Source organism: Aerococcus sanguinicola (genome assembly GCF_001543145.1).
Lineage (GTDB): Bacteria > Bacillota > Bacilli > Lactobacillales > Aerococcaceae > Aerococcus > Aerococcus sanguinicola.
This window is the reverse complement of record NZ_CP014160.1, coordinates 1,787,816-1,845,486: the sequence shown is the minus strand read 5'-3', so window position 1 is coordinate 1,845,486 and position 57,671 is coordinate 1,787,816. Positions and strand designations below refer to the sequence as shown.

The following is a 57,671-nucleotide window of genomic DNA, read 5'->3' as shown; positions in this document are numbered from 1 at the left end:
GGATACAGCATGGTCGCCCATCCGTTCTAAGTCTGAGGTTGCTTTTAAGATCGAAGCAATCATCCGTAAATCATTGGCAACGGGTTGTTGCAGGGCAATTAAGCGATAGCAGTCCCGCTCAATTTTAAACTCGTATTCGTTGATCTCATCATCATTTTCAATAACTTGCTGGGAAATGACAACCTTGTGATCGAGTAAGGCATCACTTGAATGTTCGATCGCTTGAAGGGTTAGGTCTCCCATGCTTTTAAAGAGTTCGCTCAGTTCATGTAATTGGTTATCAAATGTTTTTCTAATGGACATTGTATAATCCCTCCAGGTTGTAATATTAAGCATTATTTTCTAATTTAATTATAACCTAGCCCAGGCTAAATTGTAAGTAAAATCTCTTAATTGGGTAGTTGGAAAAAGGGATTATGATTTTTTTCTTCAGCAATTGTTGTCTCCCCCATATGACCTGGGAATACCCGTGTATTTTCGGGGAGGGCGAAGAGTTTTTGGATGATGCTTTTAAGAATAGTTGCTGTATCCCCACCGATTAAGTCTGTCCGACCAATAGAATGACGAAAGAGGGTATCTCCAGAGAAAAGGACGCCCTCTTCTTCAAAATAAAGGGAGACCCCGCCCGGCGTATGGCCTGGGGTATGGAAGACTTCAAAGCTAAAGTCCGCTAAATGGTAGGTCTTGCCTTCTTGATAAGTCTCTTCAGCTGGCCGGCAGGTCAGGACTTGGGAAGCAAAACCGAGACCTGATAAGTTCTTCTCAGGAGAAAGCAAGTAGTCCTGGTCAGCAGGATGGATATAGACAGACGCCTGGCTATAGTCTCTAATGGCCTCCAAAGCCCCAATATGGTCACAGTGGCCATGGGTGAGTAAGATGGCTTCTACTTCTAAGCCTTGATCTTCTAAATAAGCGATAATCCGATCAGGCTCAGCTCCCGGGTCTAATAAAAGGGCCTTGGTCGAGTCTTCCTGGTTGATGATATAACAATTTGCCTGGAGTGCCCCAACTGTTAACGTTTTGATTTGCATATGACAACCTCTTTTCTATCTTTTAGCTTATTCTAACACAGGAGAAATTTGACATAAAATTAACAAAGAGAGTGTGACAAAAGTCGATCAGGCCTGAACCAGCTAACGCATACTATATCTGTAACTCGCTGCGCTTCGAACAGCTATAGCAACTGTCCACGAACTATGGGAAATCGTTGGTAAACGATTGGACATAGTTCGTGAAGTGGATGTCAGGCCTGACTTTTGGAACACGTTTTTGAAAAATGTTCGCTTTTTAAAAAGAGGCCGGAACTTTTGTCCCAGCCTCCAAGTCGACAAGACTTAGGCATCGTCATCCATATTGAGAATGGCAAGGAAGGCTTCTTGTGGCACTTCCACTGAACCAATGGCCTTCATGCGCTTCTTCCCTTCCTTTTGTTTTTCCAGCAGTTTGCGTTTCCGAGAAACATCCCCACCATAGCATTTCGAGAGCACGTTCTTGCGGAGGGCCTTGATATTGGTCCGCGAAATGATCTTGTTGCCAATGGCGGCTTGGATGGGAATTTCAAATTGTTGACGCGGAATAACTTCTTTCAACTTGCTGACGAGCTGGCGACCACGCTCATAGGCAAAGTCTTTGTGGACAATAATCGAAAGCGCATCGACCACTTCGCCGTTTAAGAGGACGTCTAATTTAACCAATTGACTTGGCCGGTAGCCTGTAATTTCATAGTCAAGGGAAGCATAGCCCTTGGTATTCGATTTTAATTTATCGAAGAAGTCATAGATGACTTCGGCTAGGGGCATGTCATAGATCACCGTAACCCGGATATCATCAAGATAGTTCATGGTCACAAATTCACCCCGCTTGCGCTGGCAGAGTTCCATGACTGCGCCAACGAAGGATTGAGGAACCATAATTTCAGCCCGGACATAGGGTTCTTCAACATGGTCCACTTCCGTATTATCTGGCATTTCCGATGGATTGGACACTTGAACGACCTCGCCATCCGTCTTATAGGCCTGGTAGATAACGGAGGGTGCCGTCATAATCAAGTCCAGGCCAAAGTCGCGTTCTAAACGCTCCTGGGTAACATCCATATGCAGGAGGCCGAGGAAGCCACACCGGTAACCAAAACCGAGCGCGGTCGAACTTTCTGCTTCAAACTCCAGGGAGGCGTCGTTTAAGTGAAGTTTCTCTAGTGCTTCCCGCAAGTCAACATATTCCGAAGAATCGACAGGATAGAGTCCACAATACACCATGGGTTGCATCTCCCGGTAGCCTGGTAAGGGTTCAGAAGCTGGATTAGAAGCCAAAGTAACTGTGTCCCCCACCTGGGTATCTTGGATGGTCTTGATGCTGGCGGCTAGGTAACCCACATCGCCGGCCATTAAATAATCTCTTGGAATCGGTTGAGGGGACATAATCCCTAGTTCCGTCACATCGAATTCTTTACCATTGCTCATCAGTTGGATGGTATCGCCCTTTTGGATAATCCCATTTTGGACGCGGATACTTAAAATAACGCCTTTATAGGCATCATAAACTGAGTCAAAGATTAAAGCTTGAACAGGTCCCTCCAAGTCGCCTTGCGGGGCTGGGATATCATGGACGATCTGTTCAAGAATTTCTGGAATCCCAATTCCTGCCTTGGCACTGGCCAAGACTGCTTCACTAGCATCCAGCCCGATCACATCTTCGATTTCTGTGCGGACCCGCTCTGGATCGGCAGCTGGTAGGTCAATTTTATTAATCACAGGCAATAATTCCAAGTCATTCTCTAAGGCCAGATAGACATTGGCCAAGGTCTGCGCCTCAATCCCTTGGGCTGCATCAACCACCAGGATAGCCCCTTCACAAGCTGCTAGACTCCGTGAAACCTCATAGGAGAAATCGACGTGTCCTGGCGTATCAATCAGGTGGAAGATATATGTCTCCCCATCATTGGCCTGGTATTCTAACTCCACCGCATTTAATTTAATGGTAATGCCCCGCTCCTGTTCTAGGTCCATGGAGTCGAGGAGCTGGTCGTGCATTTCACGGTCGGAAACAGTCCCCGTCTGCTGGAGAATACGGTCAGCCAAGGTCGACTTGCCGTGGTCAATATGGGCCACGATTGAGAAGTTTCGAATCCGCTCTTGCCTTTCTTTTAACTTTTGGATATCTAATTGATTTGACACCTAAATATTCACATCCTTATAAGCATTGTTCGTTAATGATCTATTCTCTATTTTAATGTAAAGAGATAGGATTAGGCAAGCTTTGTCTTTACTTCTTCGATGTTTTGTATAAAATAAGAAAGCTTCGGCCCGCTTAGAAATGGCTTAGCAAGTTTTTAACTCGTCCAAGCTTTTTGAGGGTCCGAAGCTAAAATATTTTTACTCTAGGCTTAACGCAGCTTAATTATGACCAACAAAGTCTTGAATGTCAAAGCCAACTGGTGCATAGAGTTGATTGTACAAGTCATCGGGATTTAAGGATTGGTCGACAATACCGAGTTCTTGGTAGTCCGCGACGATTTCTTTGACTGTATCAGACATTTGGTCTTGGGTCGGATGGTAATCTAGCGAATCGATAAAGTCATATGAAATTTCTTCATCACCTGTTAAGAGGTCTTCTTCAAAGAGATAGTTGATATAGGCATCTGAATCCTCTTCGGCCCAAGCATTAGCCTTGTATAAGGCACGGGCTAGACGCTTAGCAGTGATTGGATTTTCTCTAGCGAAGTCCTTATTAATATAATAGGCACAGCACACTTCATCTTTGAATTCGGGCGTGTCCGTCGTGGAATCGAGCTCTTTGAGTGTTCCGTTCTTAACAAAAGGATCCGCCACGTTCTCATCGAAGATGGCGCCATCTAATTCCCCATTGGCAATAGCTTGAGGGGAGGCACTGGAATCTGTACTGACCCAGTCGATAGAATCAGTATCTACACCAGAATTTAAGAAGAAACGCAAACCAACATTGTGGTCGGATTCGCCCAAACCACCGTGGATCCCTATCTTAGAATCCGCCAGGTCGGCAGAAGATTCCGCTTTAGAATCAGCAGCTACATAGAGGCCTTTACAGCCGGTATGCATGGGCCCTAAATATTGGGCATTCACGCCATTGATAATCGGAATTAAAGTTGGAGTAATTAAGCCGGCCCCAAGTGCCACCTGACCCGTGCCCACAGCATCGATCGTTGTTTGCTGGCTCTTCACCACTTCAACATCTAAGCCTTCTTCATCGAAATAGCCTTTCAATTCAGCCACATTAACGGGAGCCGTGCAACCTGTTGAGTTAATCACTTTGATGGTTTTCCCATAAGCTGGCTCTTGTTTCCAAGCCTCTTCATCATCGACATTAACCGGTTCGAGGGCGACAGCTTCCGTGCCGCCTCCAGCTTCAGCTCCTCCTGTTTGGACTTGTGAGTCAGCCGCCTGACTCTCCCCATTCGCCTCTTGACTGGCAGATTGGCTCTGGTTGACGGAGGTGTTACAGCCAGCTAAGGCCAGCCCACATAGGCCCAGTGTTAACCATTGTTTCATTGAACGTTTCATTGAAAACTCTTCCTTTCCATCTACTTAAAAATCTAAAGCTTGTAAGATATCATTGCGGTAATTAATAAAGGCTTGGCTAGTTCGGCGACGAGGGTAGTCGAGGTCAATATCCACAATCTGGCTGAAGCGTCCAGGATGAGGCTGCATAATAACCACACGTGTCGCCATATAAACTGCTTCTTCCACATCATGGGTCACCATGATCATTAAATTGTCACTGGACTGCCATAAGCTGATCAATTCATCCTGGAGACTAGCTCTAGTAAAGGCATCCAAAGCCCCCAGAGGCTCATCTAAGAGAAAGACTTCCGGCTGGTTGATCATGGTGCGCGCTAGACTAACTCTTTGGGCCATGCCCCCTGACAACTGGTGGGGATAATAGTGCTTGTAAGCCTCCAATCCGATCAAGTGAATGATACGGTCGATTTCCGTTTGGTCCACTTGTTTTTTCATGTCTTGAGAATATCTAATGTTTTCTTCGACGGTTCGCCAAGGAAATAAAGTGGGATTTTGAAAGACCATGCCCCGGTTAGGATCTGTATCTTCAACTACTTGGTCATTCAAGCTGATCCGTCCCTTAGTTGTAGGCGTTAAGCCCGCGATCATATTCAGTAAGGTTGACTTACCACAGCCTGAGGGGCCGACGATACAAACAAATTCCTGGTCGCTAGCTTCGAAATTAATATCTTCTAAGACGACTTGGATGCCTCCTTCCGTTTTAGGAAAGGCCTTGTAAACATGCTCTAAATTTAACTGTGTCATCTAATCCTCCTTCCATTTTAACGTGCGATCAGAAAGCCAATTGAGGATAAAATGAACCGCTAGGAATAAAAGACAGATGACAATAATACCCGCGTACATCTTATCGTATTCGGCCCAATTCTTCTGCCAGGTAATGTAGAAGCCCAAGCCAGACTCAACCCCCATCATCTCCGCGACAATCAGGGAGGTACAGGCCGTGGACATCCCTTGGACTAAACCAGAAAAAACGGTTGGCAACATAGCTGGGAGTGTAACTGAGCTAATCAGCTGCCTTTGACTCGCACCTAGCGTTTTAGCCACTGCATAGTAGGCCTTATCGATCTGATTTACCCCAGAGAAAGTGGCATTATGCAAGGCAAAGAAAACACCCAAAGCGATAATAAACATGGCCCCTTTTTGTAAGGAAGCGGCTAGGACCATGACAATAGGAATCCAGGTAGTCGTGGGAATCGATCCAATCACCGTCACAAAGGGAGAAATCCAATAATTAATTTTTTTGTTATAACCAGAGAAGATACCCGTCAGCACGCCTAAGACGGCCCCAATAATAAAACCTTGAAAGAGTAGGCTAATGGAGGCTAGGGCAGATTCAACTAAGAATGACGCATCCCCAATCATGGCATTAAAAATCTTATCAGCCCAGGGAAAATAAGGTAAGAGTAAAGTCGCGGTCTTCAAAGTTAAGATGTCGTAGACCATCAAAAGGATAAAAATTAAACTTTGGAAAGGCGCCCCCTTCCGCCATCTTCTGAATTGCTGGTCACTGATTTGTGCCCAAATGGCTCGCAATAAAAAATAGACCAGAAAAACCCCTAAAAAGCCGGCATAGAGATAGGTATTGGTGTTGCCGGGATGGTTAGGCAGGTACAGGTACTCCAGTAAATGAAGCAAAGAAGCTAGGGCCGGAAAGAAACAGACTAGGCGGTTCCAATTTTTCTCTGCTTGACTCTTAGGCCTAGCCTCTAAATCTTTTAGGTCGTCCTCAGTCAATTGACTGAGGGATTCTTCGTTAATTTCTTCTGCCATCACTCGACCTCCTTTAAAATTTAATCATATGTAATTGACTCTATCATAATACAACCTTATTATCTTTTAAACTATTAATTTTCGTTAAGGCTTGATCGAAAAAGCTGAACCTATAGTTTGGAAATGAAAGCACAAAGAAAAACTACCCACCAGACTTAGCGATGGAGCTAAATCTAGCGAGTAGTTTCTTCCCTGCTTTAAAGTCTTAATCTTTAAAACGGTTTTTCAATTTTTCAAAGAAATTTTGTTCTTCTTCCGTCACATTATCACCTGAAGCCTCAGCAAATTGACGGAGTGCTTCTTTTTGTTTGTCGTTAAGATTTTTCGGTGTGACAACCTTGACTGTGACATGTTGGTCACCGGTTGAATTGGAATTAATCTTAGCGACCCCCTTGCCCCGCAAGCGGAAGTTATCCCCGGACTGAGTTCCTGCTGGGATCTTCATCTTCACCTTGCCGTGGACAGTTGGAATTTCTACCTCATCGCCGAGAGCAGCTTGAGCGAAATTAATGGGGTATTCAAAGTAAATATCAGCGCCCCGGCGGTCAAAGATATCACTCTCTTGAACCCTAAAGACAACATAAAGGTCGCCTTTAGGTCCTCGGTTATAACCAGCGTTCCCTTGGTCAGCTAGGCGCATGCTTTGGCCATCATCCACACCGGCAGGAATATTAACCTTAACGGTGTGGGTAACGGTTTCACGGCCAGAGCCATGGCAGTGATCACATTTGTGTTCAATAACTTCCCCTTCTCCATCACAGTTAGGGCAAGTCGTTTGGGTCTGCATCCTGCCGAATGGCGTGTCACGAGTTTGGTTGACAACCCCGCTCCCGTTACATTGCTGACAGCGTTTGGCTGCCGTACCAGGCTTAGCCCCCTTACCATTACAAACATGACACTCTTCCTCGCGCTTATACTTAATGGTCTTTTCAACCCCAAAGACGGCTTCCTTAAAGCTTAAGTCGATGGTGTACTGCAAGTCATCCCCTTGGCGAGGCGCATTCGGATTGCGAGCATGGCCAGATGAGAAACCACCGAAGCCGCCGAAGCTCGATCCTCCACCAAAGAATTGGGAGAAGATATCTTCAAAGTCGGAGCCCGTATAAGATTGATAGCTACCTTGGCCACCACCGAAGCCGCCAAAGCCACCTTGAGCCCCGGCATGGCCAAACTGATCATACTGAGACCGCTTCTGTTCATCACTCAAGACTTCATAAGCTTCCGTAATTTCTTTAAATTTTTCCTCAGCATCGGAGGCGTCGCTAATATCAGGGTGGTATTTTTTAGATAGCTTGCGGTAAGCTTTTTTTATTTCTGCTTGGCTAGCGTCCTTAGAAACGCCTAGAATATCATAATAATCACGTTGTGTTGCCACGCGCTTCCCTCCTATCTCATCTTCTTATCCGTTAACTTTCAAAAGAAAACCCCCTGCCCTTGGCGCAGAACAGGGGATAAACTCGAACTTAATTAGTCATTATCGACTTCTTCAAAGTCAGCGTCAACGGAGCCATCATCATTTTTGCCATCTTCTTCACCATTTTGAGCGTCAGCTTCTGCTTGAGCTTGTTGGTAAAGTTGGACCGTTAGATTTTGAAGGACTTCGTTCAATTCATCTTTCTTGGTACGCATGTCATCCAAGTTATTGGCTTCTTGGGCAGCCTTCAATTCATCTTTCAGGCTATTGGCCTTATCGATTTCAGCTTGGTCAACCTTACCTTCCACGTCTTTAGTGGTTTTTTCGGTTTGGAAGATCAATTGTTCCACTTCATTCTTCAAGTCAGCTTCTTCTTTACGTTTTTCGTCTTCAGCTGCGTTAGCTTCGGCGTCCTTCATCATCCGGTCGATTTCTTCTTCAGTTAAGCCGGAATTGGATTGGATAGTGATGGCTTGTTCTTTACCGGTACCTTTATCCTTAGCGCTAACATTAACGATCCCGTTCTTATCGATATCGAAAGTAACTTCGATTTGTGGAACACCACGAGGGGCTGGGTTGATATCAGTTAATTGGAAGCGTCCTAAAGTCTTGTTGTCTTCTGCCATTGGGCGTTCACCTTGGAGAACGTGAATGTCTACGGCTGGTTGGTTGTCAGCTGCAGTTGAGAAGACTTGAGATTTAGAAGTTGGAATGGTTGTATTCCGGTCGATTAACTTGGTGAAGACACCACCCATGGTTTCGATACCTAGTGATAATGGGGTAACGTCTAAGAGTACAACGTCCTTCACATCACCTGTAATTACCCCACCTTGGATAGCGGCACCCATGGCAACCACTTCGTCAGGGTTAACAGAACGGTTAGGATCTTTACCTGTTTGTGATTTTACAGCATCTACAACAGCCGGAATACGAGTAGAACCCCCAACTAAGATCACTTCATCGATATCTGAAGCTTTAAGGCCAGCATCAGCTAAGGCTTGTTGGACAGGTTTCTTGGTCCGTTCAACCAAGTCAGCCGTTAATTCATTGAACTTAGCCCGGCTTAAAGTAGTTTCTAAGTGTAGAGGACCGGATTCACCAGCTGAAATGAAAGGTAAGCTGATTTGGGTTGAAGTAACCCCTGACAAGTCTTTCTTAGCTTTTTCAGCAGCATCTTTTAGACGTTGCATGGCCATCTTGTCAGACGAGAGGTCAATCCCGTTTTCCTTCTTAAAGTCTTCAACTAAGAAGTCAACGATCTTGTTATCGAAGTCGTCCCCACCGAGTTCATTGTCACCAGCAGTGGATAGAACTTCAAAGACACCGTCGCCTAATTCAAGGATGGAGACGTCGAAGGTCCCACCACCCAAGTCAAAGACGAGGACTTGTTCTTCAGAATCGGTCTTGTCTAAGCCATAAGCTAGGGCAGCTGCCGTTGGTTCGTTAACAATCCGGTCAACCTTCAAACCAGCGATTTGACCAGCGTCTTTAGTTGCTTGACGTTGGGCATCGTTAAAGTAAGCAGGAACGGTAATCACGGCATTGCTTACCGTTTCGCCTAGATAGTCTTCCGCATATTTCTTCAGGTATTGAAGAATCATGGCAGAGATTTCTTCAGGGGTATAATCTTTATCATTTAAGTGAACCTTGTAACCTGATTCACCCATGTGACGTTTGATGGATGCAACCGAATTAGGGTTGGTAACCATTTGACGTTTGGCTACTTCACCGACTGATGATTCCCCATCTTTAAAGGATACAACAGATGGTGTCGTCCGGTTACCTTCTGGGTTTGGAATAATCTTAGGTTCGCCACCTTCAAGTACTGCGACAGCTGAGTTTGTAGTCCCTAAGTCAATACCAATAATTTTTGCCATAATTTAAAATCTCCTTTTCTTCGATTATTCGCTCTGTAGCGTGAACATTAGTCTTTTTTTATTGTGCAATGATAACCATTGCGGGTCTTAAGACGCGGTCCTTTAAGACATAACCTTTTTGGTAAACTTCAACAATTTCTTCTGCTTCCTGGCCTTCTTCAGCAGGCACAGAAGAAACGGATTGGTGGAAGTTCGGGTCAAAGGCTTCACCGACTGGATCGATTACCTCAACCCCTTCTGCCTTCAAGGCTTCAAGCAAGCTTTGGTGGACCATCTCAACCCCCTTCTTCAGATTATTGGACGCTTCGTCATCAGCTTCAATGGCTAAGGCGCGTTCCAAATTATCTAGGGAAGGAAGAATAGCTTGGGCCAAACTTTGTGACCGGTACTTGGCCGCATCTTGTCTTTCATTAGCATTTCGGCGCTGGATATTTTTAATTTCAGCAGATAAACGTAAGATTTGATCATCTTTTTGCGCGATCTTATCTTCCAATTCAGCCACCGGATCTGCTTGACTTTCTTCTTTTTCTATATTTTCTTCATTTGTTTCAGTTTGTTCGTCGACTTCTTCATTAGAAACTTTCTCTTTTTCTTCTTTTGTTTCGAAATCTTTTTCCTGATCTGACACTTGAGTAAAGCCTCCTTTTTAATTTTGTCTTAATTCATTGCTCTCGTCCAAATACCTGCGAATGGCAGATCGCATCCCATTAAAAAGCTGAGCAACCTGCAAATAAGACATGGTTTCTGGACCGAGAATCGCAAATGTAATCTGATTAGCAGGATCTTCTTCACCAATTGTTGAAGTCATTAAACTCATATGCTTGAGTCGCTTATCTTCTAATTCCTTGCCGATGCGAATCTGAATACCGGTTTGAGGTTCCTCGATTAACTGGGTAACCACATCTTGGTCGCTCAATAAGGCATTAAGATTTAAGATTTGATCAATCTCTTCTTTTTCCGATAATGTTTGATAAAACTTATCCGTGCCTTGTATATTGAGCCTCTCTTCATTTAATTTCATCAGCAGGCTTTGAATGAGTAGCTCTTTCTCAAGTAAATGTTGGACTGAACGATCCAAATAGTGGATATAGTCTTGGCGCAAACGCAGGACGACTTCATAGAGCGGCAGTCCCACTAGCTCTTCATTCACCAAATGAACAAGTTGGTCAAGCGCCCCTTCGTCCAATCCTTCAGGAATCGTGAAGACTTGATTTTCAACAGCTTCTTGGTCAGTAATGAGAATCGCCATTGCCTTGTGTGGTGTCATGCCAACAATCCGAAAGGCAGCTAAGCGATGGTGGGTCACTTGGGGGCCCAAAGCAATCGCAACGTAACTTGTCAGTTCAGCCATTGCCTCCGTTGACCGAGCAATGATGTCGGCCAACTGGGTATAGGGCGAAGCAAAAATCTCTTCAACCCGCTCAGCCTGGTCTCGACTTAGACCGCGATCAATTAGTCCCCCATAACGGGGCAAAATATAATTGATATAATAGCGGTAGCCTGACTCAGTCGGCACCCGCCCTGAAGACGAATGCATCTTCGTTAACAAGCCAAGTTTCTCCAAATAACTCATCTCATTACGGATAGTCGCTGAACTTGCATTAATGTGGGGATCACCGGCTAAGGCCTTGGACCCCACTGGCTCAGCAAGGGACGCGTGAGCATCGATCACTGCCTGCAAGATCAGCATTTGTCTTTCTGTTAACATGTTCTCACCTCTTTAGCACTTGGCGACTTCAACTGCTAACACATATAATATATCATGTTCAGAAATGAATGTCAACAATAGTCAAACATTTTTTTGATCTTTTAACTAGAGAAATTATATGCGCACTGGGTCAAAGATCTAAAGTATTTGCTTAGGCTAAAGAGTCCTAGTTTCAAAGGTTAAGGGATGCCCATTTTAAATAAAAAAGCCATGAACAAATTGAACATGACTTTTGGTTAGTGCCTCTTACTTCTCGTATTGACTGGCTGCTTGAATTTCTTCCTGGTCTAATTTAACCGGCTGTTTAGTCCCTTTAAATTTTTCCTTAACAAAATTTTGAACATCCTCTGAATGGTAGAGGTCGAGAAGTTTTTTAAGGGCTTCTTTATTGGGATGGTCCTTGGCAACCGCAAGGATATTGACGCTGCCCAGAGTATCGTCATTGACACTTTCCTTATAGATCGTATCCTCTTCTAGGTCCAAGCCTGCTTCCATAGCAATCGTGTTCCCGATGCAGGCCGCATCTAGGTCAGTCAAGCTGCGTGGTAGGGTATTCTCATTCATCACGTCAAAATTTAATTGTTTGGGGTTGGCTTGGATATCATCCACACTGTAGAGGCTCTTCTCTTCATCTGTTAACTCAATTAAGCCCGCTGCTTGAAGCAAGAGCAAGGCCCGGGACTGGTCAGAAGGATAGTCAGCTAAGCCGATATGAGCCCCTTGGTCCAGGTCTTCCAACTTGTCCAATTTAGCGGAATACAAGCCCATGGGTTCAAAATATGTCGATCCCAGGGCTTCAAGGGAGTCGCCTTGTTCTTGGTTGAAGCTATTCATGTAGGCAAAATTCTGGAAGGCATTGACATCAACCTCTCCTTCAGCCGTCGCTGTATTGAGAACTGGACCTTCGACAAAATCTTTAACCTCAATCTCAAAACCAGCCTCCTTAGCTGCATCCGACTTAGCAATATAGCGCCAGATTTCAGCATCCGAAGCCTTAGAACCAATTAATACCTTCTGTTGCCCCTTCTGTCCCTGGCAGGCTCCTAATAAGAAGACCAAGGAGACCAGGAGGACCAATCGCCATCCTTTTCTTATCATCTAATCATTCCTTTCTAATAAAAACACTTTATTCTTATTATAATGACAAAATCAAAAATTGTAAGAGGCAATCTTAAGCCTCTAGTCGCTTTTGGGAGAATCTGTTAAACTTAGCAGTAGTTAAAGAAAAACGACCAATGTGTATATAACTGCTCAACCCAACTATTTTTTCATGAAGAGAGGCTCGTTAAATGCTTGAACTTTTTATGCTGTTGATGGAGCGGGCCGGCTTGATGGTTCTTCTCGCCTACGCCCTCCTCTATATTCCCCGCTTCAAGGAGGCCCTGGTCAACCGTCAATCAAAAAAAGACTACCTGGTCTTATTGGTTGTCTTTGCTGCCTTCACGGTCTTTGCCAATATTTCTGGGATTGAAATCCTCGCTTCAAGGGAGATTGTTCCCGTTCATACCTGGTCCATCCAGGCGGGCTCTGCTATTGCTAACTTCCGGGTGGTTATTATCGGTATCGCCGGTCTAGTTGGTGGCTTTGCCCTGAGCTTGCCCATTGCTGGTCTATCGGCTTTAATCCGCTGGCTCCAGGGTGGGGACACGGCATATATCTATGTGACGTCCTCCCTCTGTATCGGCTTAGCAGCAGCCTATCTCGGTCAGTTTTTCCCCAGTTCGCTCAAGGCTATCCAAGTCCGCCAGGCCGCTCTCTCGCTTATGGGCTTAGAGCTAATCCAATTGGCCCTGATTGCCCTCCTCTCTCCTTCTAGCCAGGAAGCCCATTCCCTCCTTCAAGTCATTGCCCTACCTATGCTAGTAACGGATGGTCTAGGAATCTGGCTTTTTTTGAGCGTTATCCAACAAAGTTTGCGCGACTTAGAGTGGGCGAAGATTTCCCAGACCAAGAATATTTTCCTGGTGACCCAAAAGATTCTGCCCTACTTCTCCAGTCGAATGACCCAAGAGAGTGCAGAGATCATTTCACTTAAACTCTATGAGAGCTTCGACCTCCGAGCCATCGCCGTCTATAGCCCCAAGAGCCAGCTCTACGCCTATCCCAAGTCACTCGCCCTCAGTCATGACCAAATCAACTATTTTTGGCAAGCCTACCATGGTCAAGTCAAGCCAGGACAGCTCATCCAAGTTGGCGATTTCCTCTCCCTGCCCATCTTCGTCAAGGAAGACTTGCACAGCCTTTTTATCCTAGAATTCAATAGCCATGCGGAACCCAATCCCTTGATCGAAGAAATCCTCCTTGGGCTTTCCCAGATTCTCTCCATGCAATACGAATTAAAAATTGCTGACCAGAACACCCGGCTTTTGAAGGATGCTGAAATTAAGTCGCTCCAAGCCCAGGTCAACCCCCACTTCTTCTTCAATGCCATGAACACCATCAGTTCCTTAGTGCGTTTAGATCCCAACCGCGCCCGGCAACTCCTGATTGAATTGAGCCACTATTTCCGGGCCAATCTGAATGGGGCCCGCAATGAAAAAATTAGCATCAGCCAGGAATTGGAACATATCCAAGCCTATCTTTCCATTATCCAAGCGCGTTTCCCTGACCGCTATCATATTTCAAAGGAGATTGATCCCGCTAGCCTGGACCTCTTAATTCCTCCTTTTGTCCTCCAAATGTTAGTTGAGAATGCCATCCAGCATGCCTTTGAAAATAAGGCAAACAAGAGCGACCAGGCTCTGACCATCAGGGTACAGGTCCAAGACCAAGAACTGGCCTTAAGCGTCAGCGACAATGGCTCTGGCATAGGGGAGGATAAATTAGCGGCGATCTTTAATAATGAAAGTGTTCCAAGCAAGGGGAACGGAACGGCCCTCAACAATATCCGCCAGCGTCTAAAAACCCTCTACAATGACCAGGCTCAGTTCGACATCGAGACCTCCCAGGCAGGCACCCGAGTGAGCTGCCTCATCCCAATTGAAAGGAAGAATGACTAATGCATCTTTTACTTGTTGATGATGAACCCCTAGCCCGTGACGAACTCCAATACCTCATCCATAACCAACGCAAAGATTGGCAAATCGAAGAGGCTGCTAGTGTTGAAGAGGCCCTAACAGTGCTCTTGAGTCAGAAGATTGACCTAGTCTTTTTAGATGTGCAGTTAGTAGGCGAGACAGGCCTTAAAATTGCCGATGTCATCCGGCAGATGCCCACCCCCCCTCTAGTGGTCTTTGCGACGGCCTACCAGGAATATGCCCTGGATGCCTTCAACTTGGATGCCGTGGACTATATCATGAAACCCTTCGAAGAAGACCGTATCGAGCAGTGTATCCAAAAGATTGATCAACTAGCCAAGCGGCCACAAGCTGGTTCAAAAGCCAGTCCCAAACGTTTTCCCGTCCAGGAAGGAGAGGCCATTGTCCTGCTCGACCAAGCGGACATCCAAGCCATTGTAGCAGAAGCAGGCAATACCCTTCTTTATACAAGTAGTCAGTCTTATAATAGTTCAGAGACCCTCAAGAGCTTTGCAGAAAAGCTAGCTGATCAAGATTTTCTCCAAGTCCACCGCTCTTATATCGTCCGCCTATCTGCCATCAAACGAATCGAACCCTATTTCAACCAAACTTATATGCTCAGCCTAGACCAGCTCAAGGTTCCAGTCAGTCGGTCCTATACGAAAATTTTCCGCGATAAGCTGGGCTTTTAAGTCCTAAAAAAGCGATCACAGGCGCCCGCATTTCACTGGCGCATTTAGTTAATTCAAGCGTCCCCCTAGTCATTTCGCGGCAAAAAGATTAAAAAAACTTTAAAATATGCTATCCTAACAACATATAAAGCGATTACATAAGAAAGGAGCACTTTATATGTTTACATTTTTAGGCGGCATTGCCCTATTGATCCTTGGCTATTTTGTTTACGGGCGCTTTGTCGAGCGGAACTTCCAGATTGAACCCAACCGGACAACACCGGCTGAGGCCCTCCGCGATAACTTAGACTTTGTTCCCATGTCTAAACAGAAGAATGCCATTATTGAATTGCTCAATATTGCCGGAACGGGTCCAATTTTTGGCCCAATTATGGGTGCCCTCTACGGTCCTGTAGCCTATCTTTGGATTATCATTGGCTGCATCTTTGCGGGAGCTGTCCATGACTATATGATCGGGATGATTTCCCTGCGTAATAATGGGGCTCACCTCCCCGAATTGACAGGACGTTATCTCGGAAATATTGTCAAGCATGTGGTTAATATTTTTGCCATGCTCTTACTTCTCCTGGTCGGGACGGTCTTTGTCATGTCCCCTGCCAGCCTTATTAAATTAATCTTACCTGCTGGCGTCCCACTGATCGGTATTGTGATTGCCATCTTTATCTACTACCTTATTTCAACGATCCTGCCGATTGATAAGGCCTTGGGTAAGGTCTATCCCTGGTTTGGTGCTATCCTAATCATTTCGACAGCAGCAATCGGCCTGCGCTTAATCATGGTCGACCATGCCTCTATGCCTGAATTAAGCCTGGCTACTTTGCAGAACTTCCACCCAGATAAATTAGCTATCTTCCCGGGTATGTTCTTCACCATCTCCTGTGGGGCCCTATCCGGCTTCCACGCCACCCAGGCACCCATGGTTTCTCGGACGATGACCAATGAACGCGAAGGCCGGTATACCTTCTATGGGATGATGATCGCTGAAGGGGTCATCGCCATGATTTGGCTAGCGGCTTCCCTCACCTTATTCGACGGTAAGACCCTAAGTGAAATGATTGCATCAGGTACACCATCTGTTGTCGTCAATGAGGTTTCTTACCTCCTGCTCGGTAGTATCTTCGGGACCCTAGCCATCATGGGAGTCATCGTCCTCCCGCTTTCGTCAGGACTTTCGGCCTTCCGCAGTCTGCGTGCTATCCTAGCTGACTACCTGAACATTAAACAAGATACGATGAAAAAGATCCTTGCGATCACCTTACCCCTCTATGCCATTTCCTTTGTCCTCACCTTCGTGGACTTTCAAGTGCTTTGGCGCTACTTTAACTGGGCCAACCAAGTGACCGCTGTGATTTCACTTCTTGTGTCTACCCGCTACCTCTATCTCAAGAGTCGCAATTACTTAATCACCCTGATTCCAAGCCTCTTCATGTTACTAGCAGTAGTGGTTTATATCTTGAGCGAACCAATCGGCTTTAGAATGTCCCTATCAACAACAACTTATATTGTAGGTTTCATTATCACAGCCCTTATCTTCGCCCTCTACTGGATCTCTGGCAAGCGCCAAAAAGCCGCACTCAGCCCCGATGATCCCCTCTTAAACGACCAACGTCCGATTAATGTCCAAGCTAGTAAACAAGAAATTTAATCAATAGCAAAAGCATCCCAGACCTCTGTCAAAGAGAATCTGGGATGCTTTTTCATTTTGATTGGCCCTAGTCGGTCTCGTCGGAGAGAAGAAAGGCTTGGAAGACCTCGTTACCGAGGAAAAGGCCATGGTGGCTTAAGGCAATATGGTCCTCATCGAAGACTATCAAGCCCTGGTCTAGGAGCTGGTCGATGGCATCCTGGTATAAGTCGTAGAGGTCGATGCCAAAGTCCGCCTTAAAGCGGGCCCGAGAAACTCCACCAGCTTCTCTTAAGCCCAGGAACATCTCTTCTTCTATGCGCTGTTCTAAGGATAATTCTTGCTTTCTAAGGATGGCATGGCCTTGGTCAGCCACAGCTTCGAGATAGTGCTGGATAGGGCCATGATTTTGATAACGCCAACCCTTCAAATAGCCATGAGCCCCTGCCCCAAAACCAAAATACTCGGCATTGTCCCAATAGGCCAAGTTATGCCGGGATTCATAGCCGGGCAGCCCATAATTAGAAACTTCATAATGGCGGCGGCCTGCTCCCTCCATAGCGTCAATAGCTACTTGGAACATCTCAGCTTCCAAATCCTGGCTAGGCAAGGGAAGTTTGCCCTGGCGCATCAAGTTATAGAAGACCGTCTTCTTCTCTAAGATCAAAGAATAAATGGAATAATGGGGCAGGTCTAGCTCTAAAGCCTGGTGTAAAGAATCTTCAAAATCAGCCAATGTTTGCTTCGGCAAGGCAAAAATTAAATCCATGGAAAGGTTGTCAAAGCCCATATCTTGGGCCAAACGGATACCGGCAACAGCTTCTTCAGCCGAGTGTTTACGGCCAATTTTTCGTAAGAGTTCATTATTAAAGGTCTGAACCCCGATACTCAGGCGGTTAACCCCTTGTGCTTTAAGCGTAGCTAACTTGTCAGCCGTGATGTCATTGGGATTGATTTCAAAAGAAATTTCCGCTTCTGGACTCAAGTCAATCAAAGGATAGAGAGACTGAAAGACCGCTTCAATCTGGGCTTCATTAAGGCTGGAAGGGGTCCCACCTCCCACATAAATGGTTTCAATTTTTTCCTGACCTAATTCTTGGGCAAAGGCCCGGTACTCGCATCCCAAAGCAGAGATGTAGTCATCCACTGGCTGGTTTTCGATAAAGACCTTGTTAAAGTCGCAATAGTAGCAGATATGATTACAGAAAGGAATGTGGATATAAATCGATTGTGCCAAGCTTATCCCTCATTCATTTCTTCTAAAGCCTGTTGGTCGAAATAAGTCGCTGTATCCAGGGCATCCTGGTGGAGCTGGGCCACTAAGGCTTCTGCCGAATCAAATTTTAATTCAGGCCTTAAATAAGCATGCCAGAAGACGGTCATGGTTTCCCCATAGATCTCTTCTTCAAAATCTAGCAAGTTAATTTCCACCGTCTGTTCGCGGTTGTCACCGAAAGTCACATTGTAACCAATCGATGCCATTCCCCGGTAGAGATGGTGGTTGAGCTCACATTCCACAGCGTAGACCCCAACGGCAGGGACTAAAACTTCCTCGCTAAAGCTTAAATTCGCCGTGGGATAGCCCAGGGTCCGTCCCCGCTTCTCGCCATGGATTACTGTGCCCTTGAAGAAGTAAGGGTGGCCCAGAGCCTGGTTGGCCGCTCCAAGTTGGCCTTCTTCAAGAAGGGTTTTGATCCGCCTACTACCAATCTTTTTGTTTTGGAAGGCGAGTTCAGGCACTTCAACGATCTCAAAGCGGCCCTTGGCATAGTCCGGCAGTGTCTGCATATTGGCAATATCCTTCTTACCATAAGTATAGTCAAAACCCGCCACCACAACAGCGGCATTCAAGCCAGCCATGTAGTGGTCAACAAATTCTTGGGGCGTTTGGTAGGCAAATTGACTAGTGTACTGGACGAGGTAGAGATAGTCCACACCATGGTGGGCCATTAGCCGCTCCTTAGCCTCAACTGTGGTTAAGTATTTCACCTCAATTGGCTTGAGTTCTTGATACATGATGCTCGGCGCCATGTCAAAAGTCATAGCAACTAGGGGTAGGCGGCGCTTACTAGCCTCACGCCGAGCGGCCGCTAAGACCCGCTGATGGCCCCGGTGGACCCCATCAAAGAAACCTAGTGCTAGCACAATAGGCCCTTTTAGAACTTGGTCATTAGAGAATGGATGGTGTAATTTAATTGTCTGCATAGAATCCCTCACTAAAACATTTTTAATGGTTTCATTTGTTCCGATAAGTCTGGATGCTGGCCGTAGAGTGCCTTGAGCTGACCGTCGATATAAGCGCGCACGGGTAACTTGTCAGCCAATTCAGTAGGTAAATTTTCTTGATTCAGAACGGCCCCATTGGCCACCAATTTCTTTAAATGATCAGGAACTTGCCAGATCGGATATTGGGCCAAGAGCTCATCAAGGGGATGGAGGAAGGACTGGTCGTCGCCAGCTTCCATCATCGCTTTAATCTCTTCTAGACGGTAACAATCACTGGCTTTAAAGGGGGTCGAGGCTATCCGAGTCAGTTGGGTCATCGTCGCTTCTTGGCCGAAATAAGCGCCGAGGTCCGTCGCTAGGGTCCGAATATAGGTCCCCTTGCCGCACTTGACTTCAAATGGAAAGGTCAAACGTCCTTTATCTTTATTGTAAGTCATGGGGCCTGTCTGCGCAAAATAATCGACCCGGGCCTTGCGCTTGGGACGCTCAACTGTCTCCCCTGCACGGGCATAGTCATAGAGGCGGCGTCCCTTCACCTTGACCGCTGAGTACATCGGTGGCACCTGGTCAATCCAACCTTCTAGTGAGCTCAAACCTTCAGCTAAATCCTCATCGGTAAGTGGCATATCCAGAAAACTCTCAGCTACCACTTGGCCATCCAAGTCCTGGGTATCCGTAGCGAAACCTAGGCAAATTTCACCGCGATAGACCTTATCCTTATCCACCATAAAATCAACCAGCTTAGTCGCCTTACCAACACAAATAGGCAAGACCCCATCGACATTGGGGTCGAGAGTTCCTGTGTGTCCCACTTTTTTAGTCTTCAGTATTTTTCTAAGTTTAAAGACGCAGTCATGACTGGTCATGCCTTTTTCTTTCCATAAAGCAATAATCCCATCCATAAACAATCCTCCTTCTCCGTATCTCAGTCATTATAACAAATTCCCCTGGAAAGCTGAAGGTATCTGCTAAGGAATCTGGAATTTTTGCTTTCCTTCAAATAAGCTGATAGAATCTAATAAAAAGTAAGGAGGCCTTTACATGAAATTATCTGCTCTCGATCTCATTAGCCGGCCCAAGGATAAAAACTTAAGCCAGGCCTATGCCGACAGTATCCAACTCGCCCAGTACCTCGACCAAATCGGCTACCAGCGGATCTGGTATGCGGAACACCATGGCTCAGGAACGCACGGTTCTTCCGCTCCAGAAATCCTTGCTGCCTATGTGGCTGCTGCTAGCCAACAAATTCGTGTGGGGACGGGAGGGACCATGATCATGCACTATTCCCCTCTGAAGATTGCTGAAGTCTTCAAATCATTAGCCACGCTAGCTCCTGACCGGGTGGACCTCGGTATTGGACGGGCACCAGGCGGAGGACGTCAGGCAATCTATGCCCTGGGCCAAGGCGACCCCAACTGGCCGGATGATCTCTACCAAAAAACAGCGACCATTCTCCAATTCATCAGTGAAGAAGACCGGACAGACCCTCTCTATCAAGGGATTGAAGCCTCGCCCCAGGGACTTGAAAGCCTGCCCCAAGCTTGGATGCTAGGCTCGAGCGGTGACTCAGCGGGCCACAGTGGTCGTTTAGGAATGGGCTATAGCTTTGCCAAGTTCTTTGGGGTTAAAGCGCCGGTTGATATCTTCAACCACTACCGGCAAAGCTTCCGCCCAAGCGCCTTCCACCAAGAACCACAAACCATGTCGACCTATATGGTGGTCGCAGCAGACAGCCATGAAGAAGCAGACTACCAAGCTAAGTCCTTGGAAATCGCCCGCTTCGAACAGGCTCAAAACCGCTTTAACCCCATCTTATCTGCCGAAGAAGCTGCAGCTATCAACTTATCCCCTCAGGCCGAACACTTTATTCAAGAACAAGAAAAACGACGGATCTTCGTCAAAGGAACGGCCGAAGAAGTGCGCGATATTCTGCTGGAAGAAAAAGATCGCTATCAATTTGATGAAATCATGATCTACACGCCTCTAGCAGACCAAGATGCCCGGCGCCGGTCCTATCAATTAATCTACGACCAGCTCGCCCAAGCTTAAACCTTAAAAAGCAAGCCAGGAACTGGATGGATCCAGTCCTGGCTTGCTTTTTTGTCATTTAAAGAATAAAATCTTTTTCTATTTGTCTTCAGCTTTAATCTTATTCAACAAGGCATCGATATGCTCACCGTATTCGAGCGAACTATCGCGCTTAAAGCTTAATTCAGGTGTTTTATAAATTTGCAGGCGCTTACCAACTTCACTTCGGATAAGGCCAGATGCCTTGTCTAAGCCTTTTTGCACTTCTTCTCGCTTACTTTCGGACTTATCTAGAGTCGAATAGTAAACCGTGGCTTGTTGGAGGTCGCCAGTTACATCAACATCAGTGATGGTGACGTTTTCGACCCGGGGATCTTTGACCCGTTTTTGCAGGATGTCATTGACTTCCCGGAGGATTTCCTGGGCAACGCGTTCCACACGGTACTTAGCCATAATTTTTCACCTCTTATTTACGTTTAATTTCAACCATTTCGTAAGGTTCAATAATATCATCAACCTTGATATCGTTATAGTTTTCGATCATTAAGCCGCATTCAAAGCCCTTGCTGACTTCTTTCACATCGTCTTTGAAACGACGCAGAGAAGCCAATTCACCATCGTAGATAACAATATTATCGCGGATCACGCGGACCTTGCTAGAGCGACGAATCACACCGTTAGTGACATAGGCCCCACCGATGGTTCCGACTTTAGATACCTTGTAGGTTTCACGGATAACCACTTCACCTGTCACTTGTTCTTCGTATTCAGGATCAAGGAGGCCGGTCATGGCGTCTTCAATCTCTTGGATGGCATTATAGATGACATTGTGGAGACGGATTTCAACATCTTCAGCTTGGGCTTGGGCCTTAGCTTGAGGGGTTGGGCGTACGTTGAAGCCAATAATGATAGCGTTGGAAGCGGAAGCAAGGGTCACGTCACTTTCGTTTACCGCACCGACAGCACTGTGGACAATATCAACGCGAACATCTTCCACATCGATCTTCTTCAAGCTACCTGCTAGGGCTTCAGCTGAACCTTGGACGTCGGCCTTGATAATCACATTAACGGTCTTCATTTGACCTTCCTTAATGGTATCAAAGAGATTATCCAAGGTAACCTTGGTATGGGCTTGGCGACGTTCTTCTTGAGCCCGAGAAGCGCGTTCTTCACCTACCGTACGCGCTGTCTTCTCATCTTCAAAGACAACGAAGCGGTCCCCAGCTGAAGGCGCATTTTGCAGACCAGTGATTTCGACTGGAGTAGATGGGCTGGCGTCATGGATGCGGCGGCCCTGGTCATTGACCATGGTCCGAACCCGGCCATAGGTATCCCCAACAACAATAGCATCTCCAGTATGGAGGGTCCCATTTTGAACTAAGACCGTAGCAATGGCCCCACGATGGGCATCCAAGCGGGCTTCAATTACAGAGCCGATAGCATAGGTATCTGGGTTGGCCTTATATTCTTCCACTTCAGAGATCAGTAGAATCATTTCTAATAGTTCATCGATATTTTCCCCAAACTTAGCAGAAATATTGACAAAGATGGTGTCCCCGCCCCATTCTTCAGGGACTAGGCCGTATTCCATTAACTCATTTTTCACCCGGTCAGGATTGGCAGTTGGCTTATCGATCTTGTTGACAGCAACAATGATTGGCACATCAGCTGCTTTGGCATGGTTGATCGCTTCAACAGTCTGTGGCATTACGCCATCATCTGCCGCAACAACAATGATAACAATATCGGTAACGTCTGCCCCACGAGCCCGCATGGTAGTGAAGGCCGCGTGTCCTGGGGTATCGAGGAAGGTAATCAATTCATCATTGGCCTTGACCTGGTAGGCCCCGATGTGCTGGGTAATGCCCCCGGCTTCACCTTCAACCACATTGGCTTGACGCAAGTAATCCAATAAGGTGGTTTTCCCGTGGTCAACGTGACCCATAATCGTCACAACAGCGGGACGGCTCTTCAGCTTGTCTTCCTCTTCATTGGCTGCTTCTTCGAAGTAGTGGTCAAAGTCAGACCGGTCAACAATTACTTTTTCTTCGGCTTCAATGCCGTAATCATCGAGGATTAATTCAATGGCATCACGCTCTAGGGATTCGTTTTGAGTGGCCATGATCCCCATCATGAAGAGCTTCTTAATGATATCAGCTGGTGAGCGTTTAATTTTCTTAGCCAGCTCAGCCACTGTCATCCCGTCGGTAAAGACAACTTTTTCTGGAAGTTCCTTAGGCTTATTGTTCTTAGGTTGGTCATGGTGGATTTTCTTCCGTTTGTTGTAGTTTGGATGCTTGTGGTTGTTTTTATTCTGGTTACGCTGCCGTTTATTTTGATTTTTCTTCTTATTTTTGTTTTTGCTCATATTTCCTTTTGCCTGATCTTTCTTTGTTTTGCCCTTCTTGTCTTGGTCATTTGCTTTCGCTTTATTCGTGTTATTTTTCTTGGCCTTTTGCGTATTCTGGGCAGGCTTGTCCTGGTCCTTCTTCTTCGCTAGGGCTTGGTCAAGCTGTTTAATTTGATCATCAGACATTGAAGACATATGGCTCTTGAATTCTAGGCCAGCTTCTTTGGCTTTCTTCAATACTTCCTTACTGGATAAGTTCTTTTCTTTTGCGTACTCATAGACACGTTTTTTTGACATGTCATCACCTTCCCTTTATCTATGCACTCATATTTTTCTCTCCTATACTTACTTTAATTAGGCTTAGTCCAAAAACGCCTTGGCAAAACCAGAATCAGTTAGGGCACAAGTCGAACGTTTCTTGCCCAGTGCCTGGCTGATAGCTAGCGTATCATGGTCTAAGTTAATAGGTATCTTATAATATGAACATTTATCTTTAAATTTTTTTTGTGTCCGCGGGCTGGCATCATTGGCTACAAAAACCAACTTAGCTTGGCCTGAACGAATTGCCTTAAGCACTTGGTCTTCGCCACTCTCCAATTTACCCGCCACTTGGGCTAGGCCCAGGCGGTTTAACTTAGAATTCTTCATTTTCAAATAATTCCTTACGCGCCTTTTGGTGGGCAACGTAGGCTTTCAATTCTTCGTAGAATTCATCTGAAATATCGACATTGAGATGACGGTCCAGGAGATGTTTGTCCCAGGCTTTTTGGACGAGGTCTGAGTCCAAGCTCACATAAGCACCGCGGCCATTCATTTTACCGCTGGGGTCAATGGCGACTTCCTTTTCAGGTGTTCGGACCACACGCACTAAGTCCTTCTTAGGGACCTGTTCATTGGAGACCACACATTTCCGCATGGGAATTTTTTTCTTTTTCAAGGCTGTCCCTCCTTCAAGTCACTGGCTCGACCTAAATTTCAAAGTCCTCTTGTAAGTCGTCATAAGAGGTCTCGCTATCATTTTCGATATCGGCTACCGCATCTTCCATCTGGTCAGGGCCAAGATTGCCTTCTTCGATATCGTCAGCACGGAGACCTTGGTCATCTAGGTCCTCAGCAGCTACTTCTTCTTCAATAGCTTCCACTTCATCCGCAACCGCTAAAAGCTCATCATCTTCTGCTGGTTCAGCAGGCGCAGTGCCTTCCTCAGCCAGCACTTCTTCCTCAACCATCTCGGGATGGAAGAGCGCTTCATACTCTTCTGAAGCTTGGAAGGCATCGAATTCTTCTTCTGACTTAATATCAATCTTATAGTTGGTCAGTTTAGCCGCCAAGCGGGCATTTTGCCCCCGTTTCCCAATCGCTAGGGAAAGGTGGTGGTTAGGCACAACGACCACACAAGAGCGTTCATTAGGAACGAAGTGAACTTCTAGAACCTCTGCTGGATTCAGGGCATTCTTGATCAATTGGGCTGGATCTTCTGTCCATTCCACAATGTCCATATTCTCACCGTGAAGTTCATCCACAATGGTCTGTACACGCGAACCCCGTGGGCCAACGCAGGTTCCGACTGCGTCCACATTAGGGTCATGAGAGTAAACAGCCATCTTGGACCGGTCTCCAGCTTCACGGGCAATGGCCTTGATTTCAACCGTCCCATCATAAATCTCCGGTACTTCTTGTTCAAAAAGTCGCTTCAACATATTAGGATGGCTGCGACTGACATAAATTTGAGGGCCCTTAGTCGTATTTTCGACCCTTTCCACATAAACTTGGACACGATCGTGGGATTCAAAGTGTTCACCTGGAATTTGACCTTCTGGTGTTAAGGCCGCTTCGATCTTCCCTAGATTAATATAAACATAGCGACGGTCTTGACGCTCAACAGTCCCTGTCAATAGATCATCTTCATAATCGATAAATTCATTATAGATGATATTGCGTTCCGCCTCACGGATCCGTTGGGTAACCACTTGTTTAGCAGTTTGGGCAGCAATCCGGCCGAAGTCTTTAGGGGTGACCTCGAAGCGAATCTTATCCCCCACCTCATAAGCGGTATTCCGTTCGTGGGCCTCTTCCAAGGAAACTTCCAGGGTTGAGTCCATCACGAGGTCGACGACTTCTTTAACCGCATAGACCTTGATTTCACCCTTCTTCTCATCGAAGTGGACTTCCACGTTCTGTGCTTGTTTGTAATTACGCTTGTAAGCAGAAACAAGGGCTGCTTCCAAGGCTTCAATAATAACTTCCTTTGAAATTCCTTTTTCGTTTTCCAATGTTTCAAAGGCTTGAATTAATTCTTTTCCCATTCTAATCCCCTTTAACTCAATTAAAATTCAATGGCCAAACGAATTAAGGCCACAAGCTGACGCGGAATCGTCTTTTCAATCCGCCGCGTCTTATCTTTAACTTCTATGGTAAAAGCTTCTTCATCTGCTTGGAGGAGGCGTCCTTCCCATTCCTTAGCCCCTTCAAAGGCTTGATAGAGCTTGAGGTGGACCCATTTGCCAATGGAAGCTTGGATATCCGCCTCATTCTTCAGTGGACGCTCGGCACCGGGCGATGAAACTTCCAGATAATAAGCGCCAGGGATTGGATCAGGATCTGCTTGGTCTAAAATTTCTGATAAAACTTCTGAAACAGTCACACAGTCTTCAATGGTGACCCCTCCAAGCTTATCGATATAGATACGCAGATACCAATTCTTTCCTTCTTTTGTATATTCCATGTCGAACAAGTCATAAGCGAGTTCCTCTAACTTCGGCTCGATTAACGTTCTGACTTCATCAATGACTCTTGCCACACAATCCCCCACTTTCTATTTCATGAAAAAGAGTGAGCGTTCCCGCTCACTCCTCACTGGTCCCTTAATTACATTTATAGTTTAACATGATGCGCGCCAAATAGCAATGTTTTTAGACTAAAGCTCACTTGACACTTCGTCTGCTGGCTTGGGTGGAACGAGTCCACGTTTGGAATTCACGGGCACAGTGAACAAAATCCCGCGCCCTGGTTTGCATAAGTCTGTTTCAGTAATAATTTTATCTGAAATTTCTTGAACGAGAGCGCTTGGGATCACCATAACCACGATCTCTTTTTCAAGTTCAATCGGGAAGTTAAAGACCTTGCCCGTCTCATGCACACCTGTTCCACGCCCGTGCAGGATCGTTGCACCTCGGGCACCAGCTTCACGGGAAACTTCTACCACTTGGTCGCCCATCTGCCGGTCAACAATAACCGTCATCAGCTGGCTATCGGAAGCTTCTACCTGGCTTTCATCAAATGGGCTGTTAATCTGCTTACTGCCCTGGAAGCTAGAAATATCAAAGGAGAAGAGGACCCCCTTACCTTTGCGATCGAGCTTCAATTTGTCATTCAATTCTTGGTGGAGGCGTCCTTCTAGGGACTTATCCACTGCAATCAAAACGACTTCACGTTTGGAATCGTGAAAGCCGAGGGCATGGGCCAGACGACTGCTGATTGTACCTTCCGCACGAATCACTGTGCCTCCTGGCGCCCCAACTGCTTTAGCCGCTTTAATCAATTGGCTCGCGGTCCCAGCCTTGACGACTGCTAAGAATAATACGGTTTCCATTAGGCTAGTTGACAACCCCTTTCTATTCTTCAATTCCTGTCTTCTTGGTTTGAATCTTAAAGACTAAGCCGAGTAATTCTACCATAACCACGGGTACCATAGCAACAAAAGCTATGACGCCGAAAGCATCCAGGGCATCGGCATTGGGTAAGAAGTCCGCTGCACCCTGGGCAAAGGCCAAGATAAAGGTAGCGGTCATCGGGCCCGAAGCTACCCCACCCGCATCAAAGGCAATCCCGGTAAAGAGATTCGGTACCATAAAGGATAAGAGGATAGCTAGCCCAAAGCCTGGCAATAAGAAGTGCCAGATGGCTAAATTACTATTTAAAATTCTCACCATAGAAAGTCCTACAGCTAGGGCAACCCCGATAGACAAGGCCCCCATCAGAACCTTGTTGTGGATATGGCCCCCAGTGATGTCTTCCACCTGCTCACCCAGAACGTGGACAGCAGGTTCAGCTAGAACAACCACCATACCTAGGGTAAAGCCAGCAATAATCAGCCACCAATCACCCATTTCGGCAATGGCTTGGCCTAAGAAGTGGCCCATATCCATAAAACCTTGGTTAACGCCAACTAAGAAAATAGTCAAACCAACAACTGTATAGATAATCCCTTTAAAGATATCGCCGAGTTCTTGGCCCTTCAACTTAAAGTAGCGCCAATTCATGAAGATAAAGAATAAAACAATTGGAACCAAGGCAATCAAGGACTCTTTCAAAGTCGGCCAGATTGCAGCAAGGATGGGGCCGATTACACTGTTCGAATATTCCACCGTTGATTCAGCTGCCTGCAAGTCCGTTTGGGAAAAGAGGATTAAGAAAAGCACCGCCAGAATAGGGCCAGTTGACATCGCCCCAACTAGACCGAAGGAGTTTTCTTCTGCTTGTTTGCCCCCAGCTTTAGCTGCTAGAGCTCCCGATAAGGCCAAAATAAAGGGCGTCGTTAAAGCTCCTGTTGTTGCACCTGAGGCATCAAAGCCCATAGCAATCGCCGAATTATCGGAAAAAATAGCCAAGATAAGAATCAAAGCATAAACAATGGCGAAGAAATATTTCAAGGGAAAGTTCTTCAACAATCTGAAGACCCCAAAGGCAATCATAACACCAACTCCGACAGAGACAGCCACTACAGTCACTGTACCGGGCAAGACACCCGAAGTTGCATTTTCAATTTGCTGGCCGAGAATTAGTAAGTCTGGTTCCGCTATCGTTACCGCAAAACCAATAATAAAACTCAAAACAGCAATGGCAATTCGCGAGGGATTTCCTGCCACATGGTCCCCCAGATGGTTCCCAATCGGCGTCATCCCGATTTCAATGCCAAAGAGGAAGATGGTCAATCCCACTAAAATCAATACTGCCCCAATGACGAAACTCATCATCATGGTAGAGGGTACGTTAACAGCAAACATTGATATTAATAAAACAATAACAACTAGCGGAATGACAGAAAAAGCTACCTCTTTGAACTTATCGATTAAAACATCCATAAAGTCCTCCTTTTTCTCTCATGTTTTTTCTTTCAAATTTATCCTTCATATAATCCAGTCGTTTCATTGATCGGTAGGCTAAAAAGGATCCCAGTCCCTGGTTGGTTAAAGTCCAAGGCTTCAGCTATGGCTTGGCTGATACTATCTACTTGGTCAGCTTCGACTGCCATCATAACCAATTCTTTTTGTGGTTCGACATGGATATGGAAGGCCGATAGCTTGTCCTCATGCCCCGTGCCGCGGCCATGAAGCACAGTCGCTCCCTGGGCGCCGGCTTGCCGGGCTACCTCGATCACTTCATCACTGGTATCACGGTCTACAATGACCATAAGCATTTCTTTTCCTGTATTCACTGTCACAACTCCTTTCCTTAACGTTTCTTATTCTAGCCCAATAATTGGCTTTTTCATTTATTAATAGACCTACGTTACTATCATAGCATAATCATTTGAAAGAAAGCGAACAATCCGCTTGCTTGAACCCTAGAAGAGAGAAAGTTGGTTCTCTTCTGGCAAGCCGTTTAAGATGCCCTGCTCAGACATAAAGTCGATCGTCGACTGGGAGACCTTGCCCCGCTTCTTAAGGTCTTCCTTGGACAAGAATTCGGACTCTTGGCGAGCCTTAACAATTTGTTTGGCCACATTGAGTCCTAAGCCCGGAATGGCTCTAAAGGGGGCAATCAAGGTATCTTCCCCTTCAATCACAAAGTCTTGGGCATCGGACTTATAAAGATCGACCATCTTAAAGTTAAAGCCCCGCTCCCACATCTCATTGACAATTTCTAAGACGACTTGAACGGCATGGTCTTTGACCGTCGCATCATTACCTTTACTGTAGATCGCCTTGAGAGCTGTCTTCGTTGACTGGAGGCCATTCGCCATGGCGACGAGGTCAAAGTCATTGGCCCGGACACTAAGATAAGCACAGTAATACCAAATGGGATGGTGGACCTTGAACCAGGCCACCCGAATAGCATTGATTACATAGGCTGCTGCGTGAGCTTTAGGGAACATGTATTTAATTTTTTCACAGGACGCCATATACCATTGGGGGACTTGGTGCTCATTCATAATGGCCTTGTGTTCATCCGAGAGCCCCTTGCCCTTACGCACCTTTTCCATAATTTGGAAAGAATCACGTTCAGGAACCCCCTGGTGGATGAGGTAGACCATGATATCGTCCCGACAACCAATCACTTCAGACAGGGGCATGCCCTTCTCTCTAACCAGGACTTCCGCATTGCCTAGCCAAACATCCGTCCCGTGGGAGAGCCCCGAAATTTGGAGGAGTTCCGCAAAGGTCGAGGGATGGGTAGCTTCTAGCATTGACCGGGTAAAGGAGGTCCCAAATTCTGGAATCCCAAGGGTCCCCGTCTTGGAAAAGATATCTTCTGAACTAACGCCTAGGATCTCCGTCCCATTGAAGAGCTTGTAGACATCGGGATCATCCATGGGAATATCTTTTGGATCGATGCCGGATAAGTCTTGCAGCTTCCGAATAACCGTCGGATCATCGTGGCCTAGAATATCGAGTTTCAAGACATTATCGTGGATGGAGTGGAAGTCAAAGTGGGTGGTCTTCCATTCTGAATCCAAGTCATCGGCGGGGTATTGGACGGGCGTAAAGTCATAGACATCCATGTATTCCGGAATAACAATAATCCCCCCTGGGTGCTGGCCAGTGGTCCGTTTGACCCCTGTTGTGTGCTTAGCGAGAAAATCTTTTTCCGTTTTTCTAAGGTTCAAGTTATGGTCCTGGTTATAGCCTAGGACATAACCATAAGCCGTTTTATCAGCCACTGTAGAAATGGTTCCTGCTCGGTAGACATGGTCTTCCCCGAACATGACCTTGGTGAAGTTATGGGCCTGGGGCTGGTATTCACCCGAGAAGTTTAAGTCGATATCTGGTACCTTATCCCCCGCAAAGCCTAGGAAGGTTTCAAATGGAATATCGTGACCATCTTTATTCAGGGCGTGCCCACACTCTGGACAATCCTTATCTGGCAAGTCAAAACCAGAGCCGACACTCCCGTCCGTAAAGAAGTGGCTGTAAAAACAATTCGGACAAACATAGTGGGGGGCCAAGGGGTTAACCTCAGTAATTCCCAACATGGTAGCGACAAAGGAAGAGCCCACTGACCCCCGACTCCCTACAATGTAGCCGTCTGAATTGGATTTTTTTACTAATTTTTCAGAAATCAAGTAGACAACTGAGAAACCATTACCAATGATCGAGGTCAATTCTTTTTCTAGGCGCTTCTCGATAATTTCAGGCAAGTCCTCTCCATAAAGGGCATGAGCCTCGCGGTAGGAAGTTTCCCGGATTTCATCCTCGGCCCCATCAATATTTGGGGTATAGAGCTTATCTTTAAGGGGTTCCACAAATTCAATCTGGTCAAAAATTTTGTGGGTATTCTCTACCACAATTTCGTAGGCCTTATTTTCCCCTAAGAAGGCAAAGTCGTGGAGCATTTCGTCTGTCGTCCGGAAGTGAGCTTCGGGGAAAAACTTGGTACGGTTAGATTTAATCGAATTAATTAAAATTTCCCGGTAGAGCTTGTCTTGAGGATTTAGGTAGTGGACATCCCCCGTTGCTACTACTGGCTTATCGAGCTCTTCGCCGATTTCAATAATGGTTTTCATGATTTCTTCAAGCTCTGCCTCATCGTGGATTAAATTATCTTCAATCAGAGGCTTGTAGACCCCCTTAGGCATAATTTCCAGGTAATCATAGAATTCTGCCACCCGCTTGGCTTCTTCCTTGCCCTTCTGCATCACGGCTTCGAAGAATTCGCCCGAAGAACAGGCCGAACCCAGCAAGAGATTCTCCCGGTGGTCAGCTAAGAGTGACCGGGGCAGACGGGGCACCCGGTAGAAATAATCCACATTGGAAGCAGAGACGAGTTTGAAGAGGTCTTTGAGCCCTGCTTGGTTCTTAGTCAAGATGGTTACATGGAAAGGACGGCCGTGCTTATAGGCATCCCCTTTGCCGACATCCTGGTTAAGATCCTTATGGGAGTGGATATCGTGATTTTTGGCCGCTTCTTTGATAAAGATCCAAGCCAAGGCTCCTGTTGTTTCCGAGTCATAGATCGCCCGGTGGTGTTGCTCCAAGGAAACATTATAATGCTTGGCTAAGGTATTCAGTCGGTGGGACTTCATATTAGGATGGAGGAAGCGTGAGAGTTCCAGAGTATCAATGACAGGATTATCCGCCTCAGGCATGCCATGGCGGCTGTAGGCCTTGTTGATAAAGCCCATATCGAAAGAAGCATTATGGGCGACTAGGATGCAGCCTTCACAGAATCTTTGAAAGTCTGTCATTACATCTTCTTCCGATCTTGCCCCCTGTAGCATGGCGTCAGTAATCTTAGTTAGTTCAATAATATGGGCAGGCAAGGGGTAGCCTGGATTAATAAATTCCTCAAAGGTCTCTTCGACATTGCCCTTGTACATTTTGACTGCCGCTAATTCAATAATATGATTATAGGCAGCAGACAAGCCCGTCGTTTCCACGTCAAAAACTACATAATGGGCCTCGCTCAGGTCCACATCTTGAGGGTTGTAGGCAATCGGTACCCCGTCATCCACAACATTAGCTTCTAAGCCGTAGATCATGGCAATATCATTGGCCTTGGCAGCCTGGCTGGCCTCAGGGAAAGCTTGGACATTGCCGTGGTCCGTAACAGCAATGGCGGGCTGTCCCCAGGCCTTAGCTTGGGCGGCAAAATCTGAAATGGTATTGGTCGCGTCTAAGGCCGACATATTGGAGTGGAGGTGGAGCTCAATCCGCTTCTTGCCTTCCTCCGCTTGGTCCTTGCGCCCCTCCTTAGTGATGACTTCGAGGTCACGACCCATTAGCACATAGTCGCGGGCAAACCGGTCGTCCATCCGGATTTCCCCTTGGACGCGAACCCACATCCCTTCTTCTAGACCTTCAAAGACGGCAATATCCTCATCATTGCGTGAGAACATAGTGACCAGATAAGCCGAGGTATAGTCAGAGAACTTCAGATTCAAAATCCGCCGGCCCGTTTTCAATTCTCGGACTTCTTTCTCGAAAATAACCCCTTCCATGGCAGCCCCATATTGTTCCTCTACATATGAGCGCATGGGTTGGAGCTTATCTACGGGCACAGATCGTCCAATCGCTAATTTACTAGGGCGGGGTTTGTCCTTAGCTTCCTTGGCCTGGCGGACACTGGCCTGCTTAGCCAGCTCCTGCTGTTCGCGTTCCAATTGTTCCTGGCGAGCTTCAAACTGGGCTTGGCGGTCATTAGCTGTCGCTTCATCCACAATCACTTGAAAGCGCACGTTAGAAAAACCGAGGACAAAGTAATTCTGTTTGATGACCTCTAAATAATTAGTCTCTAAAAAGGCTTGAATTTGCGGGTTGTCCACCCTTAAGATAAACTTTCCCCCCTCCCAAGTCGGCAATTGCTGGGTGAGAATCTGTTGGGCGAGACCATTAGAGATATGACTGCGTTCAACTACTACGGGCCAATAAGCCAGAACCTCCTCTGCCTCCCAGTCCTCTGCCCTAGAGCAGGTCAAGCCTAGGTCAACCTTAGCAATCGACTGGAAGCCAACTTGCAAAGCTTCTTCCAGGGCCTTAAATTGACTAGCCTTTAATTGCTTGGGAAAAGCTAGGGTAAATTGATAAAGGCGAGACTTGGTATGGACGGTCACATGGTCAATCCAACCCGCCTGAAAATTTGAATCGGAATCAGAAAAATTAATTTGCTTAAGCAAACGGTTAAAAGCTTCTTTCTTCTCTTCCAAAAGGACGCTCCTTTCTTAAAATAAAGAAGGGTAGGCGCTTGGTCCTAGGATAAGCTACACTCATCAACTACTTCCATCTCCTACCCTCGAATCGAGTCAGGGCAAGTCAGCCAATTTTATCGGCTGCTCACTCCATCTTATATAAACATTTAAAATAGACGTTGAATATCATTCCAAGTCACGGCAATCATTAATATAAATAATAAAGCTGCTCCGGCCAGGTTAATAATGCCTTCGACTTTTTGGTCAACAGGGCGACCTAGGACCGCTTCAATAATATTGAAGAGGATCTTCCCCCCATCCAAGGCGGGGACAGGCAAGAGGTTCACCACCCCTAAATTGAGGCTTAACATAGCGGTCCAAGACATAATAGCAATCCAGCCCTGGTTGACCACTTCACCAGTCGCTTGGTACATAAAGACCGGCCCACCAAATTGGTTGATGTTAAAGCCATTCTTAAACATTCCTACTAGGGTAGTTAGAATCCCTGTAATCATGGCCCAGCTCGCCTTAAAGCCGTAAGTTAGTTTAGCCAAGAAACGGCTATCTTTAAAACGGCCAACGCCGATTTGGTAGATTTTTTGTCCCTTATAGTCCACTTCTTTGGGTTGGAGCTGGGTCGTCATTTCTTGACCCTGGCGTTCATAGGTCACTTCTAAGGGCTTACCTTCAGAACTCGAAACCTTGGCCTGCATGTCCGCAAAGGAAGCGACTTCCTGGCCATTAATGGTCTGAATCTGATCACCTGTTTGTAAATGTGACGCTTGGGCCGGTGAACCGTCGACAACTTCACCTACAATAGCCTCAGAGGAGGGCACGCCCCCTTGGACAAAGGCTAAAACAGTAAAGGCAAGGATTCCCAAAATGAAATTATTCATGGGGCCTGCGAAATTTGTCATTAAGCGTTGGGGAATAGAAGCAGACTGGAATTGCCGGTCATAAGGGGCAATCTTTAGCCGGGTCCCATCCGCTTCCACAAAGTCTGCTTGCCGGTCAATCACATAAGTCTGAGCTTCTCTTTCCCCATAAGGAATAGCTTGAAGACTTAGGTCGCGGTCTAAATCAGCAGTGACCACTTCAACCGGCAAGGCCTCAGCGGCAAGATCTTCTTCAGCTAGCGAAAGTTCCGATACTTTACCCGCCTCATTAAAGGTCAGAGAAAGCTGCATGCCCGCTTCCACACTGTCCGCCATCTCCTCAAGTCCTGCCATACGAACATAGCCCCCAATGGGTAAGAGGCGGATCGTATAGGTGGTTTCCTCGCCCTGGTACTGGTAGAGCTTAGGCCCCATCCCTATCGCAAATTCACGCACGAGAATCCCCGCCCGTTTAGCAAAAAAGAAGTGACCAAATTCGTGGAAGATGACAATAACTGAAAATATGAGTAAGAAAGTAATGATGGTTTTCATAAAAAACTCCCTTCGCTTAGTCTACTTAAAAGAAGGCCATCAAAAAGTAAAAAATGGGTAGGACAAATAAGATATTATCAAAACGGTCCAAAAAGCCCCCGTGCCCCGGCAATAGCTTGCCTGAATCTTTGACATGGTACTGTCTTTTGATCGATGACTCGACCAAGTCTCCCATTTGCCCAGCCAAGCAGAGAAGGATGACCAAGATTAAATTCCCCAAGAAACTGAGCTGGTAAATATTAAAGAAATAGTCAAAGATTAAAGAAACCAAGAAGGCCCCAACAATGCCCCCGATCGAGCCTTCAATCGTTTTATTGGGTGAAATGGCGGGTGCCAAGGGACGACGGCCAATGGCACGACCCGTTAAATAGGCAAAAGTATCATTGGACCAGATGATTACCAAAACAAAAAGAATCGCTAAAAGACCCATTTCTCGACCTAGAATTAAAAAATGATAGCCCCGGCCCACGTAGAGAGCAGCCAAAGTTATCTTAGCAATCAGGCTAAAATCTAAGCGCTCTGGTCGGTGGACCATTAGGGAAAGAAAGATAACAACCCCAGTATAAAAAAGGGTCATCTGGTCCAATTGCTCAGGTAAGAAATCCAGGTAGTGCTGGGGAAGCAAGGCCAGATACATCAACAAATAAGCAAAAAAACTTTCTAAAGTAAAAAAATTGACAGCCAATAAGCTGAGTAATTCAAAGAGGGTGATACCCGCTATGGCTATCACCAACAATTCAAAAGCACTGCCTCCCATAACCAGTAAGGGGATAAAAATAGCCAGCGCCACCAGAGCTGTCAGAGTTCTTAATCGCATAAGCCTCTCCTATTCTCTTAAACTTTGCCGAAACGACGCTGACGGTGTTGGAATTCAGCTAGGCAAGCATAGAAAACATCTTCATCAAAGTCTGGCCATTTGGTATCTGTAAAAACAAATTCACTATAGGCCAGTTGCCAGAGTAAGTAATTGCTTAAGCGGATTTCCCCGCTCGAGCGGATTAATAGGTCGGGATCTTGCAAGTCACCCAAGAAAGCCGTTTGCAGGTGCTGGCTGAAGCTTTCTTCATCAATGTCTACTGGATCAAGCTGGCCTTCTGCCGCCTCTTTAGCCAAGCTCTGACAGGCTTTAACAATCTCCAAGCGCGAGCCATAATTAAAGGCGATGTTTAAGATCAAGCCATCATTATCCGCTGTTTTCTTAACAGCTGATTCAATATAAGACCAAGTTTTGTCGGGGACATGTTCACGATTTCCCGTTAGGCAGACCCGGACATTATTCTTCATTAATTCCGGCATCACCTTCTGATTGAGCAAATGAGGAAGCGACATCAGGTACTGAACTTCTCTTTTAGGCCTGGCCCAGTTTTCCGTTGAAAAGGCATAAACTGTTAGCACTTTGATTTTTAACTTAGCAGCCGCAACAATGGTCCGCTTGAGCGCATTGAGTCCTTCTTTATGACCCTCTGTCCGTTTCAGCCCCCGCTCTTCTGCCCAGCGTCCATTACCGTCCATAATAATGGCAACGTGTTGGGGAAGCGGGAGTTCCGGGTTTAATGCTTTCGCCAGTGTCATTCATCATCCATCCTTTGCTAAAAAATATTAAAAGCTGCTCGCTTATATCTTGTCTATCTTACCATAGATTCACAGCAAAAAAAATTATTCTTGGATTTTTAAGTGAAATTTACTTAAAAGAGTCCAAAAAGAAAAAGCCTGGACGGGTCCAGACTCTTTCCAGAGGCTAACTAGCCATTAAGAATTTCTTCTTCTTTTTCTTTAGCGATATCTTCTAAACGAGCAATACTTTGGTCAGTGACCTTTTGCACGTCCTCTTCCATCCGACGTTGGTCATCCTCCGTAATTTCGCTATCTTTTTCCGCTTTTTTGATGGTGTCGATAGCATCACGACGGATATGACGGACAGCCACCTTGGCATCTTCTAAGTCCTTACCTACTAATTTAGAAAGCTCTTGGCGGCGTTCTGTGGTCAAGGCAGGGATAACAAGGCGGATCTTATCCCCATCATTTGTTGGCGCAATACCAATATCTGAAGCATTGATGGCGTGTTCGATATTTTCCAAAGCGGATTTGTCGTAAGGTGTTACCACTAACATCCGAGCTTCTGGGATGGTAATTGAAGCAATGGATTGGAGCGGTGTTGGCGCCCCATAGTAGTCCACTTCAATGCCTGAGAGTAAGCTAGCATTGGCTACTCCAGCTCGGATCCGAGCCAGTTCGCCTCGCAAGGATTCTTCAGACTTCTTCATACGGTTTTCAGTATCTTTAATTAATGTATTGATTGCCATAATTTCTACCCCTTTACAGTTGTACCAATCGGTTCGCCCATCACAACGCGGCGAATATTTCCTGGTTCATTTAAGTTAAAGACGACGAGTGGAATGTCATTATCCATACTCAAGGTTGAGGCCGTGGAATCCATTACACGCAGATTCTTATTGATCACATCTAAGTAGGTTAAGTCGGTGTACTTGATAGCATCAGTATCGACTTGAGGGTCAGCAGAATAGACCCCATCCACACCGTTTTTAGCCATCAAGATCACATCGGCTTCAATCTCAGCTGCTCTCAGAGCCGAAGCGGTATCTGTTGAGAAGAAAGGATTCCCTGTCCCCCCTGCAAAGATGACCACACGCCCCTTCTCTAAGTGACGAATCGCACGTAGGCGGATATAAGGTTCAGCAACTTCCCGCATTTCAATAGAAGTTTGAACCCGGGAAGGAACGCCCACATTCTGTAAACAGTCTTGGAGTCCTAGAGCATTCATAATCGTTGCCAGCATTCCCATATGGTCGGCTTGGGCCCGGTCCATACCCATTTGTTCACCGGTTACTCCACGCCAGATATTGCCACCGCCGACAACGATAGCGATTTCAACCCCTAGCTCATGGACGCTTTTAATTTCACTAGCAATTTTTTTCATCACGGCAGGATTGATGCCAAAGCCATCGTCTCCCGCCAAAGCTTCACCACTTAACTTTAATACCACGCGCTTGTACATTGGTTCTGCCATTTTATTTTCAATCTCCTTATGAAAAAGGTTGGGAAAAGAAATCCCAACCCATCTGCTACCGTTAAAACGGCGAATTACATCTAATTATTTACCCATTTGACTTTGAACTTCAGCAGCAAAGTCTTCTTCTTGTTTTTCAATGCCTTCGCCAACTTCATAGCGACGGAAGTCAACAACTGAAGCACCCTTAGAGCTGAGGTATTGACCCACTGTTTGGTCACCATCTAATAGGTAGTCTTGGTCCACTAAGCAGATTTCTGAGAAGAATTTACGGAGACGTCCTTCAACCATCTTGTGAACAATTTTTTCTGGTTTGCCTTCGTTAAGTGATTGTTCAGTAAGAACTTCACGTTCGTGTTCAACCACTTCTTCAGGGACAGAATTTTCATCGATGTATTGTGGGTTGATCCCGCCGATGTGCATCGCAACATTGCTTGCAACTTCTTCATCGCCACCGTCAACAGTAACTAAAACAGCAATCTTACCCCCTAAGTGAGAGTATTGACCGAAATGTTGACCATCTGTTTTAGAGAAAATAGTGAAACGACGTAGGTTTAAGTTTTCACCAATAACGGAAATCATTTGGCTCATGTATTCATCAAGTTGGGTGCCGTCAACTTGTACGCTAGTCATTGCATCTTCTAATGAGCTAGGTTTTGCTTCTAATAGGGCTTCAGCAATTGCATTCAACATGTTTTGGAATTTTTCGTTCTTAGCAACGAAGTCAGTTTCAGCGTTTAATTCAACGATCACTGCGTCATTGCCCTTAACCAGAACTTTAGCTAAACCTTCAGCAGCAATACGGCCTGCCTTTTTCGCAGCTTTAGCTTGGCCTGTTTCACGCAAGTAGTCGATAGCCTTATCCATATCGCCATCTACTTCTTGGAGGGCCTTCTTAGCGTCCATCATCCCAACGCCTGTTCGATCACGTAATTCTTTAACTTGTTTTGCAGTAATTGCCATCTATAAATCCTCCTCGATTGATTGTCATCTTTTTAAAAAGAGCTATCTCATAAGTACAGCCTACTCACAGCTTGATCGTCCTTACAAGATAGCTCTATACTCCAAACTAATTTTACTCTATTTTGCTAAAGACTGCAAGATTTACAGTCCAAAGTCGAGACTGAATTAGTCTTGGTCAGCTTCTTCTTCACCTTGCATCTTAGCTGCAACAGCTTCAAGGTCTTCGTTTGATACAGCTGCTTCTTCAGCGGCTTCTTCTTCGTCAAGGCCTTGACGTCCTTCAATAACAGCTTCCGCAATCGTTTGGCTAATTAATTTAACCGCACGGATAGCGTCATCATTTGAAGGAATCACATAGTCTACTTCATCTGGGTCGCAGTTGGTATCAACCATAGCGATCACAGGAATATTTAACTTGTGTGCTTCCTTGATTGCAATGTGTTCTTTACGAGGGTCTACCACAAACATCACGTCTGGAATACGTGGCATGTCAGCGATACCGCCCAAGTTATTTTGTAATTTTTCACGTTCTTTTTCGAGTTCAAGAACTTCTTTCTTAGGTAACACATCGAAAGTGCCGTCTTCTTCCATACGGTCAATATCTTTCATGCGGCGTACACGTTTTTGGATGGTTTCCCAGTTAGTCAAAGTCCCACCTAACCAACGATGGTTAACATAGTATTGACCGCAACGAATTGCTTCATCTTCAATTGATTGTTGGGCTTGTTTCTTAGTCCCTACGAAGAGAACTACCCCATCATTTGCTGCAAGATCGCGTACATAGTTGTAGGCTTCATCGATTAATTTTACTGTTTGTTGTAAATCGATGATGTAGATACCATTACGTTCTGTAAAGATGTAACGGTCCATTTTTGGGTTCCAGCGACGTGTTTGGTGTCCGAAGTGAACCCCTGCTTCTAATAATTGTTTCATACTTACAACTGCCATTAAAAATTCCTCCTATTTGGTTTTATTCCGCCCCTACTTCAATTGAACGCAACTCTCAATGAGCACCATGCGTTCCAATCCATAGGGTGTGACATTTCATGCCCTAAAGGCACTAGAAGATTATAGCACATGAGGAACTTTAGGGCAAGTCCCTTTTCTATTTCTCTTCATAGTCTAAAATATACTTCAAGTCTTCCATAGAAAGGCGGTCGGAATCTTTGGCTTCTTCATCGAAGAGCTGTTCAAAGAGATTGCGTTTTTCTTCTTGAAGTTCAGCAATCCGCTGTTCAATCGTTCCCTCAGTGATCATCCGGTAGACTTGAACATTCTTCTTCTGACCAATCCGGTGGGCCCGACCAATGGCTTGTTCCTCAATCGAGGGGTTCCACCAGAGGTCATAGAGGAAGACCGTATCCGCACCCGTCAGGTTAATCCCAACGCCCCCTGCCCGTAAGGAAATGAGGAAGACTGAGCCCTCACCCTGGTTGAAGGCGTCAACTTGACTTTGCCGGTCCCCCTTCTTGGTTTGACCGTCAATGCGGAAATAGGTCACTCCTTCAGCCTTTAAATCTTCTTCCAAAATATCCAGCATGGAGGTGAATTGGGAGAAGACTAAAACGCGCTTGTCATCTTGGAGGACCCGATCTAATAAGTTGCGGTAGTAGTCAAACTTCCCGGACCCTGCTTCAGAATCAGGGTCGATTAAGCGGGGATGGCAACAAATTTGCCGCAAGCGTGTAATCGCCGCCAACATTTCCATCCGTGTCCGCCCACTGTCGAAATTTCCTTCCGCCAACTGTTCTTGGATGTCCTTAAGATAAGCCAGGTAAATATTTTTCTGTTCGGGTGTCATCCCAGCATAGCGGTCGGAACTCCGTTTTTCTGGTAATTCTAGGGAAACATCCGCCTTGGTCCGTCTGAGAACGAAGGGTTGGACCCGCTTACGGATCTGGTCAACCGATAATTGCTGGTAATCGCGACGACCAGGCAGGAGGCCGGGCAAAATAATTTGCATGAGGGACCAGAATTCTTGCAAGTTATTTTCAAGCGGTGTCCCCGACAAGGCAATCCGTAAGCCAGACTTTTGCTGCATAAAGGATTGGTAAAGAACGGTTCGATTGTTCTTCAGGGCTTGGGCTTCATCCAGGATTAAAACATCGAAGAAGTAGTCCTGGTAGGCTACTTGGTCATTGCGGTAGGAAGAATAAGATGAGATCCAAATCTTCCCATGCCCTTCCTCGCGCATTTGTTCCCTTTCCTCAGCAGAACCATCGATCACTACAGCTTCCAAGCTTGGGGCAAAGCGGTCAAGTTCATGGTACCAGTTATAGAGTACCGAAGCTGGCGCAACAATGAGGACCTGGCCCGAAGGATGTTCTTCCAAGTAATCCAATAAGAAAGCGATGGTTTGAACGGTCTTGCCTAAGCCCATTTCATCAGCAAGCAGACCACCTAATTGATACTTGGCTAAAACCTTGAACCACTGAACCGCATATTGTTGGTAATCGGAAAGCTCGGTCTTCAGTCGTGGATTAGGTCGGTAGTCCTCCTGGTCTGGGTGCATGATATCCTCATAGAAGGCTTCAAAATCCGCCTGACTGTTCAAGAGGTCCGCAAAGAGCAAGCTCTGGTAGATCGGGATCGGGTCCCCATTCTTCCACTGCTTATTCTGCTGCTTCAATTGTTTGAGCATGCGGTTCTGGTCTTCCGTAAAGACCTGGTTCACATTAATAATCCGGCCATCCTCTAATTGCATGAAGCGTTCATTGGCTTGGAGTCGTTCAATAATCCGGTCAATCTCATGCTCATTGATATCATCCGTTTCAAAATCAATGGTCAGGAAGCGGTGTTGCTTATTCTGCTCAGTTACCACTTCAACCTCAATATCATTGGACTGCCAGCTCTCTAAGTTCTTGGTATAGCTAATCTTCCAATCTTCGGGCAGATATTGTTCAAAACGCTGCAAGTCCCTCATCATCTGGTCGATCGACCCGTAGTCTTTACAGTAATAATAATTTTCCTTTGTAAAACCATAAGCGCGTAGGAAGGCTTCAGCGTCTAATTCATCCGCTAGCTGGCGTAAAAGGATCCTATCTTCAGGTAGGTCCGTTTCAATCGGATCATCGGAGAGCATGTAGTCGCCATAGTGGAAGGTCAGGGCCAGTTCTAGCCGTCCCTGGCTGGCCCCAATCTCAAGCTGGCAGTCTAGATCTAGAAGAGGAGCGAAGTCCAGCACAGTGACATTCTTTACCAGACTGTGTTCCAGCAATAGGCGACCAAAGAGGGAAAAGAAATTCTTCATTTCTTCCGGCTTAAAGTCTAATTTAAAACGATTTAAGACAAAGTTATCCTGGATGATCGACATGGCATCGAAATACTTATCATCCGCTTCAATATGGTAAAAATCATTCCCGTTAAAAATTAAACCGTAATACCGATACCACTTAGCCTCTTGAACCTGGCTTAAGCGATAAATTTCGCCATCATAGGCAATATTATAGAGGATGGGCCGGTCATTTTCGATCAAGCTAAAATTCTCAAGCTCCTGGTCAGCAATAAAGACATGTTTAATCAGATCAGTCTTGAGTAAGGCAATTAACTCCTCCTCATTGAGATAGAGCCGCTGCTGGTTCTTCTTAGTTGAAGGAACATGGGCGATCGTATTCTCCCAGTGCTTATGCCGTAAAAAATCCTCAGCTAGACTATTCAAGAAGGCGTACATATCTGGATCAAAGCATTCCTGGCGCAAGCAGACCTGGTCATTATTATGGTTCTGCAAATTGAAGCTTCCCCCACTGAGCAAGGCTTGGAAGAAAGCCTCCAGGTCGTTCACATAATAGCTCGTATCAATCCCTAGCCGCAGTCGCAAGTAAAAGAGGCTATCATTATCCTGGCTAAAGGGTATGTTTTGTTCATCATAAAGTTCGATTTCAACCAATAGAGGGCCAAAATAATCAGCCGTCTCTTCTTCAATAAAATGTTGGTAAAATTCCTGATAGACTTGCTCACAAGTCTCGCTCTCGTCGTAAAGGTCTGCTGGATAGTAGAACAAGGGACGCTGGCTAAATTTCATGGCCCGGACTACTGAATGGTCTTGCAAGAAGAGCTCAACGGCTACAGTGTGGACACAAAAATGCTTCTTGAACCATTCATCACACTGGCAAATGTCTTCTTCTTTACCCGAACCATCGAGGATGACATAATATTTCTGGTCATCAATCACTTCTGCGCGCCAAACATTCTCTGCTTCTACCGGATAGACCTTAGTCACCCGTCCCTCATCTGAGAGTTTACGTCCTTCTGCTATGGTTTTTGTCGGAATACTCCACTTCATGCTCATTCCCCCAAATTCTATTCCTATTAATACATTATAACACAAATAGAATTTCATGGCGCTATCCTGAGAATAGCAGGATAAAGTAAAAGAGACCGGAAACTAAGTCCCAGCCTCTTACTCTTATTTATTCTTCTGCTTATGCTTGGCCTTGGCCGCCTCGATGTCATAGTGATAGGTCGGATCAAGGGCGGCGTCTGTGGCTTCAAAGGCAAGCGCAATGGCCTTATCCAAGGCCTCTAGATCTTCATCCTTTAAACGTTTCTTATCGGGCAAGTCGATAGGGGCGCCGACCCGAACCTTCACCCGATGTTCTGCTTTCCGGCTAAAGAGCCCCTTGACCTCTAGAGGCCCCTGGTAAACGACCGGCAAGAGTCGTTTCTTACTCATGCCAGCCAGCATGGAGGCCCCGGGCTTGATTTTTGCAGAATAACGGGAGCCGGTGGGAAAGATCCCAATATTATGGCCTGCCTTCAATTCTTTTAAGCATTCTTTCATCGCAGCCCGACCTGGCTTGGACCGGTCGATCGGAATCATGCCCGCCTTGCGGATCAACCAACCAAAAACCGGAATATCGAAGAGTTCCTTTTTCGCTAAAAAGAAAACCGTATCCGGATACAGGGCCGCTGCAATCACCGGTGGATCCAGTAAAGAACGGTGTGGGCTCACCACAACATAGGTTTCATCGGCCGAATAGTCGGGATGGAATTCATAGTGCGGCTTACCATTCACTACACGCAACAGCCAACGAATCAAAATCACAAAAAAACGGTACATCAGTGACCGGCCCCCTTTAATTAAAAAACACCCACTTGTCAGCTAAGATGCTCTTAATAGAAGCAGAAGCTGGCAAGCGGACTATGCTTATTTTTTATGGCTTGTTTTCATTGAGTTCATAATTTGGCGTACACGTTTTTCAGAAGGCTTTTGTCCCATGGATGCCATCATTTGACGGATCATATCTTCTGAGATAGGTGAATTCTTCTCAAAATAGCTGTCCATCGTACGACGTGCAATATAAATACCGATAGCAATCCCAGCAACTAAGGCTAAAATTACAATTAAAATCCAAATTCCTGTTGTCATCTTGCTTCTCTCCTCTCTGCAAAACTTATACTCAATCATTCTACTAAAGATCCCGGCACTTGTAAAATGAATTTAGTGCTTAAATAGCTCCTAAAATCTTTTGGAAGTGGTCGGGCAAATCGGCTTCAAAGCACATTTCTTCCCCCGTCACAGGGTGCTTGAGGGTCAAGCGGCGGGCGTGGAGGAGCTGGCCTTTATCATCGAAAAAGTCTTGCTGGTGGTCCTTGGCATATAAGGGGTCGTCTACGACGGGATGACCAATAAAGTCTAAATGAACGCGGATTTGATGGGTGCGTCCCGTTTCCAAAACCAAGGCCAGGAGACTATATCTACTATACTGGTGTAAAAGCCGAAAATGGGTCCGGGCCGGCCGTCCCTCTTCTGAAACTTCAAAGCGGGTGCGGTGGACGGGATGGCGGCGGATCCCAGCGTCAATTGTTCCAGATTGTTCAAAGATTTGCCCGTAAACGAGGGCCAGGTACTCCCGCTTCAGTGTCTTATCTTGAATTTGCCGGGTCAGTGCTTGGTGGGCCTGGTTGGTCTTAGCGACCACTAAGAGCCCGCTCGTGTCCTTATCAATACGGTGGACAATCCCGGGGCGGAAACTTTCCCCGCAGTCCGATAAGTGGTCGCAATGGTAGACCAAGGCGTTGACCAAGGTGCCTCCTTCATGGCCAGGTGAAGGATGGACAACCTGTCCCTGGGCCTTATTGACCACCGAGAAGGCATCATCTTCATAAATAATATCCAAATCGATGGCTTCCGCTTCTATATGGAGTACCTGGTCTTCCTGGTCCAGGTCTACACTAATGACATCCCCAGCTTCAAGCTTATAGGAAGCCTTAACGACTCCTTGGTTCACCTTGACTTCATCCTGTTGAATCCAAGTCTTAATTTCACTGCGGCTATGTTGGGGGTAAATTTCAGCCAGGTAGCGGTCCAAGCGCCCCTGGTCTTGGTCCACCGTCCACTTATCATGAATGCTTAGCATGGTCATCCCCCTCAAAAAATAATAAATAAATTACGCATAGAAAGACGCCTAGGGTCAAACAAATATCCGCTACATTGAAAATAGGAAAATCAATAAAGTCTAAACGGAACATATCCACCACATAACCGAGTCTCATCCGGTCGATAAAATTGCCCAAGGCTCCCCCGATCATTAGGCTGAGAGCTAGGCGCAGCAAAAAGGCCTGCTTTCTTTCTTTATAGAGGGTATAGGCTAGGACAGCCACGACCACAAGGGTGATTATAAAGAAGAAGCCCATCTGCCCTTCTAACATCCCCCAAGCTGCACCGCGATTTTGGATGTACTGGAGCGATAGCACCTGAGGAATTAAGGGCTGACTCTCAAATAGGGCCAAGTGACTCACGGTCCACCCCTTAACGACTTGGTCAAGGACTAGGCTCAAGACAATAATTAAGCAAGCAATCCACATCTTTAAGCTCCTTTCAATCTTCTTGGACCGTTTGGCTACCCGCTTTAGCCAGCTGGTCTGCCCATTCATTATAGCGGTTGCCAGTGTGGGCAGCAACTTTATGGAAGTGAATCTGAACCTGCTTGCCCTTCTCTTGCATAAAGTCACGATAGGCTTGGGTATAGGCATTCTTAGCTTGCCAGTCGCCAGTCGCCCACTTTTCAATTCCTGCATAGTCATAGTAGATAGCTAAGTGAGCCACCCCTTGGTCGAGGGCATAGACGACCGCCTTCATTGCGGCAATCATTTCCCCTGAAACATTCCGCATCTTAAGGAGTTCTGCTTTTTTGCCTCCACCCTGGTAGGTCAATTCCTGGCCCTGGTAGAGGATCACGCCACCGTAGCCATAAGTCTTGGTCCTCGGCTGGTAAGAGCCATCGACATAGGCTTCCATCTCAGCTCTAGGTGACTGATGACTTGAACTCTTCCCTAAGAAAGCCTCGGCTTCAGCCTTGTCTTTAAAGGATTTGAATTCAGCATTCGGGTAGCCTGAAACTTGGTCCTGACACTCTGCCCAAGACCGATAAATGCCAGTCTTTCGACCCTTACGCACTGCATAATATTTCATCAAAAGCCTCCTTTTATGAAAAAAAGTGAGGAAAGCTTCCTCACTTGAACTGGTCTTATTAAGCGGGTGACGAGAATCGAACTCGCGACGATAGCTTGGGAAGCTACTGTTTTACCACTAAACTACACCCGCATGTGCTATAAATAACAACAAGAATATTATAGCACATAATCTTTCATGAAGACAAGTCTATTTTAAAGAAAATGTCTTTAAATTTTCTAAAGCAATGATCCATTTGTCTTGGACAGGCTTCTGGTAGATATTCTCGAGGGCCCTTGCATAGATATCCATTTGCACCTGATAGCGTTCCGCAAAGCGTTCTGCTTGCTGGTCCATGGAAAGATAGGCCAAGCGGTCCGTCTTAAAATCATAGAGCACAATTGAATCCTCTAAAACGACGAAGGCATCGATGGTCCCATGTATGAGCAGCTTGTCCGAAGCTTCCAGGTCGTAGAAGATTTCCTTAGCTGGCATCAGGAGAGAGAAGCTCTTTTCACGGTATAATTGGTCTTTTTTGCTGAGCAGCCAGCGGCCGGTATCTGTTTCATAGAAAGCAGCTAAGCGGTCAAAGTCAAGCTCTGCCTTAAGGGAAGCTTCTAGGGCCCCCTGGTCTACCAAACGGTCAAAGAGTGCTTCAAAAGCCTGGGCGCTGGGCGACTGGTCAAGGGGTAACCACTGCATAAGCAAGTGGGCCGCTGACCCAATCGCACGGGGATCAGCCTGCTCTTCCCTTTGGATAAAATGAGGGCGCTCCCAGTCCGGATTCACATATCGGCGGGCAGGCTTACGAGGACGGACTTGGCCATCTTCCCAAACCGCTAATTCATGGTCGAGTGGTTCCTGCAAAAGACGTTTGAGCTCACTCACCGATTGGTAGCTAGCAGTTTGTGTGGCCAGATGATAGGGGTAGTGGTAGTCTGCCTCAGGAACTAATAAGACCTGGTTGGCCCTAGCCTGTTCATCTGAAACTCTCTCTTTTTCACGCCCCCCATGGAGAAAGTGGTCGCGATCTCTCACTAAATCTTCGCCATTCACAAAAGCTAGCTTGATATGGAAAGGATCTTTAGGCGCTAATGACTCGGCGCCCTCTAGGCTTCCCTTAAAATCCTTCTGCACATCCGGATGACGGACAATAGCCGGGCCAATCCAATCCAAGGGGCTCCTGGCCCCTAAGCGATAGCTCTTGGCCAGGCGTTCTTCACCCACTGCCGCATGGGACCAGCTGGCCAAGGCCTTCTCACCATCATCTACACTCGCCACTAAGATTAATTTTTGTTCAGCCCGGGTAAAGGCCACATACAATTTCCGCATTTCTTCTGCTAAGCTCTCTTCCTTGGCTTCAAGGCCAGCCATTTTATGCAAGGCACTGGTATAGGAGATTTGCTCTTGACGGTCATTAACCTTGAGGCCTAGGCCCACTTTATCATTGACAATGACATTGGCTTGAAAATCCTGACGGTTAAAGCCCTTGGATAAGTTCAAATAGAAGACGACTGGGAATTCCAAACCCTTACTGGCATGGACGGTCATCAATTGGACCACATTCTGTTCTGGATCGACCAACTGAGGGCTTTCCAAGTCATTGTCCCGCTCATAGATCATCTCGATAAAGCGGATAAATTGGAAGAGCCCCCTAAATTGCTTGGCTTCAAACTGTTCGGCTTGCTTGTAAAAGCCGTGCAGGTTGCTCTGCCGCTGGATACCATTGGGCATGGCAGCCACATAAGACAGGAAGGCCGTATCCTGGTAGATCCGCCAAATTAAAGCAGCGATCGCTTGCTGGCGAGAATATTCCCGCCAAGCTTCCAAGGAGACCATAAAATGCTGGACCTTCTTAAACAAACTTGTCCGGCGGTCGGCGGTCTCCATATAAGCTAAAAGAGCCTCATAGTAATGGACGGACTTATCGACGAGGCGGATCTTAGCCAGATCGACTTCATCCAAGCCCACAATAGCTGAACGGAGAACTGAAACTAAGGGAATATCTTGGTAGGGATTGTCAATAATCTTAAGCAGGTTGACCATAATCATAATCTCTGTCCGCTTAAAGTAATTGGTCAACTTATCCAGAGCTAGAGGGATTTGATAGCGTTTAAAGACCTCCTCTACCTGTAAGTGATGCTTGCGCGTTGGGCTGAGGATGACGATATCATCATAGCGGATGGGACGCTCTCCCCCTAAGGCCTTGTCATAGATGGGAAAGCCCGATTCAATCATGGTTTGGATGCGTTGGGCGATTAATTCCGCCTGGCCAGCATCACTATCCTCTAATTCATCTTCGACCTGGTCCAAGTCTTGGCTATCAAAAATTAATAATTCAGGAATCATCTGAGCCTGGTCTGGATAAGCCGTATAGCCCGTAATCAGTTGGGCCTGGTCATCATAAAGGACCTGACCAATATCATCCGCCATCAACTGCCTGAAGATATAATTTGTTAAGTGCAACACATCATGGCGGCTGCGGAAATTCTTCAACAGATCAATCCGCTGACCGCCTTCACCCTCCGCATAAGCCTTGTACTTCCCGACAAAAAGCCCGGGTTCGGCGAAGCGGAAGCGGTAGATACTCTGCTTGACATCGCCCACCATGAACATATTATTATCATAGCCCTGGCGGGACATAGTGGTCAAGATCGCATCCTGGAGTTCGTTCACATCTTGGTACTCATCGACCATAATTTCAGAAAAGCGTTCTTGGTAGTAGGCGCGCGCCTCATTCTCAGCCCCATTAGAAGTCAGAATTGCATAAGCGCGCAGTTCGATTTCCGCAAAGTCTAAGACATTTTCCTGGTCACGGTAGGCTGCCATGGCATCGATGAAGGCAATGACGGTCTCAACCAAAGCCTGAGCCAAGTTTCCAGACTGGTCGAGCATCCATTTTTGACTCTGGTCGGAAAAAGCTAACCAGTCGGCCTGCAACTTCTCATAATCCGCTTTAACCTGGTCGACCCGCACTTTGTAGCTGGCGCTCAAAGCATAGATCTCATCATCATCTTCAAAATCTTTCTTGCTTCGTCGAGGCAGGCTGGGCCAAGGACGAGATTGGAAGCTTTCAAATAGGTCTTGGTAGGTCATCTGCTCCAGGCCCTCGACTAGACTAGACACTTGTTTAATTTGTAATTGCAGGCCAGCTTCCGACATTTTTTCAAAACCAGGCGCTAGTTGACGGGGCAGGTCATTATCAATACGGATCAAACGCGCCTTGATGTCAGCTAATTGCCGGCGGATCTCGGGTTTCACAGCTTCCTGGAAGAGGGGCGACTGGTCATAGGAATCAGCCGTTTGGTAATAAGCCAGCAATGACTCCAGCCAAGCCTTAGGATCCGCGTGGGACCGCGCCTTGTCATAGAGGTCAAAGATCAACTGGTCAATGCCGTCATCGCTTCGGCCATCACTGAAGTTCTCGGCAACTAAGAGATAAGCCTCATCATTGCTCGCTAAGCGCTCCTCCTTCAGCCGCTGCCAAACTTCATCTTTAATCAAAAAATTCTCCGTCACATCCGTCACCAGACGGTAGTTAGGATCCATCTCGATTAAATAATAGAAGCGTTGGATAACTTGCCGGCAGAAAGCATCGATAGTGGAAATATGAGCCTGACTGACCTGGCCTAATTGTACAGTTAAGTGACGGCGCAAGTCTTCATCCGTGGCTTGGTTAATAGCCATTTTGACTTCTGCTTCAATCCGGTCCTTCATTTCGCTGGCTGCTAATTCTGTAAAGGTTACCACGAGGAAGTCGAGCAGCTGATAGCCACGTTTTAATTTTTGGAGGATGCGCTCCACTAAAACCCGGGTCTTCCCTGACCCGGCAGAAGCTGCAACCAGTAGATTATCCCCTTCCTGGTAGGTAGCCTGCCATTGTTCGGGCGTCTGCCGGTCCCCTTCGCTCTGCAAGGGCAGCTCAGTCAGACGCTTAGGATCTTTCATCATCTAAAGCTCCTTTCTCTTCAAGTGCTTGCTGGATTTCTTGGAAGAAGGTCTGACGGTCATTAGCCATCAGCCGCCAATCCCGGTAGCGATTACCCCCATCAACTGGGTCAAAGCAGGCAATCGCATTCAGCGGGTACTGGAGGGACGGAATATAGAGACTTTCCTTATCCTGGCGTAAGGGAGCCAGTGCAATCTCACCTTCTAGGATAGCTTGAGCGGTCTGACGGATCTTGTCATCAACAAAGTCCAAGAGCCAGGCCCATTCCTGGCGGTTTAAGCCATAAGCATCTTTTTTTAGGACAAAATTTTTATTCCATTTATAAGGATAGCTTAGCGAGCTCTCTTTTTCATCAGTTGTCGGATCAATCGCTTGAAGCAGGTCCGGATCGGCCAAATAATAGCCCGTTAACTGATAATTTTTAGGCATGGTTGCTAAGGCCGTCCCTTGAAAATCAGCTTCTTTTTTGATCGGACGGACTTGGTCAGACACAAGCTGGTGGAAGGTGCCAAAAACTTCTGCCCCCTCTCCCCCTTGGTCAGCACTTAAAGCCACTTGGGCATAAGCAAAGAGTTGGAGGGAGAGGCCTTCATAGATATGCCGGAATTGGTAAGATTGCTTAGACGATTTATAGTCCACCACTTGCAAGTAGTCGATTCCTTCATACTGCCAAGTATCTAAGCGGTCGATCCGCCCCCGCAAGAAGACCGACTGTCCCTCAGCTAGGCTTAGCTCATAAGCCGGTAGGTCCTTCTGGGAATTTCCCGCTAAACCAAAAGATAATTCATTTGCCCGAATCCGTGGCTTAGTTACCCGCTGTTGGCGAATGATTTGTTGGATCACCTGGTAGAGCGTCCGGTTGAGCGCATGGTTCATCCAGCTAAAACGTGCACTGGTTGTAAAAATGGTATTGGCCTCATCTTCGAGGGCTTGGGCCACCAAATTTTTTAACATGCTGTAAACTCGGTCAGCAGTTAAATCTTCTATCGCGATTTGGTCCTTTAGCGCACGGTCAAAGAAAGCCTGGAGGAGGCCATGGTAGTAGTTCCCAGTCTGAATGGGATCGAGCTGCATCCGCTCCCTTTCTCTTAGCCGTAAGCCATAGACCAGGTAATAAGAGAAGGGATCCTTATTAAAGAGTTCCAACTGCGAAACAGAAGTAAACAAGGGTTGACCATAGAGGGCTTGGGCTAAGTCGGCAGGCAAGTTTTTGACCTGGTTACTGTAATTAAGACCTGCTAAGACCTTCTTAATCTCTGGATGGGTCTGGCGGAGGGCCTTAACTTGTTGGTAGAGGGAGGCGTAGCTAGCTGGCAATTGTTCACGGCGCATCTTAGCCAGGGAGAGCTTGCTGGCCAAGTGGTGGACTTGGCTGCGCCAATTGCCCAGGTGAACCTCTTCATGGGTCTGGAGCACTAAGTTTTGTGAACTATGGAGCTTCTCTTCCAAGCCATAAGCCTGGCGCACTTGGTCTAAGAAAGGCGAAATATTCGAAGTCTTCTCCCCTAATTCATTATAAGGATAGCTGATGTAGAGCTTGTTATAGGCCGATAAAAAAGCCTTGTAAGCAATAAAAGCTTCATTCACCGTCTTTTGCTGGGTCGAGGCGGCCAAGGATTGCAGATCCGTTAAGCCCTGGCTAATCAAATCGCGGTCTTCATCGCTGAAGAGGCTGTGGTTCTCATATTGGCGAGGCAAACTTTGCCGGGTTAGACCCAGGACAAAAGTTACCGGCTTAGCACTCGACCGCTGGCTATCCAAGCCTGAAATGCTCACACTATCTAGGCTGGGCGGCACAATGCTGTACTTCGCCTCGCGGAAAGCTACCTGGATGAGGTCGAAGAAGAGCTCCACCGAAAAATCTTCCTCAGCAAAAAGTAAGACATATTCATCCAAAATCTGGACAAACTCTTGCCAGGCTTGCTCATGATGGCGGGCCAGTTCTAAGTCACCCGTATCAATTAGATCATCACGCCAATTGAGGATTTGTTGAGGAATCCCCAATTCTTCCAAAGTGCGGTAGAAAGTCGTCAGGACCTCCTTTGTTTTTAAGGAAGACTCCCACGTCTTAAAAAGCGGATCCAGACTGTTAAAGAGGAAATTTTTCAAGCGATTGGCCTCTTCTTCAATCACTTGATCAGCCTCTCGGGCAATCTTTTGCCCTTGAGCATCCAGTTCTAAATAAGACCACTCATAGTCGGACTGCCAAAAGCGCCGGCCCTCATAGCCATTCTTGAGAACCACATTCTCAGTCTGGTCTACCACCCGGCGAAAAGCCTTTTGACCGCTTTGCCGGTCCTCAGCCTCCAAGTAAGCGAGTGGCATTAAAAGCTCACTGCGCAAGAGGTTAAAGATATCCTGGTAGCGCCAATTATAACGCCAAATCCGGTACAAGCTATCCAAGAAACGCGACAAGGGATGCCGCTGCATACTTTCGGCATTGTCAATAAAATAAGGAATTTCATTCTGTTCTAAATAGGGCAGAATTTGATAGCGATACTTGTCCACATCGCGCGTCAGAATTTGGATATCCTTGTAGCGGTATTGGCCACTAGCTACCAGTTGATAAATCTTATTGGCCACCTGCTCGCTCTCTACATAAGGCGACTCACACTTCCAGATTTCTAGATGATTCCCTAAGTCAGCTGCCCCCTCAGTCTCATTTGACTGAGCCTGGCGGTTACGTTGACGCAGGTATTCATCGAGCCCAGCAAAAGCTGGCGCATAAGCCGTATTAGGGCCCGCAAACTTGTCATCTGCCACGGGAATACCATGGCTCTTGGCTAAAGCGTAGACTTGGTGGTAAGCCTCCCCTGTAATGGTAAAAAGATCATCCCAGGCTGGCCCCGACTGGCGGTAGGCCCGGTCCGCCGTCAGAATGACTTCAAGCTTGGGGACCTTAAGGAGGAAGGCCTCAATAACCTGCAGCTGCCGCGCTGTAAAGCGGTAAAAGCCATCGATAACCACCCTCACCTGGCTCATGTCTTCTGAACGGATATAGTCATCGAGAGCTTGGTAAACGGCATGGCTAGCCAAAGTAAAGCGCCCCTGCTCAGCTTCATAGGCGCGGTAGATCATAGCTAATTCCTTTAGCTTATCCACTTGGCGAGCTTTTAATGAGGAGGCCTGGGGATCTTCCTGGGCCAAGATTTCATCTAAAGAATCGGGATCGATATTCCCCATCTCTAATTCATGGAAAAGATCAGCCAGTTCGGATAAGAAACCAATTTTATTGAATTCGCCCCGGTAAAGTTTGAGCTCATCGAATAAATCATGGAGGACCTTCCGCAAGAGCATCATGGTCCCCACAGAGGACAGGGCTTGCTTGTCATGGGGCCAGTCTTCCTTGAGCAAGAGCCAGGCTAGACGTTCGAAGCTCATCACCTGGAGCCGCATCATCCCGCTCGCCCCATCGCTCACTTCTTCCGCCTTAGCCAGACCTTGAATAGCTTCCAAGACCTGGACTTCCATATCGAACTTCATATGGTCAGGCACCAGGTAGAAGATTTGACGGTCGGGATGGTTCCTTAAGTCAGCCACAATATCCGCATAGACCGCTGACTTATCAGAATAAGTATCGGTCATACGCAGGAAATGCAAGGTCATGCTAAACCTCCTTACTTAATTGGTCATAGTCTTTAGCTAAAGAAACAATAGCTAAGATCACTTGAATGGCTTTCTCCATGGTTTGCACCGACACATATTCATAGCGCCCATGCATATTCTCTCCGCCAGCAAAAATATTGGGCGTAGGCAGGCCGCGATAAGTCAGGATAGAGCCATCTGTTCCCCCACGGACCGCTTCAATCTCCGCTTCGATTCCCACAGCCTCAAAGGCCTTCTCTGCGAGATGGACAGGCCGCATATCTTCAGCCAGGATGCTGCCCATATTATAGTATTGGTCCGCCAGGTCGACCTTAACGACTTCTTGGTCAAAATGGTTGTTGAAATCTTTTTCCAGGGACAAGATTTTATCTTTCTTAGCTTCAAAAGCCTCACGGTCATGGTCGCGGATAATATAAGCGGCTTCAGCTTCTTCGACCGTTCCCGACAAGGATAAGAGGTGGTAAAAGCCTTCCCGACCTTCTGTTTTTTCTGGGCGAGCCTCTTCAGGTAAGGCCGCGTGGAAGTCCATCGCAACTTGTAGGGCATTAATCATCTGGTCCTTGGCTGTTCCAGGATGGACATTTTTACCAGAGAAGTGCAATTGAGCGCTAGCCCCATTAAAGGTTTCATATTGTAATTCGCCTAGAGGTCCCCCATCCATGGTATAGGCGAAGTCAGCAGCCAAGCGTTCCACATTAAAGCGGGTGGCTCCCATGCCGATCTCTTCGTCCGGTCCAAAGGCTAATTTGATATCGCCGTGCTTAATTTCTGGATGCGCCATCAAATAGAGGGCTGCTTCAATAATTTCCACAAGTCCTGCCTTGTCATCAGCCCCCAAAAGAGTGGTCCCATCGGTAGTGATCAAGGTCTGGCCAAGGTAGTTCTTTAAGCTAGGAAAAACTTCCGGATCCAGGCTATAAGAGCTATTGCCTAGAGGAATGACACCCCCATCATAATCTTTAACCACTTGTGGTTGGATATTCTCGGCATTGAAGTCAGCCGTATCCACATGGGCAAAGAAGGCAATCACAGGGTAAGTATGGTCAGGATCATTGCTAGGTAGTAAGGCCGTCACATAGCTATCATCGCTATGATAAGCCACATCGGATAGGCCGAGCCCCTTCAATTCTTCCGCTAAGTCTTTGAGAAAAACGACCTGTCTTTCCGTAGAAGGGATTTGGTCCGCACAACTTTCATCTGAACGGGTATTAATCTTGGCATAACGAACAAAACGATCGATAATATTTTGGTAAGAGATTTCTTCAGTCATTTGACTTCCTCCTTAATAAACAAAAGTAAAAGGATCCGTATTTAATTGGCTACTAGCATAAGCAAGGGGCCAATCTTCTTCTTCGATCCAAGTCACCAGGACCTGGGCCAACTTATCCTTGCAGATAGACTCCATGTGGTGGCCAGGATCAATCACATTCAAGCGGTTGGCTATCATGTCATGCCCCGTATGGTAGGAAACATCTGCGGTAATATAAACATCCGCGTCCTTGGCTATGGCATAGGGATACTCGTCAGCCCCAGAGCCACCGAGCACCGCCACTCGTTCCACTTCTTGGTCCCAATTCCAGACCACAGCCCGCAAAGCATCGACTCCTGTCCGCTCCTTCACTAAGTGCACATAATCTCTAAAGGGCATAGGCGTCTTCAATTGACCAACCCGGCCGATGCCTAGGACCTGTCCCTTATTAGCCAAGGAAACCACATCAATCACCGCTTCTTCATAAGGATGGAGGTCTCGCGCCAGGTCTAAAGCAGCTGACAGCTCAGATTGGCTAACCAGGAAAGAGAAGACGACTTCGTCGACAGCGGTCTCTTCCTGAACTGAACCAATAGAAGGGTTGGCCTGGTCCAAGGGTCGGAAATGCCCCTGCCCCTTAGAAGTAAAGGAAACCTGGTCATAGTTGCCGACCTGGGCGTAGCCAGCCCCAAAGATAGCTGCCTGGTAGTCCGCTAAGTTTTCTTTCGGCAAGTAAACCTTGATGCGGTAATTTTTATCTTCCTGGTAGCTGTATAAAACCTCGGTATCTACAATATCGTAAGCCTCTGCCAACCAGTCGTTCATGCCTCCCCAGGCCGCATCGAGGTTGGTATGGGCTGCATAAACCGCAATGCCGTGCCGAATCAGCTCAGCATACATGGCTTGCTGGGGATCATCTTCAGTTAGCCGTTTAGGCGCCTTAAAGATGGGCGGATGGTGGGCGAGAATCATATCGCAATCCTTTGCAATGGCCTCCTGAACCACCTCTGGACGCACATCCAGGGTCAAGAGCACTTTATGGATTTCCTGATCCAAGAAACCAAAATGCAAGCCCACTGGATCTTTCCCCAAAGCTAGCGACTCAGGGGCAAAACTTTGAAACTTTCGAACGATATCTCTAACAGTTACTTTAGTCATCCTTTGTCTCCTCCTCCATCATGCGGATCTGCTCTTCAATTAAGTCTTGGTAGTGTTTAAAGCTCGCCTGCTTCTCCTGGTTTGTCGATTGCCTTAAGGATTGGTTAATGCCTTGCACATGCTTCAGGCGGCGGTAGAGTTTTTTATGGAAAACTTCTGGATTAGAAGCCTTGGTAAAGGGACCAAAAACGAGTGCCTCTTCGCTCAAAGAAGGAACACTTTCGCTATAATCAGCCACAATAATTTCATAAATTTTTTGATTTTCTTCTAAAATATACTCTTCCGTAATCTGATAGTGGTTATCTCCCAACCAGCGTCGCAATTCCGCCTCTCCCACATTAGGCTGGAGAACAAGACGTGGATGCTGGTCTAATTTTCCTTGAGCCTGGCCAGCTGCCAGTATGTCCACAATCAATGAGCCGCCCATCCCTGCAATGACAATGCAGCTTATCCAATCGCTTGCTTGAATAGCAGCTAAACCATCGGCTAAGCGAACTTGGATACAATCGGTTAAGCCATGCGCCTGAACGGTTGCCAAGCTCGACTGGTAAGGCCCCTCGGCAACCTCCCCACAGACTGCAGCCTCTACACGGCCAGCTGCCACTAAATAGCTAGCAAGGTAGGCATGGTCTGACCCAATATCAGCCAATCGTGCTCCCTGAGGAACATAGTCCGCAACCTTAGCTAGACGCTTCGATAAATGTTCACTTGTCATATAGTCTCTCCCTATCGCAAAAAGATTTACTTTCATTATACCATTAATTTAGTTGCCATAAATCTTTAGGAATCCGTCATTTTCTCAAATAAAAGAATCTAATAAAAATTTATTTACAACTCTTTGTATTTTTAAGTCAACAAGGCCTTATTCAACTGTCTTTACTCTAAATTTAAAAAAACATTTTACAAAGTCCCGTAAAAGGTCTATAATAGGAATATCGTTTCGCTGGATTAGCTCAGTTGGTAGAGCATCGCATTCGTAATGCGGGGGTCACAGGTTCGAATCCTGCATCCAGCATTTTGTGAAATCTAGTAAGGTCTACTAAGTACCAATGTTGATTTGTCGGGCTTTATCGAACTTACTAAAGACTAGTAAAGTCTAATAAATGCTAGTTTTTACTCGAATTTCTATAACATTTCTATAACTTTTTGGACCGTTAACCAGTGGTATGATAAGGTTTGATAGAAAATTATCTATAACTTTTCTACTTTCACAAAGTTGGGAAGTTATTTTTTAATATAAAGCACAAAAAAGAGGAGACCAATACGGCCTCCTCTTTTTTGTATATATGTATATTAATAAAATACACGTAATCATAGACTGAGGCCTTGAGAAAGTTTGCGCTTAAATTTCTTCACATGCTATGATTACGTGCAAACTGAGTGTAACATATTTAGTTGATAACTAGCAATCCTAAAGGCCAAAACGATGCGTTCATATTGAAATAAAATATACTAAAACAAACGTCAACCTATATTTATTTTAAGTTGACATTCCTTGTTCTTTTAATTATACTTTAAACATCAATAAATATGAGGTGTCAATGAATGAATAACAAAAGAAGTAAAGACCTGACAAGCATTGCCATTATGATTGCTATTATCATTGTTTTAGGGCTCTTTCCCCCTATCCCTCTTGGTTTCTTACCAGTACCGATTGTCCTACAGAACTTAGGTATCATGCTCTCTGGAGCCCTACTCGGGGCGAAAAAAGGCAGTGCAGCGGTGGCAGGTTTTCTGATCCTAGCAGCCATTGGTTTTCCAGTTTTAACTGGTGGCAATGGTGGTCTTCAAG

The 57,671-nt window shown here is 46.4% G+C and carries 47 protein-coding genes and 2 tRNA genes (2 of these 49 running past the window's edge); 6 read left to right on the top strand and 43 right to left on the bottom strand.

Annotation, left to right across the window (positions count from 1 at the left end; genetic code table 11):
• The 11 genes from phoU to AWM72_RS08185 all read right to left on the bottom strand — a co-directional run.
• A protein-coding gene (gene phoU / locus AWM72_RS08235) for a phosphate signaling complex protein PhoU (protein WP_158444761.1) crosses the window boundary here: on the bottom strand, window positions 1–303 show its beginning. It extends 366 nt beyond the left edge of the window; the window shows 303 of its 669 coding nt (coding positions 1–303); its start codon is at window positions 301–303; its stop codon lies off the left edge, out of view.
• 86 nt (window positions 304–389) lie between these two features.
• Window positions 390–1,031 (bottom strand): MBL fold metallo-hydrolase, encoded by a 642-nt coding sequence (locus tag AWM72_RS08230; RefSeq protein ID WP_067976141.1) that lies wholly within the window; start codon window positions 1,029–1,031, stop codon window positions 390–392.
• A 303-nt stretch (window positions 1,032–1,334) separates the two neighbouring features.
• Window positions 1,335–3,173, bottom strand: a complete 1,839-nt coding sequence (lepA, locus tag AWM72_RS08225) for a translation elongation factor 4 (protein ID WP_067976139.1) — start codon at window positions 3,171–3,173, stop codon at window positions 1,335–1,337.
• A gap of 219 nt (window positions 3,174–3,392) precedes the next feature.
• Window positions 3,393–4,535 carry an ABC transporter substrate-binding protein gene (locus tag AWM72_RS08220; RefSeq protein ID WP_067976137.1) on the bottom strand — a complete coding sequence of 381 codons (1,143 nt, stop codon included), beginning with the start codon at window positions 4,533–4,535 and terminating at the stop codon, window positions 3,393–3,395.
• Window positions 4,536–4,559: 24 nt separating this feature from the next.
• Complete coding sequence (locus AWM72_RS08215; protein WP_067976134.1) at window positions 4,560–5,297, bottom strand: ABC transporter ATP-binding protein; 738 nt, start codon at window positions 5,295–5,297, stop codon at window positions 4,560–4,562.
• Complete coding sequence (locus AWM72_RS08210; RefSeq protein WP_067976132.1) at window positions 5,298–6,323, bottom strand: ABC transporter permease; 1,026 nt, start codon at window positions 6,321–6,323, stop codon at window positions 5,298–5,300. It lies immediately after the preceding gene.
• 205 nt (window positions 6,324–6,528) lie between these two features.
• Complete coding sequence (gene dnaJ, locus AWM72_RS08205; protein WP_067976130.1) at window positions 6,529–7,698, bottom strand: molecular chaperone DnaJ; 1,170 nt, start codon at window positions 7,696–7,698, stop codon at window positions 6,529–6,531.
• Between the two features lie 92 nt (window positions 7,699–7,790).
• Window positions 7,791–9,614: a molecular chaperone DnaK gene (dnaK, locus tag AWM72_RS08200; RefSeq protein WP_067976127.1), complete on the bottom strand. Its 1,824-nt coding sequence runs from the start codon at window positions 9,612–9,614 to the stop codon at window positions 7,791–7,793.
• 58 nt (window positions 9,615–9,672) lie between these two features.
• A complete protein-coding gene (gene grpE / locus AWM72_RS08195) occupies window positions 9,673–10,242 on the bottom strand; it encodes a nucleotide exchange factor GrpE (RefSeq protein ID WP_067976124.1) in 570 nt (189 codons plus the stop codon).
• An 18-nt stretch (window positions 10,243–10,260) separates the two neighbouring features.
• Window positions 10,261–11,322, bottom strand: coding sequence for a heat-inducible transcriptional repressor HrcA (hrcA, locus tag AWM72_RS08190; protein WP_067976120.1), 1,062 nt, complete (start codon window positions 11,320–11,322; stop codon window positions 10,261–10,263).
• Between the two features lie 246 nt (window positions 11,323–11,568).
• Window positions 11,569–12,420, bottom strand: coding sequence for a MetQ/NlpA family ABC transporter substrate-binding protein (locus tag AWM72_RS08185; RefSeq protein ID WP_070485844.1), 852 nt, complete (start codon window positions 12,418–12,420; stop codon window positions 11,569–11,571).
• A gap of 191 nt (window positions 12,421–12,611) precedes the next feature.
• Between AWM72_RS08185 and AWM72_RS08180 the strand changes: the two genes are divergently transcribed.
• The 3 genes from AWM72_RS08180 to AWM72_RS08170 all read left to right on the top strand — a co-directional run bounded on the left by AWM72_RS08180 (window position 12,612) and on the right by AWM72_RS08170 (window position 16,676).
• The gene (locus AWM72_RS08180) at window positions 12,612–14,321 is read left to right on the top strand and encodes a LytS/YhcK type 5TM receptor domain-containing protein (protein WP_067976115.1); all 1,710 of its coding nucleotides are present in this window, start codon (window positions 12,612–12,614) and stop codon (window positions 14,319–14,321) included.
• A complete protein-coding gene (locus AWM72_RS08175; RefSeq protein ID WP_067976112.1) occupies window positions 14,321–15,031 on the top strand; it encodes a LytR/AlgR family response regulator transcription factor in 711 nt (236 codons plus the stop codon). Before AWM72_RS08180 ends, AWM72_RS08175 begins: the two co-directional genes overlap by 1 nt.
• Window positions 15,032–15,188: 157 nt before the next feature.
• On the top strand, window positions 15,189–16,676 hold the full coding sequence (locus AWM72_RS08170; RefSeq protein ID WP_067976110.1) for a carbon starvation CstA family protein: 1,488 nt from the start codon (window positions 15,189–15,191) through the stop codon (window positions 16,674–16,676).
• A 67-nt stretch (window positions 16,677–16,743) separates the two neighbouring features.
• Here the strand turns inward: AWM72_RS08170 and hemW are convergent, their stop codons facing one another.
• Genes hemW through truB form a run of 3 tightly spaced genes read right to left on the bottom strand, consistent with a single transcriptional unit; the run spans window position 16,744 to window position 19,783 of the window.
• Entirely contained in the window at window positions 16,744–17,898 is a 1,155-nt protein-coding gene (hemW, locus tag AWM72_RS08165; protein ID WP_067976108.1) for a radical SAM family heme chaperone HemW, read from the bottom strand.
• A complete protein-coding gene (gene ribF, locus AWM72_RS08160) occupies window positions 17,895–18,860 on the bottom strand; it encodes a riboflavin biosynthesis protein RibF (RefSeq protein WP_067976107.1) in 966 nt (321 codons plus the stop codon). Before ribF ends, hemW begins: the two co-directional genes overlap by 4 nt.
• Window positions 18,861–18,871: 11 nt before the next feature.
• Window positions 18,872–19,783 (bottom strand): tRNA pseudouridine(55) synthase TruB, encoded by a 912-nt coding sequence (truB, locus tag AWM72_RS08155; RefSeq protein ID WP_067976104.1) that lies wholly within the window; start codon window positions 19,781–19,783, stop codon window positions 18,872–18,874.
• 139 nt (window positions 19,784–19,922) lie between these two features.
• Here truB and AWM72_RS08150 point away from each other — a divergent pair, with 139 nt between their 5' ends.
• Window positions 19,923–20,930: an MsnO8 family LLM class oxidoreductase gene (locus AWM72_RS08150; protein ID WP_067976101.1), complete on the top strand. Its 1,008-nt coding sequence runs from the start codon at window positions 19,923–19,925 to the stop codon at window positions 20,928–20,930.
• A 78-nt stretch (window positions 20,931–21,008) separates the two neighbouring features.
• On the opposite strand, the gene rbfA is transcribed toward AWM72_RS08150, so the two are convergent.
• The 29 genes from rbfA to AWM72_RS08005 form a co-directional block, all read right to left on the bottom strand.
• Complete coding sequence (gene rbfA / locus AWM72_RS08145) at window positions 21,009–21,362, bottom strand: 30S ribosome-binding factor RbfA (RefSeq protein ID WP_067976099.1); 354 nt, start codon at window positions 21,360–21,362, stop codon at window positions 21,009–21,011.
• 13 nt (window positions 21,363–21,375) lie between these two features.
• Window positions 21,376–23,556, bottom strand: a complete 2,181-nt coding sequence (infB, locus tag AWM72_RS08140) for a translation initiation factor IF-2 (protein ID WP_067976096.1) — start codon at window positions 23,554–23,556, stop codon at window positions 21,376–21,378.
• 63 nt (window positions 23,557–23,619) lie between these two features.
• Entirely contained in the window at window positions 23,620–23,907 is a 288-nt protein-coding gene (locus tag AWM72_RS08135) for a L7Ae/L30e/S12e/Gadd45 family ribosomal protein (protein WP_067976093.1), read from the bottom strand.
• Window positions 23,894–24,196, bottom strand: coding sequence for an RNase P modulator RnpM (gene rnpM, locus AWM72_RS08130; RefSeq protein WP_067976090.1), 303 nt, complete (start codon window positions 24,194–24,196; stop codon window positions 23,894–23,896). The genes AWM72_RS08135 and rnpM overlap by 14 nt, the downstream gene beginning before the upstream one ends.
• Window positions 24,197–24,227: 31 nt before the next feature.
• Window positions 24,228–25,565 (bottom strand): transcription termination factor NusA, encoded by a 1,338-nt coding sequence (gene nusA / locus AWM72_RS08125; RefSeq protein WP_067976086.1) that lies wholly within the window; start codon window positions 25,563–25,565, stop codon window positions 24,228–24,230.
• A 20-nt stretch (window positions 25,566–25,585) separates the two neighbouring features.
• The gene (gene rimP / locus AWM72_RS08120) at window positions 25,586–26,059 is read right to left on the bottom strand and encodes a ribosome maturation factor RimP (RefSeq protein WP_067976083.1); all 474 of its coding nucleotides are present in this window, start codon (window positions 26,057–26,059) and stop codon (window positions 25,586–25,588) included.
• A 117-nt stretch (window positions 26,060–26,176) separates the two neighbouring features.
• Complete coding sequence (locus AWM72_RS08115; RefSeq protein WP_067976079.1) at window positions 26,177–26,851, bottom strand: P-II family nitrogen regulator; 675 nt, start codon at window positions 26,849–26,851, stop codon at window positions 26,177–26,179.
• Between the two features lie 22 nt (window positions 26,852–26,873).
• Entirely contained in the window at window positions 26,874–28,343 is a 1,470-nt protein-coding gene (locus tag AWM72_RS08110) for a DUF1538 domain-containing protein (protein WP_067976076.1), read from the bottom strand.
• Window positions 28,344–28,381: 38 nt separating this feature from the next.
• The gene (locus tag AWM72_RS08105; protein WP_067976073.1) at window positions 28,382–28,696 is read right to left on the bottom strand and encodes a P-II family nitrogen regulator; all 315 of its coding nucleotides are present in this window, start codon (window positions 28,694–28,696) and stop codon (window positions 28,382–28,384) included.
• A 129-nt stretch (window positions 28,697–28,825) separates the two neighbouring features.
• A complete protein-coding gene (locus AWM72_RS08100; protein ID WP_067976070.1) occupies window positions 28,826–33,124 on the bottom strand; it encodes a PolC-type DNA polymerase III in 4,299 nt (1,432 codons plus the stop codon).
• A 149-nt stretch (window positions 33,125–33,273) separates the two neighbouring features.
• Window positions 33,274–34,533 carry an RIP metalloprotease RseP gene (rseP, locus tag AWM72_RS08095; RefSeq protein ID WP_067976067.1) on the bottom strand — a complete coding sequence of 420 codons (1,260 nt, stop codon included), beginning with the start codon at window positions 34,531–34,533 and terminating at the stop codon, window positions 33,274–33,276.
• Between the two features lie 25 nt (window positions 34,534–34,558).
• Window positions 34,559–35,350, bottom strand: coding sequence for a phosphatidate cytidylyltransferase (locus tag AWM72_RS08090; protein ID WP_067976064.1), 792 nt, complete (start codon window positions 35,348–35,350; stop codon window positions 34,559–34,561).
• Window positions 35,351–35,367: 17 nt separating this feature from the next.
• A complete protein-coding gene (locus AWM72_RS08085) occupies window positions 35,368–36,105 on the bottom strand; it encodes an isoprenyl transferase (protein WP_070485833.1) in 738 nt (245 codons plus the stop codon).
• A 170-nt stretch (window positions 36,106–36,275) separates the two neighbouring features.
• The gene (frr, locus tag AWM72_RS08080) at window positions 36,276–36,836 is read right to left on the bottom strand and encodes a ribosome recycling factor (protein ID WP_067976061.1); all 561 of its coding nucleotides are present in this window, start codon (window positions 36,834–36,836) and stop codon (window positions 36,276–36,278) included.
• A 5-nt stretch (window positions 36,837–36,841) separates the two neighbouring features.
• Window positions 36,842–37,561, bottom strand: coding sequence for a UMP kinase (pyrH, locus tag AWM72_RS08075; RefSeq protein WP_067976054.1), 720 nt, complete (start codon window positions 37,559–37,561; stop codon window positions 36,842–36,844).
• An 84-nt stretch (window positions 37,562–37,645) separates the two neighbouring features.
• Window positions 37,646–38,524 (bottom strand): translation elongation factor Ts, encoded by an 879-nt coding sequence (tsf, locus tag AWM72_RS08070; protein ID WP_067976049.1) that lies wholly within the window; start codon window positions 38,522–38,524, stop codon window positions 37,646–37,648.
• A gap of 165 nt (window positions 38,525–38,689) precedes the next feature.
• Window positions 38,690–39,472 (bottom strand): 30S ribosomal protein S2, encoded by a 783-nt coding sequence (rpsB, locus tag AWM72_RS08065; RefSeq protein ID WP_067976048.1) that lies wholly within the window; start codon window positions 39,470–39,472, stop codon window positions 38,690–38,692.
• Window positions 39,473–39,629: 157 nt separating this feature from the next.
• Window positions 39,630–42,806, bottom strand: a complete 3,177-nt coding sequence (locus AWM72_RS08060; protein WP_067976043.1) for a DEAD/DEAH box helicase — start codon at window positions 42,804–42,806, stop codon at window positions 39,630–39,632.
• Between the two features lie 123 nt (window positions 42,807–42,929).
• Window positions 42,930–43,583 (bottom strand): lysophospholipid acyltransferase family protein, encoded by a 654-nt coding sequence (locus tag AWM72_RS08055; protein ID WP_067976040.1) that lies wholly within the window; start codon window positions 43,581–43,583, stop codon window positions 42,930–42,932.
• Between the two features lie 87 nt (window positions 43,584–43,670).
• Complete coding sequence (locus AWM72_RS08050) at window positions 43,671–43,892, bottom strand: YneF family protein (RefSeq protein ID WP_067976039.1); 222 nt, start codon at window positions 43,890–43,892, stop codon at window positions 43,671–43,673.
• Window positions 43,893–43,971: 79 nt separating this feature from the next.
• A complete protein-coding gene (locus AWM72_RS08045; RefSeq protein ID WP_335338824.1) occupies window positions 43,972–44,883 on the bottom strand; it encodes an RluA family pseudouridine synthase in 912 nt (303 codons plus the stop codon).
• A complete protein-coding gene (gene lspA, locus AWM72_RS08040) occupies window positions 44,867–45,331 on the bottom strand; it encodes a signal peptidase II (protein ID WP_067976035.1) in 465 nt (154 codons plus the stop codon). Before lspA ends, AWM72_RS08045 begins: the two co-directional genes overlap by 17 nt.
• 13 nt (window positions 45,332–45,344) lie before the next feature.
• On the bottom strand, window positions 45,345–45,938 hold the full coding sequence (locus AWM72_RS08035; RefSeq protein ID WP_067976032.1) for a ribonuclease H1 domain-containing protein: 594 nt from the start codon (window positions 45,936–45,938) through the stop codon (window positions 45,345–45,347).
• A gap of 61 nt (window positions 45,939–45,999) precedes the next feature.
• A tRNA-Gly gene (locus AWM72_RS08030) sits at window positions 46,000–46,070 on the bottom strand.
• A 57-nt stretch (window positions 46,071–46,127) separates the two neighbouring features.
• Window positions 46,128–49,868 carry a helicase-exonuclease AddAB subunit AddA gene (gene addA / locus AWM72_RS08025; protein ID WP_083505594.1) on the bottom strand — a complete coding sequence of 1,247 codons (3,741 nt, stop codon included), beginning with the start codon at window positions 49,866–49,868 and terminating at the stop codon, window positions 46,128–46,130.
• On the bottom strand, window positions 49,852–53,472 hold the full coding sequence (locus tag AWM72_RS08020; RefSeq protein ID WP_067976024.1) for a PD-(D/E)XK nuclease family protein: 3,621 nt from the start codon (window positions 53,470–53,472) through the stop codon (window positions 49,852–49,854). The genes addA and AWM72_RS08020 overlap by 17 nt, the downstream gene beginning before the upstream one ends.
• A gap of 1 nt (window position 53,473) precedes the next feature.
• Window positions 53,474–54,730 carry a peptidase T gene (gene pepT / locus AWM72_RS08015; RefSeq protein ID WP_067976624.1) on the bottom strand — a complete coding sequence of 419 codons (1,257 nt, stop codon included), beginning with the start codon at window positions 54,728–54,730 and terminating at the stop codon, window positions 53,474–53,476.
• 24 nt (window positions 54,731–54,754) lie between these two features.
• A complete protein-coding gene (locus AWM72_RS08010; protein ID WP_067976020.1) occupies window positions 54,755–55,879 on the bottom strand; it encodes a Nif3-like dinuclear metal center hexameric protein in 1,125 nt (374 codons plus the stop codon).
• Entirely contained in the window at window positions 55,872–56,594 is a 723-nt protein-coding gene (locus AWM72_RS08005; RefSeq protein WP_067976017.1) for a tRNA (adenine(22)-N(1))-methyltransferase, read from the bottom strand. Before AWM72_RS08005 ends, AWM72_RS08010 begins: the two co-directional genes overlap by 8 nt.
• A 227-nt stretch (window positions 56,595–56,821) precedes the next feature.
• Between AWM72_RS08005 and AWM72_RS08000 the strand changes: the two genes are divergently transcribed.
• Window positions 56,822–56,894 (top strand) — tRNA-Thr (locus AWM72_RS08000).
• A 530-nt stretch (window positions 56,895–57,424) separates the two neighbouring features.
• A protein-coding gene (locus tag AWM72_RS07995; RefSeq protein ID WP_067976014.1) for a biotin transporter BioY crosses the window boundary here: on the top strand, window positions 57,425–57,671 show its 5' end (the start). 305 nt of this gene lie beyond the right edge of the window; only the first 247 of its 552 coding nucleotides appear in the window; it begins with the start codon at window positions 57,425–57,427; its stop codon lies beyond the right edge, outside the window.

Bases quoted from the DNA above. Each gene is read 5' to 3' on its own strand.
- AWM72_RS08230 (WP_067976141.1), bottom strand. From the start codon at position 1,031: ATGCAAATCAAAACGTTAACAGTTGGGGCACTCCAGGCAAATTGTTAT.
- AWM72_RS08220 (WP_067976137.1), bottom strand. From the start codon at position 4,535: ATGAAACGTTCAATGAAACAATGGTTAACACTGGGCCTATGTGGGCTG.
- AWM72_RS08215 (WP_067976134.1), bottom strand. From the start codon at position 5,297: ATGACACAGTTAAATTTAGAGCATGTTTACAAGGCCTTTCCTAAAACG.
- AWM72_RS08210 (WP_067976132.1), bottom strand. From the start codon at position 6,323: ATGGCAGAAGAAATTAACGAAGAATCCCTCAGTCAATTGACTGAGGAC.
- dnaK (WP_067976127.1), bottom strand. From the start codon at position 9,614: ATGGCAAAAATTATTGGTATTGACTTAGGGACTACAAACTCAGCTGTC.
- hrcA (WP_067976120.1), bottom strand. From the start codon at position 11,322: ATGTTAACAGAAAGACAAATGCTGATCTTGCAGGCAGTGATCGATGCT.
- AWM72_RS08185 (WP_070485844.1), bottom strand. From the start codon at position 12,420: ATGATAAGAAAAGGATGGCGATTGGTCCTCCTGGTCTCCTTGGTCTTC.
- AWM72_RS08180 (WP_067976115.1), top strand. From the start codon at position 12,612: ATGCTTGAACTTTTTATGCTGTTGATGGAGCGGGCCGGCTTGATGGTT.
- AWM72_RS08175 (WP_067976112.1), top strand. From the start codon at position 14,321: ATGCATCTTTTACTTGTTGATGATGAACCCCTAGCCCGTGACGAACTC.
- AWM72_RS08170 (WP_067976110.1), top strand. From the start codon at position 15,189: ATGTTTACATTTTTAGGCGGCATTGCCCTATTGATCCTTGGCTATTTT.
- ribF (WP_067976107.1), bottom strand. From the start codon at position 18,860: ATGCAGACAATTAAATTACACCATCCATTCTCTAATGACCAAGTTCTA.
- truB (WP_067976104.1), bottom strand. From the start codon at position 19,783: ATGGATGGGATTATTGCTTTATGGAAAGAAAAAGGCATGACCAGTCAT.
- AWM72_RS08150 (WP_067976101.1), top strand. From the start codon at position 19,923: ATGAAATTATCTGCTCTCGATCTCATTAGCCGGCCCAAGGATAAAAAC.
- rbfA (WP_067976099.1), bottom strand. From the start codon at position 21,362: ATGGCTAAGTACCGTGTGGAACGCGTTGCCCAGGAAATCCTCCGGGAA.
- infB (WP_067976096.1), bottom strand. From the start codon at position 23,556: ATGTCAAAAAAACGTGTCTATGAGTACGCAAAAGAAAAGAACTTATCC.
- AWM72_RS08135 (WP_067976093.1), bottom strand. From the start codon at position 23,907: ATGAAGAATTCTAAGTTAAACCGCCTGGGCCTAGCCCAAGTGGCGGGT.
- nusA (WP_067976086.1), bottom strand. From the start codon at position 25,565: ATGGGAAAAGAATTAATTCAAGCCTTTGAAACATTGGAAAACGAAAAA.
- AWM72_RS08115 (WP_067976079.1), bottom strand. From the start codon at position 26,851: ATGGAAACCGTATTATTCTTAGCAGTCGTCAAGGCTGGGACCGCGAGC.
- AWM72_RS08110 (WP_067976076.1), bottom strand. From the start codon at position 28,343: ATGGATGTTTTAATCGATAAGTTCAAAGAGGTAGCTTTTTCTGTCATT.
- rseP (WP_067976067.1), bottom strand. From the start codon at position 34,533: ATGAAAACCATCATTACTTTCTTACTCATATTTTCAGTTATTGTCATC.
- AWM72_RS08090 (WP_067976064.1), bottom strand. From the start codon at position 35,350: ATGCGATTAAGAACTCTGACAGCTCTGGTGGCGCTGGCTATTTTTATC.
- AWM72_RS08085 (WP_070485833.1), bottom strand. From the start codon at position 36,105: ATGACACTGGCGAAAGCATTAAACCCGGAACTCCCGCTTCCCCAACAC.
- frr (WP_067976061.1), bottom strand. From the start codon at position 36,836: ATGGCAATCAATACATTAATTAAAGATACTGAAAACCGTATGAAGAAG.
- pyrH (WP_067976054.1), bottom strand. From the start codon at position 37,561: ATGGCAGAACCAATGTACAAGCGCGTGGTATTAAAGTTAAGTGGTGAA.
- tsf (WP_067976049.1), bottom strand. From the start codon at position 38,524: ATGGCAATTACTGCAAAACAAGTTAAAGAATTACGTGATCGAACAGGC.
- rpsB (WP_067976048.1), bottom strand. From the start codon at position 39,472: ATGGCAGTTGTAAGTATGAAACAATTATTAGAAGCAGGGGTTCACTTC.
- AWM72_RS08060 (WP_067976043.1), bottom strand. From the start codon at position 42,806: ATGAAGTGGAGTATTCCGACAAAAACCATAGCAGAAGGACGTAAACTC.
- AWM72_RS08055 (WP_067976040.1), bottom strand. From the start codon at position 43,583: ATGTACCGTTTTTTTGTGATTTTGATTCGTTGGCTGTTGCGTGTAGTG.
- AWM72_RS08050 (WP_067976039.1), bottom strand. From the start codon at position 43,892: ATGACAACAGGAATTTGGATTTTAATTGTAATTTTAGCCTTAGTTGCT.
- AWM72_RS08045 (WP_335338824.1), bottom strand. From the start codon at position 44,883: ATGCTAAGCATTCATGATAAGTGGACGGTGGACCAAGACCAGGGGCGC.
- lspA (WP_067976035.1), bottom strand. From the start codon at position 45,331: ATGTGGATTGCTTGCTTAATTATTGTCTTGAGCCTAGTCCTTGACCAA.
- AWM72_RS08035 (WP_067976032.1), bottom strand. From the start codon at position 45,938: ATGAAATATTATGCAGTGCGTAAGGGTCGAAAGACTGGCATTTATCGG.
- addA (WP_083505594.1), bottom strand. From the start codon at position 49,868: ATGATGAAAGATCCTAAGCGTCTGACTGAGCTGCCCTTGCAGAGCGAA.
- AWM72_RS08020 (WP_067976024.1), bottom strand. From the start codon at position 53,472: ATGACCTTGCATTTCCTGCGTATGACCGATACTTATTCTGATAAGTCA.
- AWM72_RS08010 (WP_067976020.1), bottom strand. From the start codon at position 55,879: ATGACTAAAGTAACTGTTAGAGATATCGTTCGAAAGTTTCAAAGTTTT.
- AWM72_RS08005 (WP_067976017.1), bottom strand. From the start codon at position 56,594: ATGACAAGTGAACATTTATCGAAGCGTCTAGCTAAGGTTGCGGACTAT.